This window comes from Streptomyces sp. bgisy027, assembly GCF_057710365.1.
The window spans coordinates 1-57,671 of the sequence record NZ_JBYIVZ010000032.1 but is presented as its reverse complement, the minus strand read 5'-3'; the positions used below and the strand labels follow the sequence as shown (position 1 = coordinate 57,671).

Genomic DNA, 57,671 nt, shown 5'->3' with positions numbered 1-57,671 from the left:
TGACGCAGGGTGCGCGCACCCGGACGCTGGCCGACTTCAAGGACGGTTACGTCAACGTCCTCGTCGCGACCGACGTCGCGGCGCGCGGCATCCACGTCGACGGCATCGACCTCGTCCTGAACGTGGACCCGGCCGGTGACCACAAGGACTACCTGCACCGCGCCGGGCGTACGGCCCGCGCCGGCCGCACCGGCACGGTCGTCTCGCTCTCCCTCCCGCACCAGCGCCGCCAGATCTTCCGGCTGATGGAGGACGCGGGCGTCGACGCCTCGCGCCACATCATCCAGGGCGGTGCCGCGTTCGACCCGGAGGTCGCCGACATCACCGGCGCCCGTTCGATGACCGAGGTGCAGGCCGAGTCGGCCGGCAACGCCGCTCAGCAGGCCGAGCGCGAGGTCGCCCAGCTCACCAAGCAGCTGGAGCGGGCGCAGCGCCGTGCCGTCGAGCTGCGCGAGGAGTCCGACCGCCTCGTGGCCCGCGCGGCGCGTGAGCGTGGCGAGGACCCGGAGACCGCGGTGGCCGAGGCGCAGGCGGCGGCGGTCGAGTCCGCCGAGACCGTCGAGGTGGCCGTGCCCGAGCAGCCCGCGGCGCAGGACGTCGAGCGGAGCGAGCGTCCGCGCGGCGAGCGCGGTGGCTTCAACCGGGACCGTGAGCGTTCCTTCGACCGTGACCGTGGTGGCCGTTCCTTCGAGCGCCGGGACAACGACCGTGGCGGCTTCCGCCGCGACGACCGCGGTGACCGTGGCTTCGAGCGCCGGGACCGGGACGGCGACCGTGGCGGCTTCCGCCGTGACGACCGCGGTGACCGCGGTGGGCGTTCCTTCGACCGTGACCGTGGCGGCCGTTCCTTCGAGCGTCGCGACAACGACCGTGGCGGCTTCCGCCGTGACGACCGCGGTGAGCGCGGTGGCCGTTCCTTCGACGGCGACCGTGGCGGGCGTTCCTTCGACCGTGACCGTGGTGGCCGTTCCTTCGAGCGCCGGGACAACGACCGTGGCGGCTTCCGCCGCGACGACCGTCCGGCCGGCCGTTCCTACGAGCGCCGTGACGAGCGTGGCGGTCACCGGGGCAGCGACCGTCCCTTCAACCGCGACCGCCGCGACGACCGCCCCGGCTTCCGCGCCGGCGGTCACGACCGCCCCTACGGCCGTCGTGACGACCACCGCGGCGGTGGCTCCTTCGGGCGCCGCGACGACAAGCCGCGCTGGAAGCGCAACGGCTGACGCCTGCTGAGCCGATCCTGAAGGGCCCGTACGACTCCGGTCGTACGGGCCCTTCGCGTGTCGGGGGACGACGGTGCGGCAACCGCGTCCTTTCGACTACGGCCGCCTGAGGGGCGGTTGTCGGGAACACCGCCGGCCGGCGACGGCTGACCTGGGCCGAGTGGTGTGCCGCTGTGGAAGTCCCCGGCCAAGGACCTGTAGTACTTCGGTGCGCGAGGGCTCGTTTCGGCACCCGCGCCACCGCCGACGCGGCCGTGACCCCGATACCCGATCGGAGACACCGCCACGTCCGGCTATGCTCGTGGGGGCAACATCGCCTGGGCCCTTAGCTCAATTGGCAGAGCAGTGGACTTTTAATCCATTGGTTGTGGGTTCGAGTCCCACAGGGCCTACGGCTGGTAGGCGGGGGATATGGCCCCTGACCTGCTACGCAGCGTCCGAGCCGGCGTCAGCTGGCTCGGACGCTGCTTCGTTTCCGGGCTCCTGCGTGAGCGATGCGTGAGCGGGAAGCGCGGCCACCTGCGGCGGTTTTGTGTGAGACCGCCCTCAGCGGATACCCGGCGGGCGTGAGGTACGGCAGTGTGCCCCACGAGTGGGCCGTCTGCCCCGGATGTCTCCATGAGCCTCGGCAGGCGGTGCGCTCCTTACGGGCCTTACGGGTGAGCCCGTCCGGTGCTGCGGGTCGAGTCGGCCGGCGGCGTACGGTGGAGATACCGAGGGCATCACGCACTCCGGCCGTCCTGCCGGGTCGTCCTCGGCGAGAGACGAACCCCGGGCCGTCCGAGCGGCGGTGCGGAGACGGGTCGGCAATCATGCCCGCCGCGATCACAACAACTCCGCACCCTTCCCTGGTCGTTGCGTTTCCCTGCCGAAGGGCGGGGTGATGGCCGTGCAGCGCCTGGACATCCACCGGCGTGACCGGGGGGAGCGGGCCCTCGTCACGCTCGTCGGCGACATCTGGCCGGCCTCGGCGCCCCTGCTGCGGGCCGCGCTGGAGCAGTGCCTGCGCGACGGCATGACCGCCATCGACGTCGATCTCACCACGGTCGGCTCCTGTGACGCCAAGGGCCTGGACGTCTTCCTGACGGCGTCACGGCATGCCGGCCGCGTGCACGCCTGCCTGCACCTGCACCATCCGTGCGCGCAGATCACCCGGCTCCTCGCCTTCACCGGCTCCGCGGCCCTGCTCCGCGATCTGCTGGACACGTCCGCGGCGGGTCCGTCGGCCGGCGGGACGCAGATGTCCGGCGACCGCGCCGGTGCGCCGGTCGTCAAGGACGGGATCCGCCTGCGCAGGCTGACTCGCCGGCAGGTGGAGGGGATGAGCGAGGACATCGCCGACCTGGCCGTGGCCGGGCCCTTCATGCGGGACGACTTCCTGCGGCGGCTTGCCCTCAGCGCCCGACGGCCTGGTTTCGCGCTGCTGGTGGCCGAGACGACGGTGTTGGTGGGGTGCGTCTTCGGGTTTCCGGTGAGTCCCGTCAGCCGGTCCGAGCAGGGGTTGCAGGAGAGCGTCCAACGGCTCACCGGCTGTGCCCGGTTCCTGCTCCTCACTCAGGTCGTGGCGCACCAGCACCCACAGCGCCGCGACATCGGCCGCCGTCTGCAACAGCGTCTGCTGGCCGATGAGCGCACCGAGCTCGGAGTGGCCTTGCTGATTCCTGCCGACCGGGCCGGACAAGCCGCCTACGACTCGTGGGGCTGGCGGAACCACGGGGAGATGGTCGGGCTGCCCGGTCGGGGCGCTCCTTGCGTGCTGACCCTGTTCCGGGAGAGCGGATCTTCGCTGCCTGCGCCTCGGGCCGCCGTTCCAAGCCGGGCGTAGCCTTGAAGACACCGAGAGCATGTCGGGCGCGTGATCAGGACAGCGCCGTTCCCGGCGAGTGGCGAACGAGGGCAGCTCCAGGCCGCCCGGACGGGATCGCACGATGGACTCCCCCACACCGCCCGCAGGAGACCGGCCGCCGAGTGACGCGCACACGTACAGGATGCCGCTGGCCCGGCTGAGGCTCACGCCGGAGGCCAGCGACGGCCCGCTGGACGGAGCGTGGTGGCCGCGTTGCGACGCCCTGGAACTGGAGCTGCCCGCGCTCGTGGGCTCGCTCGACCCCGGCCGTGGCACGGTCACCCGCGTCACGGTCGGCGCTGCGGCCTGGCCTGACGCGCCACTGACCGTGTCGGCGCCGGACCACGTGATCGAGGTCGTCCTGAGCGACGCCACCGCCGAGGAGCATGCCATCACCCTGGACTGCGGCACCCTGGGGCGCTGGGAGCTGCTGGTCGTCCCGCCCGACGAGCCGGCCGGAACCGCCGAACGCCTGCTGACCGCCGCCGCCGATCCGTGGAATCCGCTGTCGGCTCAGCGCACCTTGGCACATGTCGAGGACGGCTTCGGTCGGGAGGGCGCATGGGAACAGCACGGCCCATGATGGAGTGATGGGACGGGTAGTCCTTTCGCCGGCCGACCCCGCCGCCGGTGTCCATGTGGATCACAGCGGGTGAGCGGGATGACGGCCGAACCGGGCACGGACCGCTCCGAGAGCTTCGGGGAAGCGCTTCTGGGGGCGGTTCTCGACCGGGCGCACGAGCTCCCGCCCCACCTCATCGGACCGCTGGTCGCCGACGTCGTGGAGCGGCTGGGGGGCCGCCGTCCGCAGGTGCTGCTCCAGGACTACGGCCAGTTGCTGCTCGTACCTCTGCGCGGTGAGGGTCTCACGGGCGGGGATCCGCAGGACATCGACGCTTCCGTCGCGGGCCGGTGCTTTCTCGACGCCCAGCCCGTCGAGCTGCCCGAGGCCGACGGCGTACGGGTCTACCTGCCGCTGCTGGACGGCGGCGACCAGGTGGGCGTCATGGCCGTGACGCTGGACCGGGTCGATGACGACGACCGGCGGCTGCTGGCCAGGCTCTCCGGCCTGGTTGCCGACCTGCTCGTGACCAAGCACGGCTACTCCGACCTGTTCTTCTCCACCCGCCGCGGTGAGTCGATGAGCGTCGCCGCCGAGATCCAGTGGTCCCTGCTGCCGCCTCTGGCCATGGTCATGCCGCGGGTCGCCGTGGCCGGGATCCTGGAGCCCGCCTACGACGTGGCGGGCGACAGCTTCGACTACGCGCTCAACGGCGACATCCTCCACGTGGCCATGATCGACGCGATGGGGCACGGCCTGGGAGCGGCCACCATGGCCACCGTGGCCATCGGCGCCTACCGTCACGCCCGCCGCCTCGGCACCGGCCTGTCGGAGATCTACGCCGCCATGGACGTCGCCGTGGTACACCAGTTCGGCCCGGACCACTTCGTCACCGCCCAGATGATGCGGCTGGACACGGCCACGGGGCGGATGCACTGGGTCAATGCGGGACACCCGCCACCGATACTCGTGCGCGATCACCGCGTCATGTGTCGGCTGGACGTCCCCACGACCCTCCCGGTCGGCATGGGCGGCGCGGAGCCAGAGGTCGGCGAGCTGGACCTGGAGCGCGGAGACCGCGTCCTCTGCTTCACGGACGGACTGATCGAGGAACACGCCGTGGGCGAGGAGCAGTTCGGTGAGGACCAGCTGATCGACTGGGTGAACCGGCTGGAGAGGACCGGTCGCGGGGTCCGGGCGGTGGCGCGCTCCCTGTCGCACACCCTCAAGCGGGCGCGGGGCGGACACACGACGGACGACGCGACGCTGCTCCTGGTGGAGTGGCGCGGCTGACCGCACCACCGGCCACGACAGGGGTCAGCCGGACGGCCTCTGCCCGCTTCCCGTGTCGATGAGGATCTGCTCCGCCTCGCTGACGTTGCCGGCCAGGACGGCCTGTGCCATCGCCGCGCGGGCGGCCTCGGGCGGCGTGTCCGGTGGGACCACCAGCAGCGAGAAGAGGTCCCGGTCGCCCCGGGTGATCAGGACCGTGTCGTCACCCACCGGGAAGGAGTCCACGTGTACCACGTGGTCGCCGACGACGATCCGGGTCGGCAGCCCCTCCCAGGCCGTGGCATCCAGCCCGACGCGGGTCAGGGGGCCCAGGTGCTCGGTGAGGGCGCTCAGCAGCGCGGGCAGCTCGGCACCGATGTCGCGCGACCGCGGCCACCACGCCCCGTCGAGGACGCCTTCGCGCGATGCCGTCGTCTCCAGCCGGAGCAGTGCACTCCCCGGCCGCACGGCATGGTGCACACCGCTCGGCAGGTGCCTGGAACCAGGGGATGTGTCGGAGCCGGTCATGGAGGACCACCTGTCCGGGATCCGGTGCGAACACGGGATCCGCCTCGCTTCTGACCACGCTACTCCCCATCACCGCGAGCATCGGCGTCGCCGGGAATCGCCGGGACGCCCGCATACAGCGAGGGGAAGCCGCATGAGGGGCTGCGCGGCGGGGCACCCGGGCGGCGGAGGCTCTGAGCGAGGCCGCAAGGCCGACTGCCTGTCGGCATCAGCAGCCTCGGATACCAGCCTGAGAGCGCCAGCCATGACGACACTCCGTGAACGCAAGACCTACCGCAAGGCCGTCCTCCGGCAACTCTACGGAGCCATGGAACGCAACCGACCTGAGGGCAGCGGGGCGGCACTGCGCGAGGCGCTCCGGCTGCCCGACGACGACCTGTCCGCAGCCTGCGCCTACCTGGCCGACGAGGGCCTGATCACCGTCGAGTGGACGTTGCACAAGACGCCCGCCACCGTCTCACTGTCCCATGAGGGCATCCGTTACATGGAGGAGGAAGAGGAGTGGGGTGATCCCAGGCCGAGTGAGTGACGCGGCTCCACGCCCGGTCGCTGCTTTTCGGGCCGGGACTTCAATCCCCGTGTGATGCCTGGGCGGATGTGCCGGTGGCCTGCGGATCGAACGCTGCCGGGGCGGACGGTTCGGCGGCTGCCGGACGAGACCGCGGGATCAGCTTCGCTGCCTTCTCAGCGATTTCGCGGTCGAGCTCCGGGAGCAGGCTCGTGTACGTGTCCGAGGTCAGCGTGATGGTGGAGTGCCGGAGGGTCTCCTTCACCGTGTGGATGTCGCCGCCGCCTCCGTGCGTGAGCGTCGCGGCCACGTGGCGCAGGTCCCGCAGGGTGATGGGGGGCAGGTCGGTCGTGGCGAGGATACGGCGGAAGGTCTCCGACACCGTCTCGGGGTGGAGCCAGGAGCCGTCCTCCTTCGTGAAGACCTTGCCCGTGTCCTGCCAGGCGCCGCCCCAGTCCGCACGCTCCTTGTCCTGGCGGGCCTTGTGGTCGCGCAGCACGGCGATGTTCATGCTGTCGAGCGCGATCGTGTTCGCGCTGCCGTCTGTCTTCGGCTCGGACTCGTAGAGGTCCCAGCCGTCCACCACGATCTCCTTGGCCGGAGTGATGAGGCCGGCGCCGAGATCGATCTCGTGCCAGTCCTGGCCGACCGCCTCGCCGCGACGGAGGCCGCGGGTGCCCATCAGGTGGAAGACCGCGTACAGCCGGTCACCCTCGGCGGCGTCCAGGAAGGCGCCGAACTGCTGCGGGGTCCAGACCATGACCGCGCCGGGGATCTCGCCCGTCTCGCGCCAGCGTCGGACCCGCTCCTCGGTCCAGAGGAGGGGCTTGGGGCGCCTGCCGGACTCCAGCTCGACGTGGGAGGCCGGGTTGAAGATGATCAGCTGTTGGGCGATCGCGGAATTCAGCGCCGCGCGCAGGGTGCGGCGGATCGCCTGCCGGGTGGCCGGGCCGGTGATCTTCCGGAACGGCTTCATCTCCGCCAGCCTGGCCCGTTCGGCTGCGAGCAGCTTCCGCTCGGCTCCCACGGGTCGTCCGGGCTTGCTCGGCTTGCAGCGGGCGATCTGCTCGCGGCGGGCTTCGTTCTCGGCCGCGATGACCTCGTTGTCGTCGGCAATCCCGTCGAACATCTCCACCAGGTGGCCGACGTTGAGGCGGTCGAGGCGTACGTGCCCGATGCGCGGCTTCAGGTGGACGCGGATGTGGGAGGCGTAGCCGTTGAGCGTGGTCTTGCGGCGCTTCTTCGCGGCGAACCACTGGTCGAGCCACTCGCCGACGGTGAGACTGCCACGGAGGGCCAGGCCCGCCCTGAGGCGGCGTCGGGTCTCCTCGATGGCGGGCAGCGGGGCCTTCTCTGCGGCGACCTCCTCCAGCAGGGCGACGAGGCGCTGGAGGCTGTCGGGGTCATCCTTGTCCGCCAGGGCGAGAAGAGCGCGGACGTGGTCGAGGTCGGCCTGAGCCGTCTTCAGGGAGTCGTAGCCGGCGCGGTTGAAGGAGCGGCGGGTGCCGTCTTCGCGGGGTGGGAGTTCCTGGCGTATGGAGTACGAGCCGTGCTTGCGGCTGGAGAGTTTCGGGCACTTCTTGCCGAGCGGCTTGCCGGTGTGGGGGTCGCGGCAGTAGCAGCGGCGGTGGGTGGAACCCTTCAAAGATCGTTTTCCTCGGTGGTGTCGGGGTCGGTTTCGGGTGGGTCGACGTCGGCGAGTTCCGGCGGCAGGGTCGGTGGCGTGCCGCCGTCTTCGCGGATGAAGGCACGGGCGCTGCGGAGCCGGTACTTGGCTTCCAACGCCCTCTCTGCGTAGTCGGCTTGGGCGAGTACGGCTTCCTCGCGTTCGGCCTGGTTGGGTGCTGTCTCGGCTTTCCAGCGCTCGTGCTTCTCGCCCTTCAGAGCGGCCAGGGCGGCGCGCTGGTGGCGGACGTGTGCGCGGAAGGAGCGGAGCATGTCGTCTTCCATGCCGAAGTCCTCGATGTCGCCGGTGAACCAGCGCATGGCGTCCCATGTCGGGTCGGAGTGCTGCAGGGGAAGGCGCTGGACTCGGTCGACGTAGCCGACGGGGTAGAGCAGGCAGATCGGGTAGGTCCGCAGGGCTTCGGCGAGGACGAGGACGTCGACCAGGGGCAGGTTGGCGCGGCGGCCGGACTCCATGTTGGCGATCACGTTGCGGGGGATCGGGTGGCCGATTTCCTCGCAGCGGTCGGCCAGGTCCTGGGCGCTCATGCGCAGCTCCTTCCTCCGTCTGCGGACCTCGGCGGCCACCGTGGCCATCACTTGGTCCACCCACTCCGGGACGTCGTCCTCGTCCCTGTCCCTTCCAGCATCCAAACGGCGTTGTGTCATACAGACACATTAACTTGCCTACCGTTGATTCCATGGCCTGGAGACGAGCGCGATCGCCGTGTTCGCCGAGGGCTCAGTCATGGATGGAGCGCGCATGCGCGAGAACGAACTCGTCGGCCGGGTGAAGGGCATGAGTCGCGAGGAGCTGCTGGAGCTTCCCGCCGCCGTTGACCTGGAGACAGGTAACCGGGCGCTGGGGCTCGGGCGGAGCAAGGGGTACGAGCTGGCGAAGCGCGGCCAGTACCCCTGCAGGGTGCTGCGGCTGGGCAGCGCCTACCGGGTGGTGACCGCAGACCTCCTGGCCCTGCTGGGCCTGGCCGCATGACAGCCGGGAACCGTAGCAGGCCATTCTGCGCTGAGCTGACACAGAAACCCTGGACTGTTGCCAGGCGTGGACGTACGGTCCGTGTTCCCTCGCGATGGCCTGGCGCCTGCGAGAAGAGGGTGAGCCCCCGGCGGTGCAACGCCGGAGGCCCGAGCAACCCCGAACGGCCCTGGAAGAACCAACCCGGCGGCAAGGGCGTGCCAGCCCGCCACCGCCAGACGAGGAGCTGCCGAGTGCAACCCGAGAACCCCGAGCCCTATTCCGCCCCCGCACAGGCCATCTGGCCCGCAGCGGCCATCCCCGGCCGACCCGGTGCCCACCTGCGCGCCGCGCAGGCTGAAGACGCCAATCCGGACGTGAGCGACGATGCGCGCGCCCGCAGCGCTGACGAAGCGGACACTCCGAGCGGCCTGGAGGCGATACCCGATGCGGAGCCGACACTCGGCTCGGAGCTGCTGGACGAACTGCGCGGGCAGATCACCCAGTTCGTGATCCCGCCCTCGCCCGAGGCTCTGGACGCGATCACCTTGTGGGTGGCAGCGACGCACCTGCAACCCGCGTGGCAGCACGCCCCGCGCCTGGCGGTGGTGGGCCCGGCGAAGCGGTGCGGCAAGTCGCGGCTGCTGGACGTGCTGACCGAGACGGTCCACGAACCGATGCTCACCATCAACACCACACCGGCGGCGATCTTCCGGTCAATCACCGAGGAGGAGCCACCGACGCTGCTGGTGGACGAGGCGGACACCATCTTCGGCCCGAAGGTGGCGGAGAAGAACGAGGAGACGCGTGGCCTGCTCAACGCCGGTCACCAGCGGGGACGGTATGTGACCCGGGTCGTCGGCAACGACCACACCCCGCACAAGTTCGCCACCTTCGCCATGGCGGCCATCGCGGGGATCGGCGATCTGCCGGACACGGTCATGGACCGGTCGGTGGTGATCCGGATGAGGCGCAGGGCCGAGGGCGAGAAGGTCAAGCCCTTCCGCTCGCGGCGCGACATCCCGGCCCTGCATGATCTGCGCGACCGCATCCACGCGTGGGCCCGGCCACTGCTGGAGGAGGCCGCGGACCTGGAGCCGGAGATGCCGATCGAGGACCGTGCCGCCGACACGTGGGAGCCCCTGGTCATCGTCGCCGACCTGGCCGGCGGGCACTGGCCCCGGCTGGCGCGCCTCGCGTGTGCGCGGATGGTCGCCGCCGAAGTGGCGGCCGAGGAGGACCACCCGAGCGGGGCGCGGATCCTCGCCGACATCCGCCGGGTCTTCTACGCCCAGCGCGAGGCGGACAGCCTGTCCACCGAGGAACTCCTCCACCACCTGCGCCAGGACGCGGAGGCTCCGTGGGCGGAGTGGGGGCGGGGCGGGCTGACCGCCCGTGAACTGGGCAGGCTGCTGCGCGAGTTCGGGATCAAGCCCGGCAACGTGCGCATGGCCGACCGGACACAGCGCAAGGGCTACATGCGCAACAAGTTCCTGGACACCTGGCGCCGGTACTGCCCCACCGTCCACCCCGTCGACGCCGACCCCGCTCGCGGCGAGGGCTGAGCCCCGCCCCCTGGTTGCCGTACCTGCCGTCCCTGCCGTGATCTCGCAGGTCACACGGCCTACAGGCAAGACGGCAACCGGGGCCAAGACGGGAACGCGATCATCAGTCGCACCCCTCCCGCCAAGACGCCGCCCTTATCCGTCTCGTGCCGTCCGCCGCCGTCCTGCCGTATCGCCGCAGGTCACAGCCCTGCCCGCCGGGACGGAAGACGCGACGCCACCGTCCCGGCCCGGGGGCACGGCCAGACCGGCACCAGGTTCGGCTGGATGTCCCGCGCGTGTTCCGACTCGGAACGCAACGTCGGCAGTACCTGCCGGGACGGAGGGCCGAGGCGGTTGCCGTACCAGCTGTGACCTGCGCCTGCAACGGCCAAGACGGCAAAGACGCACCACACCACTACCCCAGGAGTGCCCCGCTTGAGGATCCCTCGCATGTCCCGTCGCCGACACCGCCCGCCGCGCGGAGACCGGCCCGGTCAGGAGCAGCCGGCGAAGACGAAGCTCACCGCGGAGCAGTACGTGCTCCGCGCGGCCGGCGTCGTCATCGTGGCCCTTACCGCCGGTGCGTTCTGGCTCTCCTACGCCCACTTGGCCGAGGTCGCCGCCCAGCACGGACTCCGCGATTCGCCGACCCGCCGATGGGCGTGGCCCGCGACGCTGGACGCGTTCATCGTCGCGGGCGAGCTGCTCATGCTTCGTGCGGGCCTGCGCCAGGTCACCGACCTGTGGGCCATCGGCGTGACGGCCATCGGATCGGTCGGCTCCATCGGGCTCAACGTGGCCGGGGTGACCGGTACGCGCGAAGTCGGCAGTGTCCCGTTGCTCGACTACGTGGTCGCCGCGGTTCCCCCGGCCGCCGCGATGGTGGCCTTCGGCGTGCTGATGCGGCAGATCCACGAGCACGTCGTGCAGCCTGACGCCGATCATCCGGCCCTCGATTCAGCGCAGGCGCCGGAACCACCGGCCACCACATCCGTCCAGCCCACCGAGCCGTTGACCACCACGGTCGGTCAGTCCGGCGAGGCTCCCCCGGTCACGCGCGTCGGGCCTGCCGATCTGCTGGTTGAACCCGGCCCGGCCGCTGAGCCCTCGGCCGCCGTATCCGTCCCGTCGCCGGAATCGTCCGCCTCCGCTGCCGCAGGCAAGTCGCGCGGTGGCCGTCCGCCCGGCGCCCCGCTTGAGGTACTCGTGGAGATCGGCCGGGCTGCTGCCGCTGAGCAGGGCAAGCTCACCCGGGCCGTCGTCCGAACGGCGGTTGAGGACAAAGGGCTAACAGTCGGCAGTGAGCGGCTGACCGAGGTGATGGACATCCTCCGGGCCGAACTAGAACCCTCCGCCGAGACCCATCGGCCCAGCGGCTGAACGGAACCGCTGCCGGGTGACCGGAACCCTTCCGGTCACCCGGCCCGCCGGTCACCGCCCTCACGTAACGCGCGATCATCCACACCTGTGGATGAGGTGGTAACCGTCCGAACTCCATCCGATCTTCGCGGTGATCCGCATGCCCTCCCCACCCCTCTCCGGAGAACCGTCCATGAAGCACGACCCGTTCCACCCCGACAACGCTTCCGACGAGCCGATGCCGCTGACGAAGTCCCCTACGCTGATGGACCGTTGGCGCCGCGCGTTCGGGCGGGCTGCCCCGGGCGGAGCCAGTAGTACCCCGAGTCCGACTCAAGGCCGGATCTCGGGTACCTCCGCCCCGGGGGTGGCGGAGGAGGCCCAGCGCCAGGGGGCGCCGGGCCAGGAGGTCGGGGCCGAGGACGGCCCTGACCCGGACACGCTCCACGCCGTCCAGCACGCCATCCTCCGCCCCGTACGCGAAGACAGCGCTGCCGCCGGCGAGCCCACCGTGAAGAGCGCGCAGCCCACGATCCGCCGCTACACGGGTGACAAGCGCACGGAACGCGTTGGCCCCCTGCAGTTCCGCACCGACGAGCGTGCACGCCTCCGGGAGACCACCGCCGAGCACGGCTACAAGGGAGAGGCCGGGTTCTGCGCCGACGTCGTCGTCGCCTTCCTCGACGGCCGCTTCACCGCGAACCTGCCCCTGTCCGAGGACCGCCGCCGCACCCACATGTTCCGCGCCCAGGTGCTGCGCCAGCTCAACCGGATCGGCGTCAACGTCAACCAGATCGCCCGAGCGCTCAACAGCGACCTCACCCCACCCGACATACGCCAGAGGCTCGACGAACTTGACCACCTGCTGACCTTGATCGCCGAGGCTCTGCGCGAGCCCGCCGACCCGACAGAGGACCTGGCCGCGTGATCGCCGCCATCAAAGCCACGGGGACCAAGACCCGCGGTCTGCTCGCCTACCTCTATGGACCTGGTCGGCACGACGAGCACCTCGATCCGCACATCGTGGCCGCCTTCGCGATGCTCGCCATGCCCGATCCTGGCCGCAGTGAGAACGCCACCCTGACCGAACTCGGCCACTACCTCGACGAACCCGTAAGGCTGCGCAACAGTGAGTTCGGCCAGCAGGTCACCGACCACGTCTGGCACTGCGCCGTCCGCGCCGCACCCGAGGACCGCTACCTGTCCGACGCCGAGTGGGGCGAGATCGCCCAGCGCATCGTGATCGCGGCCGGCATCGCGCCCGAAGGTGACGACCTGGCCTGCCGCTGGATCGCCGTACGCCACGCCGACGACCACATCCACATCCTCGCCACCACCGTTCGCGAGGACGGACGCCGCCCCAAACTCCACGACAGCGGCCTGCGCGTCGGTGACGCCTGCCGCGAGATCGAAAAGGACTACGGGCTCAGGCAGTTGAAGAAGGGCGACCGCACCGGCACGCGCCGGCCCACCCAGGCCGAGATGCACAAGGCACAGCGGCTGGGCTGGGACCAGACCAGCCCCGAGTGGCTCGAAGACCGCATCCGTGCTGCCATCCCGCACGTGGCCGACGCCGAGGAATTCATCGCCTACCTCGAAGCCGACGGCATCCCCGTCAAGGCCAGGCGCGGCCCGTCGGGTGATCTCCTCGGCTACGCCGTCGGTCGTCCCGGCGACCTCAGCAGCCAAGGCGAGCAGATCTTCCACCCCGGCAAGAAGATCGCCCCAGACCTCACCCTGCCCAAAATCAAGGCCCGCCTGGAAAGCGCCGTGCCGGAGGAACACCCCACCGCCCGCCGCAACCGCCCCACCACCCCCTGGCACCAAGCCACCGAGGCCCTAGACATCCTCCACACCGACCTCGCCGACGACACCCGCGCCCAGGCCCACATAACCGCCCTCGGTGAACTCCTTGAAGCCACCGCCCAGAAGGCGCCCGCCCACCTGCGTGCCGAACTCCAGGCCGCCTCCAAGGCGTTCGCACGAGCCCAGCGCTCCCAGATCCGGGCCGAGGACCGCACCGCCTACGCCTTGCGCAGTGCGGCCCGCGACATCGTCCACACCGCGACGGGCCCCGACGGCAGCGTTGTGGCCGCCCTGATGGCGGCTCTTGTCTGGGCCGTGATCGTCGCCGCCCGTTGGCACGAGGCCAAGGGCCACGCCCAGCAAACTGAAGCCGCGCGCCAGGCCGTTCAGCATCTGAAGAGCGTTGCCGACCATGCCATCGCCCCGGTGCTCGTCGAGCTCGAAGCCCGCCCGCCCAGGGAGCAGGCCCGCCTCACCCTGGCTGGCGACGTGCGCGCCGCCGTGCCGGACCAGGCCGAGCGGATACTCGCCGATCCCGCCTGGCCAGCGCTCGCCACCGTCCTCGCCGACGCCGAAGCCCGTGGGCACCAACCCCACCAACTCCTCAAGGAGGCCACCGCCCAGCGCGAACTGGACACTGCCCGTCAGCCCGCCCGCGTCCTGATCACCCGCATCCAGCACACCGGCCGCAACCCCGTACCCAACCGCCGTGCCGAAGCCGCCCGCAGCCGCACCACTATGACGGCTTCGATCCGCGTTCGGCAGATCCATGACAGTCAGCTTCCATCTGCCACCCCGACACCTGCGGAACAGCAGCACGGGCAGCGCCGATAGACACCGTCAGAACCGCAGGAGTTGCGTTCCTCCGGGCCCGGAGGAACGTGCGAGGCTTTCCCGGATCACGCTGTCGCTGGCGCGCAGAGCCGCCGTCAGTTCTCGTCGCAGCGGGTCCGGGAGGATCCTTGCGTCGAGGGCGCAGGCGCGCACCAGCGCGCGACAGTCCTGCACTTGCCGGTCCGTGGCGATCTCGGTGAACAGGGGATGAGCCAAGTTCTCGCGGGCCGCGTAGCCGTCCTCGGCGTCCGTCGTCCTGCGGTGGAGGTCCTCGACGATGCGGTGCGCGGCGAGCGCCTCGGCGGACCCGATCGCGTCGAGGACTGTAAGTCCGAGCCGGGTGTCGAAGACGGTCATACCGGGTTCGGTTTTCCGTCCGGAGCAGGCCGTCACCAGGTCCGTCAGGTGGTGGTCCATCGGCTGCCCGGCGTCGCGCCGAGATAGAACGGTTAGGCATGCCGTGACGGCTTGTTCCCATGGGTCGCCGGGCCTCGTGTCGGCAAGGAGCACAGCGGCCCACGCGGTGTCGCCCGAAACGAGGGCGGCGAGTACGGCGACCTGCCGACCGTCGAGCATCCGCTTTCCGATTCCTTGGTGGGCTTCGATGTGCGCAAGTGCCTCGGCCCATCGCCCCTCGGCGGTGAGGGTGCGCGTGCCGTCTGCGAGGAGGACGCGCCACAGCCATGCGCGAACCTGCTGGCGGTCTTCGCCGGTCGCAGTGAGGTCCGCGGGTACGTTGACGCCCTCGAACCGGGCGGCCGTGCCCGTCTCGACGGCCCTGTACAGGTCGAGCAGTCGCTGACGGCCCTCATCGGCGTGGCCGGCGCGGATCTGGAGGCGGGCGAGGTTGATGACCGGTTCCAGTCCTCGGATCGCGCTCATGCCGGGCAGGGGGCAGGCGTGGAGGTAGGCGGCGGCGTGCTGGTGGCACATCTCGCGGGCGAGATCGGGGAGATCAAGGTCGGAGGCGATGAGCGCGGCCTGGTTGTAGACGGCCGATGCGAGCCCCTGATCGGCCTGTTTCACTGCGGTGTCAGCCAGGTCGACGAGCGCGCGTACCCGTTTGGGGAGGGGCAGGCAAGCGGGGCGGAATCGGGCGACGAGCGGGAAGTGCTGGGCTATGGGGCCGTGCGGGTCCATGGATCCCCCGGGTCGAGAGTGACGACTACTGAGGCGACGGTGCCCGCCAGCTGTGTGCCGACGGGCACCATCCGCTACGCGTGGGGCGTCATCGCCAGTCGACGACGACGCGGTTCAGCGGCGTATCGAGGGCGAAGAGGCCGGGACGCTGCTCGATGGCGGGGGTGTCCGGGGGCTGGAGCTCGAACGTGGCCTCGCGGTCGCGGTACTCGCGTTCCCAGGTGCGGATGGCGTCGGCGACCTTCGCGGCCAGTTCATCGCTGCCGGGGCCGTGGCCGATGACGCCGAACTCCCAGAGCTTGTCGCCCTCGGGGGTCTTCTCCTTGGACACGCGCCGGGCGAGATAGGTGACGGCACCCTTGTCGACAGCCGCGGTGGAGGAGGGGTAGGGGTCCTCGGTGAGCAGGGTGCCCTTGGCGCTGCGGGGGAACAGCATCCGGATCAGACCGGAGGGCAGGGAGCAGGTGACGAACAGTTCCATCCACTCCGGCGACTCCATGGCGCGGACCGTCATGCCGGTCCACTCCTCGGTGCGCGGCTGGTCGAGTACGCCTGCGAGGGCATCGGCGTCGATGCTGAGCCCGGCGGGGGCCTGGAGTCGTACGGCGCCGTCCGTACTGAGCGGGATCACTCGGCGGTCGTCGTCGGCGATGCCCCTCCGAAGCGGCATGAAGGTGTTCATCTCGCTGCCGAGGGACACCCACCGGCCGTCACGCTGCTCGTAGGCGATGGAGCGGGACACCGTGCCCTTGAGGCGCTGGGGGACGAGGAGCCGGCCGCCGGGGGCGAGCTGCTGCAGCCAGGCGTGCGGTACGCCGTGGGCGCCGACGGTGGCGATGATTCGGTCGTACGGTGCTCCTTCGGCGTAGCCGAGAGCCCCGTCGCGGGTCACGGCCTGGACGTTGGTGATTCCCGCGCTGGCGAGGTGGGCGCGGGCGCCTTCCACGAGGTCGTCGTCAACGTCGAGGGTGGTCACGTGCCCGCCCTCGCCGACCAGGTGGGCGAGGAGACCGGCGTTGTAGCCGGTGCCGGCGCCGAGTTCGAGGATGCGTTCGCCGGGCTGGGCTTCGAGCTGGTCCAGCATGAGGGCGACGACGCCCGGTTGGGAGGCGCAGGAGATGGACGTGCCGTCGGTGTCGTACTTGATGTGCACAGGTGCGTTGGCGTAGGCGTCTTCGAGCGTCGCCTCGGGCACGAACACGTGGCGGGGCACGGTCCGCAACGCGGTTTCGACGGCGGGCGTGCGGGCGTGTCCGTCCGCGCGGAGCTGGTCGACCAGGGCGTTGCGGAGGCGTTCGGCGTCCGCTGTGGGGGTGGTGATCGTGTCGGTTTTCACCGCGCTGACGCTATCCATGTCGGCCGTTGCCTCGGTGGGCGACTCGGTGTGGTCACTCGTTCCCATGACTACCTCTCGTGCGATGTGGGACAGGGCGCTCTGGTCGTCCCGGAGGAGACCGGCGCGGTTGGCATGGAAGATCACGTGGTGGGCGATGACGGCTCGCAGGCCGCGGGTGAGGGTGCCGCGGGCTGCAAGGTCGGCGAGCCTGGCGCCGGTCCGTTCGAAGGCGGCCACCCATTCCTCGTGAGCGTGGAGTGGGCCGCCCAGGCGGCTGAGGCTGTGTGCGTCGGCGGTCATGAGTTTCCGCATGGCCGGGGCCAGTTCGGCGGCTCGTTCGGGGGGTGGAGCGGTGGTCGGTCGAAGGGCCGCGACCTTCGCCCATACGTCGCCCTGTTCGAACCAGTCGAGCCCAGCGCCGCGCATCATGGCGCTCGCCAGCAGGACGGCGGTCTCTCGGCGTCCCAAGTGCATCGGGCTCGGCTGGTAGGTGAGCAGGTGGCGGGAGTCGCTGTGGAACAGTTCGTGGGCTGCGTCCATGGCCTCGGGTCCGCCGAATGCGTCGACCTCGGGCTCGTAGATGCTGGGCAGGCACGATACGGCCACACCGTTGCCGATGAAATCGCTCAGGAGCGGCTCGATGGCTGGTGAGGGCTTGTCGGCGAGGTAACGAAGCGGCCAGGGCTGCTTGTTCATGAACCACCAGCCGGTGATCTGCCCGTCGGCCTCGGCCTCGATCAGGGCGGGGCCGAGGCGTTCGGCGATGGTGCGCCGCGCAATCTCGCGGTCGACGAAGGTGATGTTGTGCTGCTGCCAGCGGTCGGGAGGCATAGAGGTCCTTCGGTCGGTGGATCAAGTGATGAGGAGGCAGGCGTCCCAGGAGGACCGGGGTGGTGCGGCGGTGCTGGGCGCCAGGAGGGCCAGGGCTATGCCGGCGGCGCCGTCGAGGAGGCCGGGGCCGCCTTCCTCGTTCTGCATGAGCGCCGTGGCCATGAGTTCGGGGTCGGTGCCTGGTGGGATGACCGCAGCCAGGAGGGCCGGGATCGCGGCTCGGAGTTTCCCCGCGGTCGAGGGGTGGGCGTCGTCGGCCGTACGCGCGGCGGTGTGGGCGAGGCCGGCGAACCCGTGGCAGAGGCCGTTGTCCGTGGTGGCCTTCAGCTGGTCGGGGTCGGTGAGGGCGGCCACGAGGGCGTTCTCCGCGTCGATCTGGCGGCGGGTGTCGTCGAGAGCGAGTGCCGCGAGTTGCTGGGCGCGGGCGAGGCCAGCGGTGCCGTAGCACCAGGAGGGCCGCCTGGGGGCTGACGAGCCGAGGTGTCCGTTGCGCAGCTCGCCGTGGGTGACCCAGTACGGCCAGACCGGTCCGCCGTCGGCCTTCTGCTTCCAGCGGTCCAGCCAGGCCAGGATGGTGCGCAGTGCTGCTTGGTGCCCGTCGGTGGCGGTGCTGTACCGAGCGGCGAGGGCGAGGAGCGCGAGCACGCCGCTGATGCCGTGGGCCATACCGGTGTTGGCGTGTCCACCAGGGAATCGGTCGTCCGGGTTGCCCGAGGGGCCGGTCTCCGTCCACCAGCCCGGCAGGGTCTCACCGTGGTGAGTGATCGGTTCGGTGAGGCGCATGCAGTAGTCGAGAACGGCTCGGGTCGTGGTGCTGTCGGGGTTTCGACGCAGTAGGTAGGCGCCGTAGCCGGTGAGGCCCCGGATGGTGTCGAACTCGGCGAGTTGCGGTAGGCGTCCGGCATCGATGCGGCGGTGTGCGGCGTCGAGACGGCGTCCGACGTCGGCTGCGATCTTTCCGTCCATCACGTCGAGGGCGCGCTGGTAGGAGTCGGGAAGGTGATCGGCCGCACAGGTCAGGGCGTGGGCGAAGGCGGGCACTCCGTAGAACGGGTGGCTGTCCGGGCCGCTGGTGAGCGGTTGCCGGGAGGCGGCTGCTAGCCACTCGTGGGCGCGGTGCCACGGGCCGAGGCCGTTCGCGGCCAGCTCGATGTACAGGAGAGCGATTCCGGGCGGGCCGTAGGCAAGGTGCTGCCGGTCCGCGGACAGCGTCTTGGAGCCGAGGGGCACGGTGTCGGGACTGGCGAGCCGGGTGGCGATGGCCTCGACCAGGCCGAGCGCGGGGTGAGCGGTCACGAAGTCCTCCCCCTGGTGCGGGCGGTCCAGGCCAGGGCGGCGGCACGAGCCAGGTAGAGGCACACCTCTTCCTCCGGGAAGTTCACAGCGACGTGGCGCACGAAGTGGACGTGCAGCAGGGAGGTCAGGACGTCGTCGACGGCGATGCCCTGGGTGTCCGGGCCGGGCAGGTGCGGCCGGTACGCGGCGAGCGCCCTATCGCGGTCGGCCCATCCGGACACGATGGCGTCCCCGCCCGGGACACTGCGCAGAGCCGCCCAGTCGTCACACGGGTCGGCGAGCCGTACGGCCTCGGCGAATTGCGGGCGCGGAACGGGCATAGGGGCTGTTGGCGGGATGTGGTCGATCAGCCACTGCATTCCGGCCTTAGTGCTTCCGAGGAACGCGGAGGTGATGGCGACGGTATGGGCCGCCACCAGCGTGCGCAGTCCGGGGCGCTGTGGCTGCATGAGCTGAGCCAGGACAGCCCGCGAGTCCGCCCGGAACACATTCTCGGCCGCCTCCCATGCGGTGCCGGAGCCCCAGCGGCCCATCTCACGGTAGGAGGTGGGATAGCGCAGATCGGCCAGCAGGCCGATGCTTCGTAGCTCGTCGGCCCAAGCGCTCACCGTTCGGGCCGTGTCGGCGAAGCCTTCCGGGTCGGGAAGGGCGATGCGTACGCGGAGGTGCTGGTCCGGGTCGCGGAAGCGGATGAACCACCACGGCGGGTTGCCGAGTTGTTCGAGGAGGCCGGGCAAGTGCCGAGAGAGCAAGACGTCTTGGCGGCGGGGGTCGCCGTACAGGGCGGCCAGAAGAACCGAGGAAGCGGCGGGCGTCTGCATCTGGGCCGCAGACAGGGCACGGGCCCGGCTGGGGGTGGGCAGTGGCGGCCACGTCGGCGGTCGGGTGGCCTTGAGCGGAACTACGACCTCGTGGGCTCGCCCGCCGCACCAGCCGTACGCTTCCGGTTCCGGGGCCTCGACCAGCACGGCCAGACGCGTGCGGTCGAGGTGCTGACGCAGGAGCGTCCGGTGGCCGGCCTCGTCGAGGTCGAGGAAGAGACGTCGGTCGTCCTCAACGAGATGGACATGGCGCGGCAGCCTCCGCCGGGCACGCCAGTCGGCGAGCGCAGCATCCCACTCGTCCCGAGGGCGGAAGTGGCCGGGCAGTTCGGGCGCTTCCAGCCGCCAGCGTGCCGGGGCCAGCACGATGCGGCCGTACCGCAGACGTGGAAGGAACGGCATGGCCGCTGCGGCGCCCCAGTCGAAGACGGTGACCTGCGCGCACTGGGCGCGGGACAGTTCGGTGAGGAACCGCACGAGTGGCGGGGTGTGGGTGTGGAGGTTCAGGGCGTGCATCCCGATGGCCTCGACGCGGTGGCCTCGCTCGGGGACGGCGAGGTAGATGCGGCGGCCGTCGCATCCCACGGCCAAGTCCTCCGGGGTGAGGACGGTGTCCTGCGGAGCGCGGTGCTCCTGAAGGCTGATCACGTTGGGTAGGACCTGTGGGGAGCGAGTGACATGGGCACTCGCGGGGAGCAGGGGCGGGAAAGAGAGCTGCGCGGGCATGGTGTTGCCGTCTGCGGCCGGGAGGCCGGCAAGCTCGGCGGCCAGGGCCTTCCGCTCGGCGGGGGCCAGCACGCTGAGGAACCGGCCCGCGGAGACGCCGGCGCCTCGGGACACGCTCATGACCTCCAGCCGGAACCGCCCGCGCTGCAACTCCTCCAGGCTGGCTGCATGCACCCGCACCCCGATCTCCAAGTGCGGCGGCAGCCGAGGCTCGTCGGGACTTACGTCCAGGGCCTCAATCGGTTCGTCCGTGAGGATCACTTCCTCACGGCCGTCGAGCGCGGCGGCCTGAGCCAGCCGTACGAGGGCGTCATCCCGAGCGGAGACGCGGGGCCTGCGTGCGCCGGCCGGAGCGCCTGGGTAGCCGTCGGGATAGCCGGTGCCGCTGTCCGCCACGACCTCCGCGAGCGGCACCATCGTGCCGATGCCGTACCGCTCGTAGAACCGCTGGTGGTACTCGTTCCAGGCAGTGGTCCCGTACGGGCGGCTGCTCAAGCGGGTCAGGATGAGAGCGGCGCGCTCGATCTCGCGTGCGACCGCTTCCGGCAGAACGATCTGCGCGTCCAAGCGGAGGTCGAGCGCGACGGGGTGGCGGCGCAGGCCGGGGACGAGGTCTCGCATCTGCGCCGCCACGGTGTCCCGGCCGCCGTGCGTGGCGTAATCCTCCAGGCCCGCCCGAGCCGCGTGGAGTTCGCGTACGGTCTCCGCGACCGGAGCGAGGCTTCGGGCGTCGATCGCGTCGAGTTGGCCCAGTAAATACCCGAGGGCATCGGTCTCGGTGCTCGGAGCGTGCAAGCTCGTGATCAGCACCCGCCGCCGGATCAACTCCACAAGCAGTTGACGCGCCTTCTCGGGACCGGCCTCGGGGAACTCCGCTTGGAGTTTGTCCGCGAGGGTGCCGAACCGGATCGGCGCACGGATCGCGGCAAGGACCGCGCGCACCGGTTCGGTCAGGACCAGGGACGCCTCGACCGCGCGAGTCCGGTCGTCCTGGACGTCGGGCTGGAACGGCACGATGAGCCGGTCTCCCCGGGACGTCACGGTGTTGTTGACGACGACGGGCAGCCGTTCGAGGAGGTCCGGGCAGGACTCCAACCGTTCGACCAGAGCCGCCAGCCACTCTGCCCCCGCACGGCCGACAGCCACGTGCTCCTCGCCCCAGTCGGCCCGCGCCTGCGGGCCGAACTCTGCGGTGGCCACGCCGGCGAACAGACCGAAGGGTGTCGCCCGGTGCTGGGCCCGCAGCAGGTAACGGACCACGGACAGCGCCGCACGCTGCACATCCCGGAGGGCGGGATGCTCGGCCGTACACAGGGCCCCTACTTGCGCGGCCAGGACCGGGCTGGAGTGCTGGAGTGCCTCGGCGACGTTCTTGTCCGCCCAGACCGCGCGTAGCCACGCCACACGGGCAGACGAACCACTGGGCGAGCGGTCGTCGAGGTCAGGGCATGGAGGAAACGGCAGCGAGGGTCGGACCACGGCGCGGACGAGAGCAGTGGAACCGGTGCGGAACGCTGCGGGCGAAGCAGCCACCAAGTACCTCCGTAGGTGAGTGGGCGGGCGGCTGATGCCGCCGCGCGGAGACGCGGCGGCACCAGACCGGGGTGACCTGGGGTCCGGGTCAGGCGACGTTGGTGGTGCAGGCGCCGCAGGTGGACCCGCAGTTGTCGTCGGTCAGGTTGACCAGGCCCGCCGGGTCGGCGATCTCGACGAGGGAGACGTCCAGGTCGAAACCGTCCGATGCCCCCGGGATCTGCGGGCGTACTTCGGTACGGCTGGGAACTACGGTGCTGCGCGTCATGCTTCAACTCCTCGTAATCGTTGTGGTGTTGCTGGGCTGGAGCGCCCACCAGGTGCCGCCACGGGAGCGTTGCCAGACGGCTGCTCCCCGGACGGCTCCTGGCCGCCCGGCACGAGGGGACGTGCTCCGCGTGGGAAGTCCTCGCGGGGTGCCTGCCTCACGCCGGGAAGTCGTGTGCCGGGAGTCCGATCAAGCGGATGTCGGCCGCCGCTCCATGAAGTAGGCGAGCGCCTGGGCCTTGAGGCGGTCGAGGCACGGCTCGCACGCGTAGAAGGGGGCGTGCTGCCCGTCCCACTGCACCGGGCCGAGCCAGATCACCAGGACTCCGGTACGTCCGCAGCCGAGCCAGCAATCACCGGTGGTCCACGGCCACTCCATGGAAGGACTTCCCCTTTCTCAGCTGGTCGGGATGGTCGATCTGGCGGCCTGGCAGTGGGGAGCGCAGGCCCAGAGCTGGAACAGCAGGTCCCGGTGGCGTATCTCGCCCAGCCGTCGACCGCTCGCTCCCAGCAGCCGGGCGCAGAGGGCGCAGTCCGTGGCCATCTGCTGCCGGGGCCGGAGTCGAGCGAGACCCGGAAGGGGCAAGGGTGCCGTGGCCGGGCTGCTCACTTGCCGCCCTCGGTACGCAGTTCCGCCCAGACCTCTTTGCCCCAGGGGCGTCTGCCCGAGCCTTGCAGGTCGTAGCCCCAGCGGTCGGCGACAGCATCGACGAGGAGCAGCCCACGCCCCGACTCGTCGTCGTCAGCCGCCTGGCTGAGTATGGGCAGACGCGCTGGTTCCCGGTCCACGACGCCGACACGCAGTCGTGTCGCGCTCGGCCGCCCAACCGTGAGGCGGATCTCGGGACACGGAGTGTGCCTGGAGGCGTTCGCGATCAGCTCCGTGACGATCAGCGCGGCACGGTCGGCGAGGCCGTCGAGATGCCACACACCGAGGACGTCTCGGACGAGTTCGCGGCCGAGCTCGGCCGTGGACGGCTCGCACGGGAAGGTCTGGCTGTACGTGGGGTGGCCGACGGAGAGGGCCTCAACTGGTGTTCTCAGACTCGTCATTGGGGTGGAGCCTTCGTGTCGTCTCGGCGCCCGGCCCGCCCCCGCGGGGGAACCTCAGGGGCGGGCCGGGCCGTCAACAGCCGCCCGCACGGTGGGGCGCGGCGGGCGACCAGCACCCAGACAACTCCCTTTCTCACCAAGCTGGTTAGGGCGTTCAGGCATTCAGCCGACGGACCCGCCTAGGGCGTTTTGACCTGCCCTTTACCTGGTGGGGAGGGATCGCGCGGACTACCGTGCCCGCATGGACACCACCCGCAACACCGTTCTTGAGGCGTGGATGACCGAACACGGCTACAGCTCCAACAGCCTCGCCGAGGCCGTGAACAGCGCCATTGAACGGTTGACCGGGCGCCCTGGAGGACTCGACGGCTCATCGGTCCGGGCATGGAAAGCGGGCCGGGTCACGTGGCCAAAGTCAGCCGCCCGCAAGGCACTTGAGGACGTCACCGGACTACCCGCCGTCGCTTTAGGGTTCGTGCCACGGAGCCGGCCTTCGTCCACCCCGGCCCCACCGCAGCAGGAGGACCCCGACATGAAGCGCCGCACCCTCGTCGGCAGCATCGCGGCGGCTGCCGCAGCAGCAGCCGCACCCGGCACCACATCGCCGCGCCGTATCGGCATGAGCGACGTCAACCGCCTCAACAGGCGCTTCGCCGAGATCATCGCCAGCGACCACCGCCACGGCGGACAACTCGGCATCGAGCAACGGGCGGCCGCCCTCGCCGACGAGGCACTCAACCTCCAGAACGCCGGCAGCGCCACCCAGCGCGTACGCAGCAACCTCTACGCCTCCGCAGCCGCCTTCCGCTCCTCCGCGATGTGGGCCGCTATCGACGGCCGGCGCTACGACGTCGCCAAGGCGCACATGCGCGAGGCCCAGGCTCTCGCCGAGATGTCCGGCGACCAGGCGATCAAGTTCCGCATCTGGAGCCACGCGGGCACCATGTACCGCCACATGGGCCGCCCCGCCGACGCGTTCGCCGCCAACGACGTCGCCCGCAACCTGCACCTCACCCGCCGCGACCCCCTGTTCGCCTCCCTCGGCCTGGCCCGCCAGGGCGCCATCCACGGCACGGCACAGGACCGCACCGGCACCCGCCGGGCCTTCGAGCAGGCCCAGGACGCCATGCTGCGCGCCGACCCCGCCGGCTACCGGCCGGTGTGGATGCTCGCCTTCTACGACCAGGCCGAACTGGACTCCCTGGCACTCTCCGCGCACTTGGCGCTCGGCGACTACTCGACCGCCGAATACCACGCCCACCGCTGCCTGTCCGCCCTCCGACCCCACATGATCCGCTCCCGGGCCATCACCACCACCCGGCTCGCCCACGCCCAGCTCGCCCAGGGCGCCCCCGACGCAGCCACTGCCACCGCGATGAAGGTCTCCGCCGAAGCCGCCACCCAGCATGCCCGGGTCACGCGCATGTTGCAGGAGTTCGGGGCCGCACTGCGTGCCACCGCGCTGGGTAGCTCCACGGTGCAGACCTGGACCGAGCACACCGCTGCCTGGAGGATGGCTGCATGACCACGGCGCCCGCCATCGAACTGCGCACGTTCACCACCCTCGACACCGCCCGCGGCGACCTCCTCGACGTATACGCCGACGTGCGCGCCCCACTCCTCCACCTGCCGAACTACGCGGTCACTGCGTTCGGTGAACGCCTGGACCGACACGGCACCGAGCCGGGGTTCACGGCCGTCCTCGCGTACGCGGATGGGCACCCGGTCGGCTACGCCTACGGCAATACCATCGAGCACGGCGACCGCTACTGGCAGCGAGTCAGCCCGACGCCGGCGGAGAAGTACACCGAGCGTCCGGCCGTGGCCCTGAAGGAGATCGGCGTCCGACTGACCTGGCGCAAGACCGGCACCGCCCGCCGCATCCACGACGCCCTTCTCGCCACACGCGACGAGCCGTACGTCACGCTCATGGTCAACCAGGCCGCCGGCGACGGAAAGGTCCACGCCCTCTACAAATCGTGGGGCTACGAGGACATCGGGCAGAGTCAGCCATCACCAGCTTCGCCAGTCCTCGCCGTGATGATCCGTGTCATTCGCTGATCGGCGCTTACGACCCCGCCGTCATCGAATGACACGACTGCTCTGTCATATCCAAAGCCCTGACCAGTGCCAGCCGCACGCATAGCGTCGCGACTCATGGAAGGCTGAGCCACGCCCCGTTCAGCGTGACCTCGGGGCCCGCAGTCGTGGCCAGTGACCCGGCCCGCGGATGATCAGACAGGGGCGGGGCCGTGGAAACGTTCGACGTGGGCAGGCTGACGGACTTCGACTTCGAGGCCGTGTGCAAGGACCTTTTCGAGCTGGAATTCGGCGTTCGGCTGGAAATCTTCACCTCCGGGCCGGACGGAGGCGTCGATCTGCGGCATATGCAGGGAGACGATCCCGCCCTCATCGTGCAGTGCAAGCACTTCCACCGGTCCGGCCGCGCCAAGCTGCTGGCCCACATGCGGAAGGCCGAGGCACCCAAGCTCGCCTATCTCAAGCCAGGGCGCTATGTCCTTGCCACATCGGTCGAGCTCAGCCGTGCCGCCAAGGACAAGCTCTACGACATGCTGCAGCCGTCCGTCAGGTCACCGGGCGACATCTACGGCAAAGATGACATCGATGCGCTTCTCCGCAAGCACGATCAGGTGGTCAGGCGGCATCTGCGACTCTGGCTGACGAGCGCTTCGGTACTCAACTCCCTCATGTCCAAGAATATCGTTACGCGTTCCCACGCCCTCGCCGATGCAGTCAAGGCCACACTGCGCACGTATGCCGACAGCGGCAGCTTCGGGGAAGCGTTGCGGCTTCTTGACGATCGGCACGTGTGCGTGGTCGCCGGGGCCCCGGGAGTAGGTAAGACCACGCTCAGCCATGTGCTGTGCGCCCACTACGTGAGTCACGGGTACGAAATCATAGAGATCTCCGAAGACGCGGAGGAAGCAAATGCGCTATGGGACCCTGACGTCCCTCAACTTTTCTACTATGACGATTTTCTGGGGCAGACCGCGATCGACGAAAAGCTGGGAAAGAACGAGGACGGTCGCCTCATATCCCTGATGCAACGGGCGACAAACTCCCCCAACAAGAGGTTTTTGCTCACCACGCGGGAGTACATTCTTGCGCAGGCCAGACAGAGATACGAGCGCCTCGACAGGCACCGTTTCGATGTCCAGACGTGCGTGCTTGATGTGGCCGATTACACGTACAAGGCAAGGGCGTCAATCCTCTACAACCACGTCTCCGCCTCCAGCCTTTCAGTCCGCACGAAGTCGATATTCGCATCTCCAGATACGTACACACCCATTATCCAGCATGATAATTTCAATCCGCGCGTTATCGCCGCGACGCTGTCCGAGGCTGTAGCGTTTGGGACCGCCGGGAAGCAAATAGCGAACGAAATGGTTGAGAACCTGAATGACCCCGGCCGCGTTTGGGGTCACATCGTCAACCACCAAATAAGCGAATCCGACACTCTCCTACTTAAAACGCAACTATCCTTCTTGTCCGGTATCCGGATGGATACCCTCGAAAGCGTCTGGGCTTCGTCGGGGGGTGCGCTCCGAGACCTACACAAGGCACTAAAGGTGCTGGACGGGACGATGCTCAGGAGTGTGCGTCGCGGAGAAGTGGTGTTCGTGTCCTTCCATAATCCGTCGGTGCGTGACTACATGCGCGATTTCATCTCTTCCGATCACTCTGAGATGAAGGACTTCGTCGGTCGCATCCGGCACTTCGAGCAGGTCGATTCGCTATGGTCCATGCTCTCCTCCCGTAACGCGGAGCAGGTGCTGCAAGCCTTGATGCGCTGCATGCCGGAGTTGGAGCGGAGTGCGGAGCTTGCCTTCGGGGCGGAGACCGTCGTGGTGGAAGGACACTACTCCGCGCATGACATCGCCTATCGGGCCCTCCTCTACCTGAAGCTGGGAACCGCCGTGGCGTCCGAGCGTGTGCATGATATTGGGTGGCGGAGCATCAGCGAGGCCAGCGTGATCAGCGAAGCATGGGATCCGCAGACGGTACAGGACATTCTCAGCTTTCTCGGCGATTCGAAGAGGCAGGATCTCAGAGAATTCGTCCCGCGAGCAGTCGACCAGGCAGCTGAATGGATCATGGAGCTCGATCTTCCGGATTGGCGATCCTTGAGCGACGCCCTGGATTTCGCCTCACTGCTGACGGATTTTGAAAAAGGCGAAGAGGCGCATGAGTATGTCGCAGGCCGCATGGACGATTACGCCGAATGGGCTCTGGAGAGCTGGATAGAACACGGTGATGGGTCCAGATATGACCTGACCGAGATGGAGGCCATATTTCGTTATTACGAATCCGGGGATGGGGACCTGTATCAGCTTGACGAGGAGATGTTCGCCGAAGTCCGCGCTCTCGTGGAGGCTTCGGCATCGTCCCTCAGTGCCCCGAGGACCCCGAGGCGCCCCGCGCCCTCCCGTTTGACCGGGCCGACGGCGGCCGAGAGGGAGAGCGTGGCCCGCATGATGGCCACGCTCAGTCCCGACGGCACCTGAGGCGGCCCCTCGGGCTCGTCTGGAACGACCTCACGGCGGAGAAGATCGTCCAAATACCCGTTTTGAGTGCGAGGTTCGGCTCTGGTTGACTGAACACACCAACGCCGACTGTGTCATGTGAGCGGGGCAAGAAGTGGAACGTGCTGAAACTGAAGATCACGATGTAAATCTCGTTGACAGCGCGTCGCGTGATCAGCCTCCTGCATCGGGCCTCGCCCCATACCAGCATGACTCTGCCGTCGTACCAGCCCTGGCTCAACTAGCCGACGTGGCCTGCGAAGGAGCCGAGGGCTTCCATGAGGTGAGTATCAACGTACAGAAGATCGCTGCAAAGTTGACGCCGTCTCTCGATCCTGCGGCGGTGCGCGAACTGGCGACGACCTTCATGTATCACCTTATGGTGACACCACTCGGATCAGCTCAGCCTGGTGCATCCCTCGTTCCACTAGACGGACCCGCCTTTCCTAGAGCACTGAATGATTCCGATGATGAAGTTCGTGCCCTGTGGCGCGAGCTAACAGGTGCCGTTGCGCATCCTGTGGCGCGGGCTCGCTGCGCTGATATTGTCTTCGCTCTCCGCCTTGCTAATCGTCGTGATGCGGCCGAGCAGGCTGCTCGCGGTTATCTCGACTTGGTCGGTGGAAGCCTTCGGATGACCGAGCAAAGTCATGCTTTGCTCCGCGCATGGACGCTGGCTCGTTCGGTAAAGCTCGTGCCGCTAGCTCAGCAAGTGGCCTCCGTCATGTTCGATACGGCACAAGACGCACTGACGCGCCAAGACGACCCCTATGTGTTTGTGTACCTGCTGGATGCGCTTACAGCGCCACATCGGAAAAAGAACGCACAGCCAGTGGATCCGAGAGTGGATAATCTGCTCGATCGGGCGTTGTTGACGTACACCGATACGCATATTGTCGCTCGTGTTGCTGCCTTGGTGCGCAGAAGAGCCGTCGGTGACGACCCTCGTATTCGGAAAGCTAGTGAGGCTGAGGTGATGGCTTATCTGAACGACGCCGACCGAGCGACCGATGCGATTGTTGTCAGAACCCACCTCAACAATGCGGCCTCCAGGGCACGCCAGCTAAACGTGCCTGAGTTGGAGAAGATTGCGGTCTCCCGCCTGCAGTCGGCACCGGCCGTGGAATGGAAGACGATAGAGTCTGAAATCAAGATTCCGAATGCTCTGTTTCGCAGTTATTTGCGTCCGTTCGAGCGTGCAGACACATGGCTCGCCGCCCTAGGGTACTGGTTTCATACTGATTCGCCGAGCGGCACATTTGCGGTAAATGAACGCACGGCGCGCGATGTTTTCAATCAGTCTGTGTTTAGCCGACTGGCGACCACTGTCATGTTCGGCGAAAATGATCTGCCGAAGCGCGTTCTTGGTGGCGAGGATGACGCCCTCCAGCGGGAGATCATTCGTGTTGAGACCATGAACATCCACTTGCACGGGATTGTTCTGGCAGATGCTCTGGATCTCATCAAGACGCGCTTTGGTATTCCGTCATTCGAAGATCTAAACGTGTCACTGGTTGAGTCGGGAGCTCATCCCGGCTTGGCGCGTTCCCTGGCAAAGGCTTTCGTTCTCTACTGGGTTGGCGAGTTTGAAGCTAGTGCTCATTTGGCAGTTCCCAAGGTTGAAGCGGCAGCTCGCGCACTTCTACTGGAGCTCAATGAGCCAATGTATCGGACGGCAGTCGGCGACAAGAGCGGTCAATTTCCTGGATTGGGAGTCCTTCTCGAACCCCTGACAGAGAACGGCTTTGATCCCGACTGGAGTCGGTTCCTCGCAACCTTCCTGCTTGGGGAGGGGATGAACGTTCGCAACCTCATGGCTCACGGCTTCATGAATGAAGTGGGTCGTGAGACGGCAGCTCTTGGGCTGCGAGCCTACGCACTATTGGCCTTGATTACCTCTGATGAATCGGTCGATCGTGACGATGCGACTGTACGAGCAGCCCTGGCAAATCCCCACGGCGCTCCCTCGCGATCGTGGGGGCGGCGGACCGTGAACGCGATGCGGGCTGCGCGTATCGAGTTCCGCAGGTAGCTGAACGAAAGGACCTCCGCTGTGTTCAGCCGGTCGGGAACGAGTTCCACCAGCGCGGCCACCGGGTGGTCACCAATCAACGGTAAATTTTTGACGCGGCGGAACTCCCACTGCGGGTTCGGCTGGGACGCGCCGTGGCCGCGGACGATCCACTCGTCCCTCTCCGGCCCCGCACCCGGTGCCGAACAGCGTCCACCTCCACCATGAACGCCCACCCGGTGATGTCCCGCGACAGCCGCACGCCGTTCCCCTCGCGCCAACCGGTCATCAACGGGTTCAACAATGGCACGACCCTGGTCTGACCCGCTTGCTCCCCGGGCCGGCGGTGAGCATCTTGAGTGCGGCAGCGTGCTCGCCCAATAGGCGGCGTTCACCTGCCCGTCCGGCTCATTCTCAGCGCGCGGGTCCGTGAACTCCGAGAAGCCGCGGCTCGGCGGCAATGGCCGCGTCGACAGATGCGTGAGCGATGCGTGAGCTGACGGAGCCGCACAGGTCACGACGGAGAAGACCGGGGCCTGATCCACGTCTGCTCTGACCAGGTGGTTCCGGACACCCAAGAACCGTCCGGAACCACCCAACAAGCTTTGGCCAGGACTTTTAATCCATTGGTTGTGGGTTCGAGTCCCACAGGGCCTACCGGTTGTTGGTAGGGGTTGGTCCCCTCCCACCTGCTGTGCGGCGCCCGGGTCGGCTTCGGTCGGCTCGGGCGCTGACTTGTTTTCAGAAAGCCTGGACCGCCCCTACGCCGGGTCGACGGCCCGGTGCCGTCGGCCGTCGAGGTCGGGCTGGATCTCCATGGTGAAGGCCGCGTCCTGGTAGGTGCCCTCCCAAGCGCGCCAGACGTGTATGTGGACGGGCCTCGCCTCGCCGGAGCGGTGGATGTTCCACTCGGCCCTCAGGTCCCGGGCGACCAGGGCCGCGGCGTACTCGGCGTCGTGGTCCGGGCTGTCGGTGGTGATCCGTCCGCGCCACTGGTCGGGATGGATGCCGTAGGTGCGGCACCCGCCGGATCCGTACGGCACGTCGACCCGGTACACCCACTGCGTCGCGCCGTTCGTGGTCCCGGTCCGTGCGAGAAGCGGCCGGTGCTGATCGAGAACGGTGCCGTTGTGCGGATGACCGGCGGCCTCGGGGACGATCAGGTGCCGGGCGACGACCTCCCCTGCCAACTGCCCGTAGAGCTCCATGATCCGGAGGTCCTGATCGGACGGCCGGCCGGGCTGCGACATGTGCGTCGAGATCATCCCCAGCAGCCGTCCGGCGTGATCGACCAGCGGCGTGGACTGGACCGAGCGGACACCGGAGGCGCGGAAGGTCCTCTGGTGGAGGGTGAGGCCCCGGTCGTCGCGGACGTCGGCCGTGACTGCCTGGGTGCGTTGCCGGGCAGCCCGTCCGCAGACGGAGCGGTCGTCGTGGACCACCGCGAAGTGGTCGAGGAACTCCTCGCCGAAGCCGGACTGGGTGACCAGGACCAGCGAGTCGTCGCGAGGATCCACGAACTGGATGTTTCCGAACTCGGCGTCCAGCAGTGCCATGGCGGCTTCGGCGACCCGCGGCAGCACGGCGGCCAGCTCGGGGATGTCCCGCAGTTCCTCGGCCGCGTCCTGGAGCTTCTTGAGGGCGGCCGGTTCATCCAGGCTCAGGGCGACCCACGCGGCGAGCTGATCGGCTCTGTGCGCGGCCGCCACCTTGCGCGCCGGCCGGGCCGGCAGCGCAGACGTGTAGGACGCCGTCACATGCTCCAGCGACCCGATGAGGTTGTGGGAATGGTCCATGCGCACCACACCTCAATCCCGTACTTTTGCGACGATTCTATGCCCCTGCCGTATCCCCTGGCAGGGGCTACGTCGGCGCCGTCCCGGCTTCTCACGTTTTCTGTTGCGCCTATCCGTGAGGTGTGGCTACTGTCCTCTCACGGATACATTCACTCTCAACCGTGAGGTCTGACTGTCGATGGTTGCTGATCGCAGTGCCAGTGAGCAGGTTCCCGTCCGTGTGTTCGGTGGTCCGACCGCCCTTCTCGAGTACGGCGGGTTGCGGGTTCTCACCGATCCCACGTTCGACGCCCCCGGTGACTACCCGCTGGGCGGTGACCGGGCCCTGACCAAGACGGCGCCCTCGGCCGGGTCGGTCGCCGAACTCGGTCGTATCGACGTGGTGTTGTTGTCGCACGACGAGCACCCGGACAACCTCGACGTTTCCGGGCGGGCGCTGCTGGCCGACGTGCCGCTCACGCTGACCACGCCGAGCGGGGCGAAGCGGCTCGGCGGGGCCGCCCGGGGGCTCGCGGACTGGGAGTCGGCGGAGGTGGAGCGGCCCGGTGGGGGTGTCGTCACCGTGACCGGGGTGCCCGCACTGCACGGGCCGGGGGAACGGGCGGAGCTCGAAGCGGTCGTCGGGCAGGTCGTCGGGTTCGTGCTGACCGGCGACGGGCTGCCCACCGTCTACGTCAGCGGGGACAACGCGCAGCTCGGACCGGTCAGGGAGGTCGCCGAGCGGTTCGGGCCGGTGGATCTCGCCGTGCTGTTCGCCGGCGCCGCCCGCACCGCCGTCCTCGACCGGCAGTTGCTCACCCTCGACAGCGCACGGGCCGCCGAGGCCGCCCGGATCCTGGGGGCGCGGCGGATAGTCCCGGTCCACTTCGACAGCTGGGCCCACTTCACCGAAGGACGGGGGGAGCTGGAGGCCGCCTTCGCGGCCGCTGGGCTGATCGAGCGCGTGCAGTGGGGGTGAGGGGCGAAGGGCCGCCCGGCCCGGCAAGGGCCGACAGGGTCGCGGCGAGGGCCGACAGGGTCGCCCGGCCCGGCGAGGGCCGACAGGGTCGCCCGGCCCGGCGAGGGCCGACAGGGTCGCCCGGCTCCGCGAGGGCCGACGGGCCGCTCAGCCTGCGCTGAGCTTCGACAGGTCGCCCAGCGGCAGGGTGTGCTGGGTCTGGAGCACCTTCGCGCGCAGGTAGCGGACGTTGTCCGGGGTGGCGAAGACGCCGGTGGGCACGCGGCCCTGGACCTCTACGCCCAGGGCGCGCAGCTGCTCCGCCTTGTCGGGGTTGTTGGAGAGCAGGTCCAGCTCGCCGATGCCGAGGGCGGTGAGCATCTGGGCGGCGGCCGTGTAGTCGCGGGCGTCCTCCGGGAGGCCGAGGGCGGCGTTCGCGGCGTAGGTGTCGAGGCCCTCGTCCTGGAGGGCGTACGCGTCGAGCTTGTTGTAGAGCCCGATGCCGCGGCCCTCCTGGCGCAGGTACAGCAGCACGCCGCCGCGCTCCGCGATCCGCTCGACGGCCTCGCGCAGCTGGGGGCCGCAGTCGCAGCGCGCCGAGCCGAAGACGTCGCCGGTCAGGCACTCGGAGTGCAGGCGGACCAGCGGGGTGGTGCCGGGGGCCGGGGCGCCGAGGACGACGGCCACGTGCTCCAGGCCGTCGGCCAGGCCGTGGAAGGTGACGAGTTCGGCGTCGGCGCGGTAGCCGTCCTGGAAGCGCAGCGGGACCCGGACGCGGGCGCGCTGGGTGGCGGCGGTGAAGTCGGGCATGCGGGTTCTCCGGGTTCCGTACATGGATGTCTGCTTCAGATTTGAAGCAGGCCCTCGATCCAGGACCCTACCCCTTGCTTTAAATTTGAATCAACAGGATTGCGTCGGAAATGTCGTCCTGGTCACGAACAGGACTTGGCCGAGCGCCGCCGCCAGGGCACGTCGTCCCCGGTGGTGTTCGCCGCGTCGCCCTGGAAGCCCTCGGTGACCGTCGTGAAGATCTCCTCCAGCTGCCCGACCTGCTCCGGGTTCAGCCGGTCGAAGAGCGCCGACCGCACGGTCTCGACATGACCCGGTGCGGCGCCCGCCAGGACCGTCATGCCCTCGTCGGTGAGCGCCGCGATGCTGCCCCGCTTGTCCCAGCGGCAGTTCTCGCGCCGCACCAGGCCGTCCTTCTCCAGTCGGGTGACGGCGTACGTCAGCCGGCTGCGGGTGATCTTCAGCCGTTCCGCGAGATCGGTCATCCGAAGTCGCCGTTCCGGGGACTCGGACAGGGTGGACAGGATGGAGTAGTACATGTGCGGCATGCCGGCCTCCTGCTGGAGCTGCCGGTCCAGCGCGTCCTCCACCAGGTGCACGGCACCGATGTACGCGCGCCAGGCGCGCTGCTCCTCGGGGGTGAGCCAGCGAGTCGTCATGCCACCAGTGTAGGTTTGTTTCAAACTTGAACCAAGATCGCAGTCTGCCGAGCCGGAGAGCGCGCCGATGCCGTCGTACCCCTACGTCCTGCTGTCCGCCGCCGTCTCCCTGGACGGCTACCTCGACGACACCACCCCCGAGCGCCTGCTGCTGTCCAGCCCGGCCGACTTCGACCGGGTCGACGAGGTCCGCGCGTCCGTGGACGCCATCCTGATCGGCGCCGGCACGATCCGGGCGGACAACCCGCGGCTGCTGGTGAACTCGGCCGAGCGGCGGGCCGCGCGGGTGGCGGCGGGCAGGCCGGAGTACCCGCTGAAGGTCACGGTCAGCGCGTCCGGCGAGCTGGACCCGGCGGCGAACTTCTGGCACACCGGCGGCGACAAGATCGTCTACACGACGGAGAAGGGCGCGGAGCGGCTGCGCCGGGAGCCGGTCGCGGCGGACGTCGTCGCGCTGGGGCCGGAGCTGGACTGGCGGTCCCTGCTGGCCCATCTGCGCGAGGCGCGCGGCGTCGAGCGGCTGATGGTCGAGGGCGGCGGCACCGTCCACACGCAGCTGATGACACAGGGGCTGGCGGACGAGTTGCAGCTGGTGCTGGCGCCGCTGTTCGTGGGCGACCCCGAGGCGCCGCGGCTGTTCGGGCCGGGCGGCTACCAGGGCGGCCGGCTGCGGCTGCTGGAGTCGCGCCGTATCGAGGACGTCGTACTGATGCGCTACGCGCCGACGGCACCCGGCACCGGCACCCTCCCCTCCGCCGCGGACCGGCACTGGCTGGCGCTGGCATGCGAGCTGGCGGAGCGGTGCCCGCCGTCGGAGACGGCCTTCAGCGTCGGCGCGGTGGTCGTCGCGGCCGACGGGAGCGAACTTGCGCGCGGGCACTCCCGGGAGGGCGGTGATCCGCATGTGCACGCGGAGGAGGCGGCACTGGCGAAGATCGCGGCCGGGGATCCCAGGCTCGCGTCCGCCACCGTGTACAGCAGCCTGGAGCCGTGCACCCGCCGCTCGTCCCGGCCCGTGCCCTGCGCGCGGCTGATCCTCCGGGCGGGGGTCCGCCGGGTGGTGACGGCCTGGCGGGAGCCGGACACCTTCGTGGCGGGCGCCGACGGGAGCGGGATGCTGGCGGCGCAGGGCGTGGAAGTGCTGGTGCTGCCGGAGTACGAGGAGCGCGCCAAGGCGCCCAACGCCCACCTGCTGCCCTGACCGCCCCGGTGTGACGCGGCCCGCACCGCTGACCGAGACGTACTGGTCAGAACGGCCCCCGGGAAAAGCCGTGTGCTTCGGGCCCCGCGGATGGCGTACTATGGATTCACCGACGCGGGGTGGAGCAGCTCGGTAGCTCGCTGGGCTCATAACCCAGAGGTCGCAGGTTCAAATCCTGTCCCCGCTACTGAAGGCTCAGGGCCGGAACTGATTCAGTTCCGGCCCTGAGTGTTTTCCCGTACTCCCGTACTCCCGTTGCCGCGGGGCTCGGTGTGCTTTCGGATCGCCGTCACCGGGGGTGATCGGACGACCGCCCTCCGCATAACAACTGACACGCCGTCAGTATCGATGTGGCATCTGAGGTTTGGCCAACTCGCCCGATTTAGGCCGCTCGTGACCCGTAAGTCCGGGCGAAAATCGTTAATGATCAAGAGGAACAGCTTGGAATCCGCACCTCGCGTCTATTAACGTTCGATAACGCAGCGCGGTCGTCCCAGCCGTCACAAGAGGCGGCTCCGTGCGCACGCGCCGAGTCCCGCAAGGGAGCCGGGGAACCACCACCCTGGGGTGAATCGCGCGAATATCGCCGGGAAGTCACGGTTGATATACGCGCGTAGGAGACCTTCCTGCTCCGAACCCGTCAGCTAACCCGGTAGGCGAGAAGGAAGGAAAGGAGTACGCCCACGTGGCGTCCAACCGGCCTGCTCCGCAAGCCCCGTTCGTGCCGAGTCAACGCGACACCGACACCTTCGGCTACGACCGTTACCGCACCGACGAGGGCCCGTTCGAGGAGTGGAACCCCACCGCGGAGTCCATTCGCCCCGTTCGTGGCAGGCACCGCGTCTCCAAGCAGCGTGGCGGGGGACTCGCCCGCAGCTCCACGGTTCTCGGCGTCGGCGTCATAGCCGCCGTCGGCGCGGGCGGCATGGCCAGCGCGAACAGCGGCAAGCCGCCGGTCGCCATCACCATGCCCGACCTGCCGCTGATCTCCGACGACTCGTCCGAGCCCGCCGAGGACACGGCCACCGCGCTCAGCACGATGGGCGAGACCACCGAGCAGACCGCGCAGGGCACCTCGGACGCCGGTGAGGCGCTGCGCAGCCGGATCATCGCCCAGGCCGAGCTCCAGCAGGACCAGATCGACAGCAAGGCCGCCGCCGCTGCCGTCGCCGCCGCCGAGAAGGAGGCCAAGGAAGCGGCCGCCAAGGCGGAGAAGGAAGCCGAGGCCAAGGCCGCCGCCGCGAAGGCCGCCGCCGAGGAGGAGGCCCGCAAGAAGGCCGAGGCCGAGCGCCTCGCCGAGTTGGCCAAGCAGTACACGCTGCCGACCTCCTCGTACACGATCACCTCGACGTTCGGTCAGGCCGGCGCCTACTGGTCCTCCGGGTACCACACGGGCCTCGACTTCGCCGCCCCCACCGGGACGCTGATCAAGGCGATCCACTCCGGCACGGTCACCTTCGCCGGCTGGGACGGCTCCTACGGCTACAAGACCGAGATCACCCTCGACGACGGCACCGAGCTCTGGTTCGCGCACCAGTCCTCGATCAGCGTCAGCGTCGGCCAGAAGGTGAACACGGGCGACGTCATCGGCCGCGTCGGCGCCACGGGCAACGTCACCGGCGCCCACCTGCACCTCGAGGTGCACCCCGGCGGCAGCACCAGCGGCATCGACCCGATGGCCTGGCTCCAGGGCAAGGGCCTCAACCCCTGACCCACCCCGAGACGGGTATCCACTTCTGATCCCCGGCGGTCCTGGCGACGACCCCCCGACGCGAGGACCGCCGGTTTCGGCATGCCCCAGGGCCTGTCAACGCCCCCTGAGCCGCGGCCCGGTCACGTCCGGTACGGGTTGTAGGCGGGGTATGGCGACGGGCCGTACCCCGGCCCGTCGACCTGGCCGTAGGACTGCCAGTGGACCGGCACCGGTGCCATGTGCGGGTGGCCGTACCCGTGCTGGTGCCCCCGCCAGGACTGCTCGGCGGCCGCGTGCTCCAGGGCCGGGCGGGCGAACTCCCGGCGGTGCCACAGCGCGTGCAGCAACTCCTGTTCCCGTACGACGAAGTCGGCGCCGGCCCGGCCGCGGCGGCCCCGGTGCCGTAGGAACGCCAGCGAGGTGGCGTAGGCCTCGTACTGCGCCACGGTCCGTGCCGCCGTCCGTCCGCCGTGCCGGCGCGCGTACTGCCGGGCCACCCGCCGTTCCCGCATCGAGCCCAGCGCGAACGGTTCGCCCGGTGAGAGCCAGCCGGCGACGACATAGGCGGGCAGCTCCTCGCGCACGGTCCGCAGCTCGCGCTGGCGGGTCCAGATCACCAGCCAGGTCAGCAGCCCGAACGCGGGCACCATGAGCGTCGCGTACACGGCGAAGAAGCCGTACTCGCCGAAGGCCGAGGAGCCGTTCCACAGGGCGTGCATGCCCATGGCGAGCAGCAGGCCGAGGAACGGGAGCAGGACGCGGCGCACCTGCTGGCGCTCGCCCGACCGCGCGGCGATGCCGAAGCCGATGCCGGTCAGGACGGTGAAGAGCGGGTGCGCGAAGGGCGACATGATGACGCGGACGAAGAAGGTCGCCGCCGTGACGGAGGCGATGCCGCTGTCGCCGGTGAGCTGGTCGGTACCGAAGGCGGTGCCGAGGTAGAGGATGTTCTCGGTGAAGGCGAAGCCGGTGGCGGTGACCCCGGCTATCACCACGCCGTCGACGATGCCGGTGAAGTCCCGGCGGCGGAACAGGAAGACCAGCAGCACGGCCGCGGCCTTCGCCAGTTCCTCCACGACGGGCGCTATGACGGTGGCGCCCAGGGTGTCCGCGTGCGACGGGTCGGCCGTCGCGGTCGCTATCCATCTGGTCGCGAAGCTGTTGGCGACGATCGCTATCAACGCCGCCGCGCAGGCACCCCAGGCGAAGGAGAACAGCAGATTGCGCCAGGGGCCCGGCTCGACCCGGTCCAGCCAGCGGAAGGACGCCACCAGCAGCGGCACGGGCAGCACGGCGAGCCCGAGTCCGACCAGGAACCCCTCGGTGCCGGTCTGCTCACGCACCAGCGCGAGGATCACCAGCCCGGAGAGCGCGAGGAGGGTGCTGAGCGCGCCGTAGCGCACCCACCGCTTCTGCCACCAGTGCGCGTGCCGCAGTGCGCCGCCGGTGGGACCGGTGGGGTGCGTCGGGTACGGGGGACAGGTGGCCACGGCATTGACCCTAACGAGGCAGGGGCGCCGCCCGCAGCAGCGCGAGGGGGCTCGGGCGCCGGTGAGGGGTTGCTGTCGGTGCTGGTGTCGATGTCCTCGGGGGACGGTCGTCGGTGCTGGTCTTCCCGCTGCTCCTACCGCTGTACGCGGCGGAAGAGCAGGTCGTTCACCACATGACCCTTGTCCAGTCCCTGGCCCTCGAAACGGGTCAGCGGCCGGAACTCGGGACGGGGCGCGAAACCGCCGTCGGGGACGGTGTTCTCGAAGTCGGGATGAGCGCTCAGCACTTCGAGCATCTGTTCGGCGTACGGCTCCCAGTCGGTGGCGCAGTGCAGCAGCGCGCCGGGTCGCAGCCGGGTCGCGGCGAGGTGGAGGAACTCGGGCTGGATGAGCCGCCGCTTGTGGTGCCGCTTCTTGGGCCAGGGGTCCGGGAAGTAGACGCGCAGCCCGTCGAGGGCGTCCGGCTCCAGCATCTCCCGCAGCAGGATGATGGCGTCGCCGTTGCCCACGCGGACGTTGCCGAGCCCGTGGTGGTCGGCGAGGTTGAGGAGGTTGCCCTGCCCCGGGGTGTGGACGTCGACGGCGAGGATGTTGGTGCCGGGGTCGTCGGCGGCCATCTGCGCGGTGGCCTCGCCCATGCCGAAGCCGATCTCCAGGACGACGGGGTTGTCGTTCCCGAACAGTTCGGCGAGGTCGACGACGCGCTGCCCGTCGATGTCCAGGCCCCATTTGGGCCACAGCCGCTGCAACGCGTCGGCCTGCCCCGCGGTCACCCGGCTCCGGCGCGGCTGGAAACTCCGGATCCGCCGCTCGAAGTGCGACCCGGCCGGATCGGCCTTGGGCCCGTCCGGGAACCGTGGCTCACCCTTGGCACGGGTGTGCCGGACGGAGACCCCGGGGACATGACGCATGCCCTCTTCACCGGTCCCGGCCTGAGCCGGGGTGGTGGCGGGCTGGGGGGCGGAGGCGTTGAGGGAGTCAGACACAGTGGGGTCGATTTTACGGGGAGCGGGACGGGGGAGACCCACGCCCGCTCCCCGGCGGCCGGCCGACCCCTCGGATCGAGCCCGGCACTGCCGGGCGTGAGAGTCAGCTCACCCTCTCACCGCCTCACCCCTTCACCGCCTCACCCCGAGCCCAGCACCGCCAGCGCCCGGCGGGCCACCTCCCGCCCGATCGGCAGCGAGGCCGTGGCCGCGGGGCTCGGCGCGTTCAGTACGTGCACGGCCCGGGGACCCTCGCTGATCAGGAAGTCGTCCACCAGAGATCCATCCCGCAGCACCGCCTGCGCCCGCACCCCGGCGGCCGCGGGCACCAGATCGTCCGACGTCACCGCGGGCAGCAGCCTGCGCACCGCCACCGTGAACGCCGCCTTGGACACCGACCGCCGCAGCTCCCCGGCGCCGTACCGCCAGTGCCTGCGCGCCATCCGCCAGGCTCCCGGCCAGGTCAGCGTCGTCCCGACCTCCCTGGGCCGTACGACACCCCAGTCGTAGCCCTCGCGGGCCAGCGCCGGCACCGCGTTCGGGCCGATGTGCACGCCGCCGTCGATCCCGCGCGTGAGATGCACGCCGAGGAAGGGGAACGCCGGGTCCGGCACCGGATACACCAGCCCCCGCACCAGCTCGGGCCGCGCCAGGGAGTAGTACTCCCCCCGGAACGGCACGATCCGCGCCTCCGGCTCGTCGCCCGTCAGCCGGGCCACCTCGTCGCAGTACAGCCCGGCGCAGTTCACCAGGACCCTGCCCCGCACGACGTCCCCGTCGGTCGTGCGCACGGCGACGCCCAGGTCCGCCCGCCGGTCGATGCGCTCGACCTGTGCGCCGTACCGGATCTCGGCCCCCGAGCCCTCGGCCAGCTGCCGGGCGACCCCGACGAAGTCGCACACGCCCGTCGTCCCGACGTGTATGGCGGCGAGGCCGCGCACCTCCGGTTCGTACTCCGTGATCTGCGCGGACCGCAGTTCCCGGACCGGGATGCCGTTCTCCCGCCCGCGTTGCACCAGGGCGTGCAGGCGGGGCAGCTCATCGCGCTCGGTCGCGACGATCAGCTTGCCGGTGACGGCGTGCGCGATGCCGTACTCCGCGCAGAACTTGACCATCTCGGCGGCGCCCCGCACCGCGTACCGCGCCTTGAGGGATCCCGGCCGGTAGTAGATCCCGCTGTGGATGACACCGCTGTTGCGTCCCGTCTGATGCCGGGCCGGTCCCGGTTCCTTCTCCAGCACGGTCACCCGGGTGCCCGGCGCGGCACGCGTGATCGCGTACGCCGTGGCCAGCCCGACGATGCCACCGCCGACCACGAGCACGTCACAGTCGTAAGCGATCGCCCGCACCTGCCCCACCTCCCGGTTTCGATAATGCACTGCGCCACTGACAGCGCGGTCAAACCCACGGAACGGCGCGCTCCGCCCGAGGTGCCGGCTCTCGTGCCCCCGGCGAGGCGATTCCCGGTGATGCCGAGGGAGAACCTTGGGCAAGGCCGGGAATTCCGGCCATTCGCCTGTCCCGAATCAGCCATGGGAAGTTCACGCGCAGCTCGCAGCTCGCAGCTCGCAGCTCGCAGCTCGCCGGTCACCGCTCGCCGGTCATCGCTCGCAGCGCGCCGATCACCGCTCCGACGATGCGGCACGTCATCCCGGTCTGCCGGGCAGCACGAAGGGCGGCCCGGTCGTGCCGGGCCGCCGGTCTTCCGGGCGGGACACCTAGGCCGGCGCCATGAGCAGCGGCCGAGCCCGCTCCCGCAGTTCCACGACCCGCGGCTCGTCGCCGTAGGGCTCCAGGCGGTGCAGCAGGTCCTTCACGTACTCCGTGGTGCGCGCGGACGATATCCGCCCCGCGACCTCCACCGCCCGTACGCCCTGCTCGCAGGCCGCGTCGAGATTGCCCGACTCCAGTTCGGCGACCGCGGAGACGACCAGCCGCAGCCCGTGCGAGCGCACGAACTCCTCCGTCGGCTTCGACAGGGCCTGCTCGGTGAACCGCCGCACCTGGCGCGGTGCCTTCAGGTCCCGGTAGCACTCCGCGGCGTCCGCGGCGAAGCGGTCGTAGGAGTAGAAGCCGAGCCAGGACGGGTCGCTGTCGCCCTCCCGGGAGCGCTCCAGCCAGCCCTCCGCCGCCTTCAGGGCGGCGCCGGCCGCCTGCGCGTCGTTCGCGCGCGCGTGTGCGCGTGCCTCGACGAGACGGAAGAAGCTCATGGTGCGGGCCGTGGCGAGCCCCCGGTTGCGTTCCAGCGCGGCCTGCGCGAGGTCGACGCCCTCGTCGCCGAAGCCCCGGTAGGTCGCCTGCAGCGACATCGACGCCAGGACGTACCCGCCCAGCGGTACGTCGGCCGCCGCGCGGGCGAGCCGCAGCGCCTGGATGTAGTACCGCTGCGCGGCCTCCTGCTGCCCGGTGTCGAAGGCCATCCACCCGGCGAGACGGGTCAGTTCGGCACTCGCGCCGAACAGGGCCCGGCCCACCTCGTCCGAGTACGAGCCGAGCAGCAGCGGTGCCGCCTCCACTCGTAAGCACTCGGGCACCATGGACGAACGCCAGTCGCCGCCTCCGTACTTGGAGTCCCAGCGCCTGGCGTCCTCGGCGGCCTCCCGCAGCTTCTGCACATCGCTGTGGCCGACTTTGAGCGGTGCGCCGGAACCCTCGGAAGGGCTCACCTCGCGCGCGACCGAACTGTCGGCCGGGGTTATCAGCCACCGTGAGGCAGGCGTTGCGTATGCGCTCACCGCGAACGATCCGGCGAGCGACTGCCAGATGCCGCCGGATCCCGCGCGGCGGCCGGCGAGGTCGAGCCGGTAGAGCTCGGTCGCCGACTTCACCGCCTGTCCTACGTCACGGGGGAAGGCGAGGCCCACTTCGGGTGCGGGGTCCGCGTCCGCCAGGCCGATCTCGTGGAGCGGCACGGGGCGGCCGAGCTTCTGGCCGATCGCGGCGGCGATGAGGTGCGGCGCGGCGCCCTGCGGCACCATGCCCTTCGACACCCAGCGCGCCACCGAGGTCTTGTCGTAGCGAAGAGTCAGGCCCCGCTGAGCGCCAAGGTCGTTGACGCGCCGAGCGAGTCCTGCGTTGCTGATTCCCGCGAGGGCGAGAACGGCGCCGAGCTTTTCGTTCGGCCCGCGTTGCTCCCTGGACATGCGCCACCCCTCGACACAGACGGCTGCCGCGCTGGCATAACCACGCGGCATTCGTAAACCCAGCGTAGTTCGCCGCATCCCAAGCGTTAAGGGGCATTCTTCCGGATGGCGGGATTGTGGTCCGTACTCAAGTGCGCACCCCCTACGCACAGTTGTGACGTGCCCCCAGTGTGTGGCTGTGCGCCCGTCCGTGCGCTCTTCTCCAGCCATCCGGGGAGCGGTTCCATGGCTCTTGCGTGGGTCGGCCCGCTGTACTGGATCCAGTGGGCTGGGGGATTCCGCCGCCTACATCCCCGCGGGCGGCGGAACGGTCCGGGGGGCGCACTCCGTTCCCCGGACTGCGCGCGCAGCGAGCACGGCGAGTAGTGCGGAGGGCTTGTACGGAGCGTGCGTGAGCCTGTCCCTGCGGCGCTGATTTGGCCGAAAATCGACCCTGCCGTTCGCGGGTGATTGCCCCTCCTACCATGGCAGTTGAGGGCGCGAAGGAAGTTTTTGGGGAGCGTACCGGGGGCGCATTCGCGCCGCGGAATTGCTCGATCCCGTCGCTCCGCACACATGGACCGTGTGCTCTCGCGCGCGTGGATCGCCTTGCCCCGTCCGGGTGTTCAGAGCGCCTGACGCCCGCCGCGCGGGCGCCTGCCCAGGCCTGATCGCCCGATCCCGACCTGCTCCGCCGCCGCTCCGGCGCGCGTCCTTCATGGCAGCATGGTGAACCGGTTCGTACGGTGCACTGGTTGTCCACAGCCTGTGGAGGCGTCCATGCGGTGGTTGGTGGGATGGAGCAGCACCGCCGCGGTGGCCGCCGGAATCGGTTCCGCCGGGGCGACCGGAGGCGACGGCGAGACCGTGCACCCGGTGGGGTCCCAACTCCTGTGGGGCGACCCCGATCCGCTGTGGGCGGTCGGCGACTGGCGCCCCGACGAGGTGCGCGTGGTGAAGGCCGACCCGCAGAACCGGATCGCCGTACTCGGCACCTGCGGCGCGAGCGACGAACAACTGCGCCTGGGCCTGTTCGCCGCGCGCGGAGGGGCACTTCGCCACCTGACGGCCTGGTCGGGCAGCTACACCGCCGTCGTCCAGGTCGGCCGCAGGCTCATGGTGTGCGGCGACCTGGCGGGCGCCCGGCCGGTGTTCTACACCCCCTGGGCGGGCGGTACGGCGTACGCGACCGCCGCGCTCCCCCTCGCCGACCTCATCGAGGCCAACCTCGACTTCGGACACCTCGCCGCCCTGCTCGCCGCCCCCGACGTACCGGCCGCCCTGCACGACTCCACCCCGTACGACGGCGTACGGCGCATCCCGCCGGGGCATGCGCTGATCCTGCGCGCCGGAGCACGCGAGGTCGCCGGGTACGAACCGGTCGCCTCGCTCGCGGTCGCGGCACCGCCGGCCGACCCGGACAGTGCGGTGGACGACGTCCGCGACGCCCTGGTGGAGGCGGTACGCGCGCGTCTGTCCGCACCCCGCCACGTCCCCGACATCGACCCCGGCCCGGTGCCGGGGATGGGGCCGGCCGAGCGGCGGGCCGCGCGCGGGATGCCGGTGCCGGGCATCGGCGCCGACCTGTCCGGCGGGCCCGCGTCGGGCACCCTGGCGCTGCTGGCCGCCGGCCTGCCGGGCATGCCGGGCACGGTGCTGGGCCACGGCACGGGCGCCGGCGAACGCCTCCTGGCGGTCACCTTCAACGACCTCACGGTCGGCGGCCGCGAGGCGGAACTGGAACGGGCGGGCGCCCTCGCCGCCAACCCGCGCCTGCACCACGTGGTGGTGGCGGGCGGCGAGGAGACACTGCCGTACGCCGATCTCGACGGCCCGCTGACCGACGAGCCCGGCCCGAGCCTGGTGACGGCGGCCCGGCACCGCGCCCGCCTCGCGTCCGGCAGCGCCGACCACTTCACCGGCTACGGCGCCCGCCAGGTCCTGGACGCCCACCCGGCCCGGCTCGCGGACCTCCTGATGGACCGCAAGCGGCGTCACCTGGTCCGCCCGGTCGCGGCCCTGGCGAAGGCCGACGGCTCGGTGCTGGTCCCCGCGCGCGTGTACGGCGCGGCACGGAAGCTGGCCCGGACCCCGTACCGGACGGGACTGGAGTCCCTCGCCGACCGACTGATGGAACGCCGCTTCGACGAACCAGGAGGAGCCGTCGGGGCCTCGCTCGCCGCGCTCACCTGGGCCAGACCGGGCCCGGCGGCGCGCTGGCTGACCGGTGAGGCGCTGGCTGAGGTATCGGTTCGCCTGCAAGCGTCGACGAGCCGCAACGGAGTGGGTCCGGGCCAACGCCCCGGCGACCACCGCGCGCGTGCGGCCCTCGCCCGGTACGCCTCCGACATCCGGGTCCTCGAACAGGCCGCCGAGATCCGCTCCCAGCGCCTGCACACACCGTTCCTCGACAACCAGGTCGTCCGCGCCTGCCGCGCCATGCCGGAGGCCCTGCGCGTGCAGCCCGGCGCCCGCGCGGCGATTCTGCGTACGGTCCTGGAGGGCGCCGGCGTCGCCGACCTCCCGCCCGGCTGGGGCGTCCCCTCCCACGCCTCGGCGGCGGTGGCGGCCCGCGCCGGCCTGAGGGTGGCCACCGACTCCCTGATGAACCTCTTCGGCACCCCTCTCCTCGCCCAGGCGGGCCTGGTCGAGGCCCGAGTCGTCCGCAAGGCCCTCCGCGCGGCGGCCGAGGGCGAACCCCTCCCCCTGGACGGCCTCGCCGACCTCGTCTCCCTCGAACTCTGGCTCCACCGCCTGCTGGCCCGCCGAGGCACCTGCTGGACCGGCACCCCGGCCCGGCAGCGCGCCGTACCGGCGGGGATCAGGCCGCAGCGGGGAGCGTTGGGGGCGGGGGCCGGGGGCCGGCGCGGGTAGGGGAGCGCGGTGGGGCGCCTCGCCCCGCCCGGCCGCCCCCGCGACAATGACCCGGTGCGGTACAGAATCCTGGGCGTCACCCAGGCAGAGGACGACCAGGGCACCGTCATACCCGTCGGCGGCCCGCGCCTGCGTGCCCTGCTCACCGCCCTGGCCCTGCGCCCGGGCCACCTCACCAGCCCCGACACCCTGATCGACGACGTCTGGGCCGGCGCCCCGCCGCACGACGCCCCCGCCGCCCTCCAGGCCCTCGTCGCCCGCCTCCGCCGCACCCTGGGCAAGAGCGCCATCACCTCGGCCCCCGGCGGCTACCGCCTCACCGCGACGAAGGACGACGTGGACCTCTTCGTCTTCGAACGCCTCGTGCACGAGGGCACGGCCGCCCTCGCCCAGGACGACCCGTCCACCGCCGCCCACACCCTCACCACGGCCCTGGCCCTGTGGCGCGGCCCGGCCCTCGCCGACCTCCCCGACCGCACCGCCGCCGCCACCCGCCCGGAGGCCCTGCGCCTGGAGGCGACCCGCACCCGCATGGAGGCGGACCTGCGCCGGGGCCGCGCCCGAAGCGCCGTACCCGAACTGCGGGAACTGACCGCGACGCACCCGTACGACGAGCCCCTGCACGCCCTCCTGATCCGCGCCCTGCGCGACACGTCCCGACCGGCCGACGCCCTCGCCGCGTACGAAGCGGCCCGCCGAGCCCTGGCCGACGGCCTCGGCACCGACCCCGGCCCCCAGCTCCGGGCCCTGCACGCCGAACTCCTGTCGCCGGAGTCCGCCGACACGTCCCCCGGGGCGCCCCCTGCGAGAACCTCCGACCCACCCACCCCTTACCGGGCCCACCCCGAACGGACCGGCAACCTCCGTCCACGCCTTACCTCTTTCGTGGGCCGGGAACTCGAACTCGACGCCATCCGTTCCGAATTGCACAGGGCCCGACTGGTCACGCTCACCGGACCGGGCGGCTCTGGCAAGACCCGTCTCGCCGAGGAGGCCGCCACCGGCGTCCCCCAGGCATGGCTCGTCGAGCTCGCCCCGCTCGACCACCCGGAGGCGGTGCCCGGCGCGGTGGTCAACGCACTCGGTCTGCGCGAGACCGTACTCCTGACCCACGAGCCGACGGCCCAGCAGGACGACCCGCTCGCCCTGCTGATCGAGTACTGCGCAGCCCGCAGCCAACTCCTGATCCTTGACAACTGCGAACATGTCATCGGCGCCGCAGCCACCCTCGCCGAGACCCTCCTCACCCACTGCCCGTGCCTCACGATCCTCGCCACCAGCCGTGAACCCCTGGGCGTCCCCGGCGAGTCGGTCCGCCCGGTCGAACCCCTGCTCCCCGCCCCCGCGCACCGCCTCTTCACGGACCGCGCGGCAGCCGTCCGCCCCGATGCCGCCACCGCGCTGCGTGCCGGCCGCGAGCAGGAGGCCGTCGCGGAGATCTGCCGCCGCCTCGACGGCCTGCCGCTCGCCATCGAGCTGGCGGCGGCCCGGCTGCGGCTGCTCACACCCCGGCAGATCGCCGACCGCCTCGACGACCGCTTCCGCCTCCTCACCTCCGGAAGCCGTACGGTCCTGCCCCGCCAGCAGACCCTGCGCGCCGTGGTCGACTGGTCCTGGGACCTGCTGGACGAGCACGAGCGCACGGCCCTGCGCGAGATGTCCGTCTTCGCGGGCGGCTGGGACCTCACGGCGGCCGAGGCCGTGTGCACCGGACCGGTCGCGGACGTCCTCGGCGCCCTGGTCGACAAGTCCCTGATCGTTGCCACCCCGCCGGAGCGGGACGGCTCCTACGGCATGCGCTACCGCATGCTGGAGACCATCCACGAGTACGCCGTGGAGCGCGCCGCCGAGCTCCCCGAACTGCGACTGGCGGCCGAGCGCCGGCATCGCGCGTGGGTGCGCGCCCTCGTGGAGGAGGCCGACCCGCTGCTGCGCTCCGCCGACCAGCTCCCGTGGATCGCCCGCCTGGAGACCGAGCTGGACAACATCCGCGCGGCCCTCGACCGCGCCCTGACAGCGGGCGACGAACCGGACGCCACCGCCGTCTCGCTGGCCATGTGCTGGTTCTGGTGGCTGCGCAACTACCGAGTGGAGGGCGCGGCCTGGGCCGAGCGGATCCTGCGCCTGTGCGCCGCCCTGGACGCCAAGACCGCGGCCCCCGGTGCCCGTCCCGCATCCGATCTGGACGCCTTCCTCGCGGACCCGGAGGGGCAGGCCCGCCACCCACGGCACACGCACCGGATGAACCTCCGCCTGCAACACCTGTTCCTCTCCATCGAGTTCGAACCGGTGGAGCACTGGCAGGACGAGCGCTGGTGGCCGTACATCGAGCGGGTCCAGGCCCACTTCGCACGCAGCGGCCCCGAATCGGCCCGCATGCCGGGCATGGTCTGGCCGCTGACCCAGTACATCCTGGGCGGCACCGTGAACACCGGCCAGGTCATGGACGCCGTGCTGGCCAACTGCCGGGAGTTCGGCGGCGACTGGGAGGTCGGCTGCATCCTGATGTTCCGCACCCACATGCTCGTCGACGCACCGGGCGGCCTGGCGACCGTCGACGACGACCTCGCGGAGCTGCGGACCCTCAGCCGCCGGGCCGGCGACCGCTGGATGCGGGCCCAGGTGTCCAGCGCGGCCGGCGAGACGGCCATGTCACGCGGCCACTACGAGGAGGCCGAGGCCGAGTTCGAGGAGGCGCTGCGCCTCGCCCATGAGGTGGGCGCGTACGCCGAGACGCCGTTCCTCATCGCCCGGCTCGCCGAGATCGCCTACCGCGCGGGTGACCGTGAGGCCGCCCTGGCGGCGCTGGACGAGGCAGGGGCGGCGGCCGACCGGTACCGCGTGGCGGACTCCCGGGCGTTCGTCCTGCTGATGCGGGCCCGGCTGGCCTTGGACGACAAGGACGCCGCACGCGCGCGTGAGCTGTGCGAGGCGGCCCGCGCGCAGACCGCGAGCGCCACGCTGCCGCCGCAGTTCCTCGTGCTGCTGAACATCGTCGACGCCCTGACGACGACGATGGAGTCGGGCCCCGAGCAGGGGCTGCCGCGCGTGGCCGACACCCTGCGCCTGGCCGTGGAGAACCGCTGCGCCGACGTGATCACGGCGACCCTCGCGGACACGGCGGCGGAACTGCTGACCCGGCTCGGCGACCCCGCCCGCGCGGTCCGTCTGCTCGCCGCCTCGGACCACTGGCGCGGCGACCAACCGCGCCCGATGCCGGAGAGCGAGCCCGCGGAGCGGGCGGAGGCCGACGCCCGGATGGCCCTGGGCGCGGAGCGGTTCACGGCCGAGTACGACCGGGGCGGCGCCTTCACCCACGACCAGGTCCTGGGCGAGCTCGCCGAGGCCGTACGCGATCTCCAGCCGCCCGCCGAGCGGAAGCCGTAGCCCCGCCCTGGACCCTGCCGAAGGCCCCAGCCGCTCCAACGCCCCTACCGGCAGCTGAACTTCGACTCGGCCCAGTCCGCGAGCAGCAGATTGTCGACGGTACCGCGGGGCTCGACGACCAGCCGGACGGTCTCGCGCCCGGTGAGGTTCACCTGTACGGGCACCGCCGCGTCCCCGGCCTTGACGACCGGTGACCGCCACAGGCGCATGCCGTCGGCGTACACCGAGAAGGAGAACCCGCCGAGGCCGAGGTTCATGTCGTCGACGCCGACCAGTGCCTGGTACGCAGCGCACTGCCGGTTGAGGTCGATGGTGACGGAGGACCGGCCGTGCACCGTGACGCCGTGCGCGTACTGCTTGCCGCCGATCGACACGCCGGCGCGCTGCCACACCCAGCTGCTCCCGTACAGCCGCATCTCGGGCTCGGTGCCGTCACCGGTGAGGTCGTACGACAGCTCGCTCCACCGGTAGTCGGCCGGGGCCGGCGGTGGCGTCGGGGTGGGCGTGGGTGTCGGCGTGGGTGTCGGCGTCGGGGTCGGTGTCGGCGTGGAGGTGGGAGTCGGCTTCGGCGTGGGCGCCGGACCGGGCGAGCGCGTCGGGTCGGGGGTCGGTGTCGGTGCGCGGGTCGGGGCCCTCTCGGGCTCCGCGGCCGGAGCGACCGGCGGGGGCTTCGGAGTGGGCTCCCGCCTCGGCGGCTTCGGGGTCGGCGTCTCCTCGACGACGGGGGAGGGGACGGGAGGCTGCTTGGCGTCGTTGTGCCGGGCCGGCGTGTCGTTGCCGGCCAACGCGAGCACGATCGCCGCCGCGACACCCACGGCGACCACACCGGCGGCGATCCCGGCCTTGAGCGGCGCGCCCAGCCCTTCGGAGGCCGCCGCACCACCCCCGGCCCCGCCGGACGAGCTCCCGCTTGCGGCCCCGGCCCCGCCGGCTGCACCCGCACCCGCACCGCTCGACGAACCACCGCTCGCCGCGGCGGCCGCCCCCGCGGCACCGGCCGCACCCGCCCCGGCGCCGCCCGCGATGAGCCCGGCCGCCTTGGCGTACCCGGCGACACCGAACCAGCCGATGACCGCGACCGGCACGACGGCCGGGATACCGCTGGCGACTTCCTTGATCTGACCGGCGGCCAGCCGGCACTTGGCGCACTCCTCCAGGTGCTTGCGCAGACCCCGCTCGGCGCGGGTGCGCAGGCTGCCGCGGGCGTAGGCGCCGAGCCGGTCGGCGTAGCGGGCACACTCCTCGTCGCCGGCGAGGCTGGCGCTGACGTGGGCTTGGAGGTAGGCCTGCTTGAGGCCCTCGCGGGCCCGGCTGGCGAGCACGCGCGTGCCGTTGGCGTCGAGCCCGAAGAGCGTGGCGACCTCGCTCGGCGACTCGTCCTCGACCTCGGTGTGCCACAGCACGGCCTGCCAGCGCTCCGGCAGCGACCGGAAGGCCTGCATGGCCATGGACTGCTCGGCCTCGTGCATCGCGCGTACGTCCGCGCCGAGGTCCAGGGTGTCCTCGGCGGACGCCACGGCCACCGCCGAGGACTGCGCGGCGAACACCGCGAAGTCGTCGACGAGCTGCTCGCGCCGCGCCGACCTCGTCCAGTCCGCGGCGGCCCGCCGGATCGAGGTCAGCAGGTAGGCGCGTACGGCGTGCTCGGGTCCGGAACCGCCGCGTACCGCCTGGAGCATACGGGCGAAGACCTCGGCGGTGAGGTCGTCGGCGGTGTGGGCGTCACGGCAGCAGGTGCGGGCGTACCGGCGGACCGCCTCCGCGTGGCGCCGGTACAGCTCCTCGTAGGCGCTGTCGTCACCGGAGCGCATCCGGCCGATCAGGTCGACGTCCGACGGCGGCAGCTCGAGCGGCGGTGGCAGTGCGCCGTCCTGGCGTCGGTCGCGCTGGGCCGGGACGCCGCCGGGTGGCACGTCGGCGGGTCCGCCCTGGCTCGGCACCTGGGGAATCGAGGACTCCCCGTCACCGCGTGACTCGTCCCACCCGTCAACGCTCATCGCGGAAAGCCCCCGCCGCCAGCTCCACCAGTCCCGGACACCGGGTCAGGGTGCCACATCGGCTTTTGGTCAGGACCCACTCGTACGGACATCCACCCGTCCGTGGGGAATTCCCGCAACCCAGTACTGGCCCCCGCCCCGGCGGGGAAGGGTCAAGCAGCCGTCAGAGGGCCGGAGTTGAGGCCGGAGTCGGGACCCACGCGACATGCCCGGCAGGTTCCATGAGGTGCGCGAGGCGAGGGCGGTACGGTACCTCGCCTCGCGGTCACCTCCTGCCGATCCGGCACCCCGTGGACGTCACGGTCGCCGCATCGGCCCGGCTCACGCCTGTGGCCGCGACCGCAGACCCTCCAGCAGGATGTCCAGCAACCGCGCCGAGGCCGCAGCCTGCTGCGCCGCGTCCGGCAGCGAGGGCGCCGCCGTGGCGATCACCAGCAGTACGTCCGACACCGAGACGTCGGCCCGCAGCTCACCCGCCGCGCGCGCCCGCTCCACGAGCTGGCCCACCACGTCGAGCAGAGCCGCCGCACCCGCGTCGTCCGCCGGGTCGGCCGAGACCGCCGGCTGCTCGGGCACCAACCGCAGCTCACCGGCGCCCGGCTGCATCCGCTGCTGCGGCACCCGCGCCTCGTCGAGCCCCGTGCCGTCCTCGGCGACGCCGACCCGCAGCACCTGCGGCGGCAGCAGCCGGCCCGCGCCCGAGGCCACCGACGTGCGCAGGAAGCGCGACAGCGCCGACCACGGCTCGTCCTCCTGACCGAGCGCGGCACGCGCCTGGTCGGTCAGCCGGGACGTCTCCTCCTCGGCTATCCGCCGCACCAGGACGTCCTTGCTCGGGAAGCGCCGGTACACCGTCCCGACGCCGACCCTCGCGCGCCGCGCCACGTCCTCCATCGGCGCGCCGTATCCCAGCTCGCCGAAGACCTCACGCGCCGCACGCAGTACGTGCTCCAGATTGCGCTGTGCGTCCACGCGCAGCGGCGACGAACGCGGGCCGTCCCCGCGTCCGTTGCTCGCGGCCGCGCTCAACGTGCCGCCCACCGCTCCGCCGCCGTGGGTGATGGCGGACGCGGAAGACCATCGAGAATCCTGAACATGCATAAGCGATCCCCCGGTAATGACGTCTCCCCCCGGAGACTCCCCGTCACTGCAAAAGCCGGAGCGTCGCGGAACATGCCCGGACCACGAGTCCGTTTCGTGTGACGCGTGGACCCGAAGAGCGCATCCCCCTACACCCCGTCGACACACGAACATAGTTGAGCGAGGGTCAATTCAGAAGGGGCAGGTTCCGCACGGAGCGCCCCTCGATCGGAGTACGGGCCGCTTACGTCCCCTTTGCGCCACCTGTGATCCCCCGGCGCACACCTCTTGACCTGCGGAGATTCTTCGCACTCCGGCAATTCGGCCAAATCGCGGCCGCCCCGGCCGCCGGTCACACAAATTGTCGAGGCTGTGGACAAACGCAAGCGTCGGGTGCGTCATGGGATGGTGAAGGAACGTGCGCGCATTCTCGTTGTCGGCGGCGGCTACGTCGGGATGTACACGGCCCTGCGTCTCCAGCGGAGGCTGAAACCGGAACTCGGGCGAGGTGAAGCAGAGATCACCGTCGTCACCCCCGACCCGTACATGACGTATCAGCCGTTCCTGCCCGAAGCGGCGGCCGGCTCGATCTCGCCCCGCCATGTGGTCGTACCGCTGCGCCGCGTCCTGCCCGCGTGCCGGATCATCATCGGCGAGGCCACCGCCCTCGACCACGCCAAGCGCACCGCCACCCTCACCACCCTGGCCACCGAGGAGGAGGGCACGGGCTCCGAACAGCTGTCGTACGACGAACTCGTCCTCGCCCCCGGCTCCGTCTCGCGCACCCTGCCCATCCCCGGCCTCGCCGAGCACGCCATCGGCTTCAAGACCGTCGAAGAGGCCATCGGCCTGCGCAACCACGTCATCGAGCAGATGGACATCGCCTCCTCCACCCGCGACCCCGAGATCCGCGACGCGGCTCTCACCTTCGTCTTCGTCGGCGGCGGCTACGCGGGCGTGGAGGCACTCGGCGAGCTGGAGGACATGGCCCGCTACGCCGCGCGCTACTACCACAACGTCCGCCCCGAGGACATGAAGTGGATCCTGGTCGAGGCCTCCGACCGCATCCTGCCCGAGGTCGGCGAGGACATGGGCCGCTACACCGTCACCGAACTGCGCCGCCGCAACATCGACGTACGCCTGCACACCCGCCTGGAGTCCTGCGCCGACCGTGTCGCCGTCCTCAGCGACGGGGCCCGCTTCCCCACCCGCACGGTCGTGTGGACGGCCGGCGTCAAACCGCACCCGATCCTCGCCGCGAGCGACCTGCCACTCAATGCGCGCGGCAGGCTGAAATGCACCCCCGAGCTGACCGTCGACGGCACCACGCACGCGTGGGCCGCGGGAGACGCCGCCGCCGTCCCCGACGTCACGGCCGGCGAGCCCGGCACGGACTGCGCCCCCAACGCCCAGCACGCCGTGCGCCAGGCGAAGACCCTCGGCGACAACATCGCCCACACCCTGCGCGGCGAGCCCCTGGAGACGTACGCGCACAAGTACGCGGGCTCCGTCGCCTCCCTCGGCTTCCACAAGGGCGTCGCCCAGGTCTACGGCCGCAGGCTGAAGGGCTACCCTGCCTGGTTCATGCACCGCGTCTACCACCTCAGCAGGGTGCCGACCTTCAACCGCAAGGCCCGCGTCCTGGCCGAATGGACACTGTCGGGTCTGTTCAAGAGGGAGATCGTCTCCCTCGGTTCGCTCGAACATCCCCGAGCGGAGTTCGAACTCGCGGCCGGTGGAAAGCATCCACACAACCCGGGAGACGACACGAAGGGGTCGTCCTGACCGGACCCAGGAACTCCATCGACAGGGCAGGCGTCTGACGGGTGTCGGCCAGGTCGACCGCACTGCCAGACTGATCCCGAACCGACCCCGACCCAGGACGGGCACCCGCCCGCCCTTCGCACCACGAGGCTCTCCCCACAGTGCCGCAACCCCGGGGTGCCGCCGCCCCGCAGACCCCCGGCCGGGTCCGGAGCCGGCCGAAGACGACGACACGAGGCAAGGATTCGTGAACTTCACGCGCTGGAGCGCCCGGCTCCCCGGAACGCAGCGCCGCGCCGCAGCGCGGACCGAGAACGCGGCGGCGGCCACCCCGGACCGCCGAGCAGAGAGCCCGAGCCCCGTCCCCGCGGCCCGCGTCGAACAACTCACCGACGAAGGCGAGCCGATCCCCGCAGTGGACGAGCTGCCGGTCCGTGAGGTCCTCGACCGCGTCCCGGCCCTGGTCGCCCTGGTCCACGGCACCGACCACCGCCTCGCCTACGTCAACGACGCCTACACGACGGCCTTCGGCGCACGGCCCTCCGGCGAACCCGCCCGCGAGGCCCTGCCCGAACTGACCGAACTGGGCCTGCTGCCCCTCCTGGACCAGGTCCTGCGCAGCGGCAAGCCCCGCACCCTCAAGTCCCGCAAGGCCCCCGACGGCCGCTCCTACACCTTCACCTGCACCCCGGTCAGCGAGGGCGACTGCAGTGCTGCCACCGCCGTCAGCGGGGTGCTCGTCTTCGCCACCGACGTCACCGATCACGCGGAGGCCGCCGAGCGCCTGCGCGCCAGCGAACGCCGCCAGCGCGAAACGGCCGTGACCCTCCAGCGCTCCCTCCTCCCCCAGGAGCTCGAAGAGCCGGACGACCTGCGCATCGCCGCCACCTACCACCCCGGCGGCACCGAGGCCGCGGTCGGCGGCGACTGGTACGACGTGATCACCCTCGGCGGCGGCCGCACCGCCCTCGTGATCGGCGACGTCATGGGCAGGGGCGTGAGGGCCGCCGCGGTCATGGGCCAGCTCCGCACAGCGGTCCGCGCCTACGCCCGCCTGGACCTCCCGCCGCACGAGGTACTGCAACTGCTGGACGGCCTGGCGACGGAGATCGACGCCAACCAGATCGCCACCTGCGTCTACGCCGTCCACGACCCGAACGAGGGCCGCCTGGTCTACGCCTCCGCCGGCCACCTCCCGATCCTCGTCCGCGACGAGAACGGCGACGTCCGGCGCGCCGACGAACCCACCGGCCCGCCACTCGGCACCGGCGGCTGGATGCACGCGTCCGGGTCCATCGCCCTGAGCCCCGGCTCCACCGCCGTCCTCTACACCGACGGCCTGGTCGAACGCCGGGACGAAGACCTGGACGAGGGAATCGCGTCCCTGGAGCGCGCCCTCGCCGGCGCGACGGGCACTCCTCAGGTCGTCTGCGACCGCCTGGTCCGCTCGGCGGGCGTCACCGCCGACCACGACGACGACGTCGCCGTCCTCGTCCTGCAGCACCCGGCCCGCACCGGCCCCGACAGCGACCTCTTCCGCAACGCCGCCCTGGAACTCCTCGGCGGGGTCGAGGCCGCCCCACGCGCGCGTGCCTTCGCCTCCGGCGTCCTGACGAGCTGGCGCTTCCCCACGGACCTGCACGATCTGGGCGTCCTCGCGACCAGCGAACTGGTCGCGAACTCCCTCCAGCACGGCACCCCGCCCATGCGGCTGCGCCTGCGCCGCACGGACCGCCGCCTGACCATCGAGGTCACCGACGGCGACGACCACCTCCCGCGCCGCCGCCGAGCCGAACCGGTCGACGAATCGGGCCGAGGCATCGCGATCGTCGCCACGATCGCCTCGGCCTGGGGCTCCAGACGCACACCCGGGGGCGGCAAAGCGGTCTGGTGCGAGTTCGTCCTCCCCAAGGGGAGCCGCTAGCGGCCGGGGGTTGCCCAAGGGGGAGCCGCCGGCGGCCCTGGGGAAGATCAGGCGTGCGCCCGCGACGGCCCCGCCGCCGGGGCGGCGGCCCCCTGCGCCACGACCCGGCTCTTCCCCAGCCACGGCTGATCCTGCACCGCGCTGAGCTGACGCCCGAGCCGCAGCGCCAGATAGGTGATCCCCAGCGAGAACAGCAGGAACGTCACGACGTACGGCCCGTGCAGCGCCGCCCCCATGGGCCCGCCCACCGCCGGACCCACCGCCAGCGCCAACTGCTTCACCAGGGCGAAAGCCGAGTTGTACTGCCCGGCCATCCCGCTCGGCGCCAGGTCCGCGACCAGCGGAGCGACGGTCGGCGACAGCATCGCCTCACCCAGCCCGAACAGCGCGTACGTGGAGATGAAGGCCGCCGTGGCCATCTCCTGGCTCCCGTGCCCGAGCCCGGCGTACCCCGCCGCGACCCAGGCCACGGCCCAGATCAGACCCACGGCCGCGATCACCCGCGACCGCCTGCGCCGCTCGACGAACTTCAGCACGGCGAACTGCGCCACCACGATCATCGCGGTGTTGGCCGCGAGTGCGGTCCCCAGCACCGACGTCGACACCCCGGCCGCCTCGACGCCGTACGCGCTCAGCCCCGACTCGAACTGGCCGTAGCAGGCGAAGAACAGCACGAAGCCCAGCACGCACAGCTGCACCATCGCCCGGTTCTGGAGCAGCTGCTTCCAGCTGCCCTTGGCCGACTGCCCGGCCGGCGCCCCGTCGACCCGCGGCGCGTGCGGCATCCGCACCGTCACCATCACCACGACGAGCAGCAGAAACATCGCCGCCTCGATCGCGAACAGCAGAGTGAAGGACGAGACGCTCGTCGTGTCGACGAGGTGGCCACCGATGAGGCCGCCGACGCCGAGCCCCAGGTTCTGGAGAAAGAACTGCGTCGCGAACGCCCGCGACCGGGTCTCCGCCGAGGAGCAGTCCACGATCATCGTCGCGAGCGCCGGCTGCATCACGGCCTGCCCCGCCCCGAGCGCGGCCGCCGACAGCAGTACGGCCGCCGCCGTCCCGGCGAGACCCAGGCTCAGCGAACCGAGCGCGGCGGTGACCAGAGCGGCGAGCAGGACCGGCAGCGGGCCACGCCGGACGATGGCCCGCCCGGCGAACGGCAGCACGACCAGCGCGGCCACGGCGAAGACGGCGAGAACCATCCCCGCCGTCATGGCACCGAGCCCCCGTACCTGCGCCACATAGACGTACAGGTAGGGGACGGTGAAGCCGAGCCCGAACGCGCTGAGTGCGTTGCCCACGTGAATCCGGCGCATCGCTGCGCCCATCGCCCTGGTCACGTTCACCTCTCTCAATGAGGACCCATCGATGTAGGTCTGAAGACTTCGAAGCTAAAGTTAGAACCTAAACACTACACCTCGAAGGACTTCAACGCCAAGCAGGCCCGTGCCATACTCGGCCCATGGGCGACACCCCCGACATCGGCGAACCGACGCTCGAAGAGCAGATCGCCGCCTACCAGCGCGAGTTCCAGGACCTCGACCCCCAGGTCGAGCAGATCGTCTCGGCGCTGTCCCGCCTGAACCGCCGCATGAACGTCGCTTACGGCCGTCAGACCTCCGCCCTAGGCATCAGCAACGCCGAGTGGGAGGTCCTCAAGGCCCTCGTCCTCTCCGGCGCCCCGTACCGGATGGGCCCGAGCGACCTCGCCAAGCGGCTCGGCCTCACGCCGGCCGCGATGACCCACCGCATCGACCGTCTGGTCGCCGAGGGGCTGGTCACCCGGGAGCGCGACGAGTCCAACCGCGTCCGCGTCATCGTGGAGCTCACCGCGGGCGGCCGTGAGAAGTGGCTGGAGGCCATGCGGCTGGCGTCGGTCTTCGAGGAGGACCTCCTCCAGGACCTCTCTCCGCAGGAGCGCACCACGCTCGGCGACGTCCTGACCCGCTTGCTCCGCAGGGTGGAGCACGCCCAGCCGGACGCCGGCGGACGCCTCAGCGACCTGGACTGACGTGGGGCGCGGCACCGCCACAAAAGATCTTGACAGGGGGCAGTTGACAGCCCCTTGCCTGATCCGTAGAGTTCTTCGGGTTGCCGCCGAGCCGTAACGGTTCTTCGACAGCAACTCCCGCCGCGAGAGCGGCAACCAAACCACCAGCACGATCTCCCAACCGGGTCGATTTCGGCATGCCCGAATTCAATTCGAATTGGGACCCGGTGACCCGATTAGGAATCGCCGAGAGGATCCGCTAAGGTTTGAAACGTCGGAAGGGCCCAACAGCCCGGAT

General features: G+C 70.6%; 42 protein-coding genes, 2 tRNA genes and 1 riboswitch (1 of these 45 running past the window's edge). Of the genes, 24 read left to right on the top strand and 20 right to left on the bottom strand.

From position 1 onward, the window contains the following. The 5 genes from AC3ETA_RS29415 to AC3ETA_RS29395 form a co-directional block, all read left to right on the top strand. On the top strand, positions 1–1,223 hold the 3' portion of the coding sequence (locus AC3ETA_RS29415; RefSeq protein ID WP_432195919.1) for a DEAD/DEAH box helicase. It extends 895 nt beyond the left edge of the window; the window shows 1,223 of its 2,118 coding nt (coding positions 896–2,118); its start codon lies beyond the left edge, outside the window; the stop codon is at positions 1,221–1,223. Between the two features lie 319 nt (positions 1,224–1,542). Next, positions 1,543–1,615, top strand: a tRNA-Lys gene (locus tag AC3ETA_RS29410). A gap of 491 nt (positions 1,616–2,106) precedes the next feature. Continuing rightward, complete coding sequence (locus AC3ETA_RS29405) at positions 2,107–3,048, top strand: STAS domain-containing protein (protein WP_432195918.1); 942 nt, start codon at positions 2,107–2,109, stop codon at positions 3,046–3,048. Positions 3,049–3,151: 103 nt separating this feature from the next. After that, the gene (locus tag AC3ETA_RS29400) at positions 3,152–3,652 is read left to right on the top strand and encodes a DUF5994 family protein (RefSeq protein ID WP_432195917.1); all 501 of its coding nucleotides are present in this window, start codon (positions 3,152–3,154) and stop codon (positions 3,650–3,652) included. A 78-nt stretch (positions 3,653–3,730) separates the two neighbouring features. Continuing rightward, positions 3,731–4,924, top strand: a complete 1,194-nt coding sequence (locus AC3ETA_RS29395; protein ID WP_432195916.1) for a PP2C family protein-serine/threonine phosphatase — start codon at positions 3,731–3,733, stop codon at positions 4,922–4,924. Positions 4,925–4,948: 24 nt separating this feature from the next. Here AC3ETA_RS29395 and AC3ETA_RS29390 read toward each other — a convergent pair whose 3' ends face one another. Next, positions 4,949–5,431, bottom strand: a complete 483-nt coding sequence (locus AC3ETA_RS29390; RefSeq protein ID WP_150944920.1) for a DUF5994 family protein — start codon at positions 5,429–5,431, stop codon at positions 4,949–4,951. A gap of 244 nt (positions 5,432–5,675) precedes the next feature. Here AC3ETA_RS29390 and AC3ETA_RS29385 point away from each other — a divergent pair, with 244 nt between their 5' ends. Beyond that, positions 5,676–5,960 carry a hypothetical protein gene (locus AC3ETA_RS29385; RefSeq protein ID WP_432195915.1) on the top strand — a complete coding sequence of 95 codons (285 nt, stop codon included), beginning with the start codon at positions 5,676–5,678 and terminating at the stop codon, positions 5,958–5,960. 40 nt (positions 5,961–6,000) lie between these two features. Here the strand turns inward: AC3ETA_RS29385 and AC3ETA_RS29380 are convergent, their stop codons facing one another. Together AC3ETA_RS29380 and AC3ETA_RS29375 are read right to left on the bottom strand one after the other, a co-directional pair. Further along, positions 6,001–7,584, bottom strand: a complete 1,584-nt coding sequence (locus AC3ETA_RS29380) for a site-specific integrase (RefSeq protein WP_150944916.1) — start codon at positions 7,582–7,584, stop codon at positions 6,001–6,003. After that, positions 7,581–8,273, bottom strand: a complete 693-nt coding sequence (locus AC3ETA_RS29375) for a helix-turn-helix domain-containing protein (RefSeq protein ID WP_150944913.1) — start codon at positions 8,271–8,273, stop codon at positions 7,581–7,583. The genes AC3ETA_RS29380 and AC3ETA_RS29375 overlap by 4 nt, the downstream gene beginning before the upstream one ends. Positions 8,274–8,367: 94 nt before the next feature. Between AC3ETA_RS29375 and AC3ETA_RS29370 the strand changes: the two genes are divergently transcribed. The 5 genes from AC3ETA_RS29370 (at position 8,368) to AC3ETA_RS29350 (ending at position 14,123) form a co-directional block, all read left to right on the top strand. Beyond that, the gene (locus tag AC3ETA_RS29370) at positions 8,368–8,598 is read left to right on the top strand and encodes a hypothetical protein (RefSeq protein WP_432195914.1); all 231 of its coding nucleotides are present in this window, start codon (positions 8,368–8,370) and stop codon (positions 8,596–8,598) included. A 233-nt stretch (positions 8,599–8,831) separates the two neighbouring features. Further along, on the top strand, positions 8,832–10,142 hold the full coding sequence (locus AC3ETA_RS29365; RefSeq protein WP_432195913.1) for a DUF3631 domain-containing protein: 1,311 nt from the start codon (positions 8,832–8,834) through the stop codon (positions 10,140–10,142). 432 nt (positions 10,143–10,574) lie between these two features. Next, on the top strand, positions 10,575–11,504 hold the full coding sequence (locus AC3ETA_RS29360; RefSeq protein ID WP_432195912.1) for a DUF2637 domain-containing protein: 930 nt from the start codon (positions 10,575–10,577) through the stop codon (positions 11,502–11,504). 172 nt (positions 11,505–11,676) lie between these two features. Then, positions 11,677–12,411 (top strand): MobC family plasmid mobilization relaxosome protein, encoded by a 735-nt coding sequence (locus tag AC3ETA_RS29355; RefSeq protein ID WP_432195911.1) that lies wholly within the window; start codon positions 11,677–11,679, stop codon positions 12,409–12,411. After that, positions 12,408–14,123 (top strand): relaxase/mobilization nuclease domain-containing protein, encoded by a 1,716-nt coding sequence (locus tag AC3ETA_RS29350; RefSeq protein WP_432195910.1) that lies wholly within the window; start codon positions 12,408–12,410, stop codon positions 14,121–14,123. The genes AC3ETA_RS29355 and AC3ETA_RS29350 overlap by 4 nt, the downstream gene beginning before the upstream one ends. A gap of 6 nt (positions 14,124–14,129) precedes the next feature. Here AC3ETA_RS29350 and AC3ETA_RS29345 read toward each other — a convergent pair whose 3' ends face one another. The 7 genes from AC3ETA_RS29345 to AC3ETA_RS29315 form a co-directional block, all read right to left on the bottom strand. Further along, entirely contained in the window at positions 14,130–15,263 is a 1,134-nt protein-coding gene (locus tag AC3ETA_RS29345; protein ID WP_432195909.1) for a hypothetical protein, read from the bottom strand. An 88-nt stretch (positions 15,264–15,351) separates the two neighbouring features. Next, positions 15,352–17,430, bottom strand: a complete 2,079-nt coding sequence (fxlM, locus tag AC3ETA_RS29340) for a methyltransferase, FxLD system (protein ID WP_432195908.1) — start codon at positions 17,428–17,430, stop codon at positions 15,352–15,354. Positions 17,431–17,451: 21 nt separating this feature from the next. After that, entirely contained in the window at positions 17,452–18,726 is a 1,275-nt protein-coding gene (locus AC3ETA_RS29335; RefSeq protein WP_432195907.1) for a lanthionine synthetase C family protein, read from the bottom strand. Next, positions 18,723–21,677 (bottom strand): lantibiotic dehydratase, encoded by a 2,955-nt coding sequence (locus AC3ETA_RS29330; protein WP_432195906.1) that lies wholly within the window; start codon positions 21,675–21,677, stop codon positions 18,723–18,725. Before AC3ETA_RS29330 ends, AC3ETA_RS29335 begins: the two co-directional genes overlap by 4 nt. Before the next feature lie 217 nt (positions 21,678–21,894). Beyond that, the gene (locus tag AC3ETA_RS29325) at positions 21,895–22,074 is read right to left on the bottom strand and encodes an FxLD family lanthipeptide (protein ID WP_016825826.1); all 180 of its coding nucleotides are present in this window, start codon (positions 22,072–22,074) and stop codon (positions 21,895–21,897) included. A 189-nt stretch (positions 22,075–22,263) separates the two neighbouring features. Further along, complete coding sequence (locus tag AC3ETA_RS29320; protein ID WP_432195905.1) at positions 22,264–22,452, bottom strand: hypothetical protein; 189 nt, start codon at positions 22,450–22,452, stop codon at positions 22,264–22,266. A gap of 227 nt (positions 22,453–22,679) precedes the next feature. Further along, complete coding sequence (locus tag AC3ETA_RS29315) at positions 22,680–23,126, bottom strand: ATP-binding protein (protein ID WP_432195904.1); 447 nt, start codon at positions 23,124–23,126, stop codon at positions 22,680–22,682. A gap of 241 nt (positions 23,127–23,367) precedes the next feature. Between AC3ETA_RS29315 and AC3ETA_RS29310 the strand changes: the two genes are divergently transcribed. The 4 genes from AC3ETA_RS29310 to AC3ETA_RS29295 all read left to right on the top strand — a co-directional run bounded on the left by AC3ETA_RS29310 (position 23,368) and on the right by AC3ETA_RS29295 (position 29,702). Then, positions 23,368–24,651 carry an NsdA family TPR-like regulatory protein gene (locus AC3ETA_RS29310; protein ID WP_432195903.1) on the top strand — a complete coding sequence of 428 codons (1,284 nt, stop codon included), beginning with the start codon at positions 23,368–23,370 and terminating at the stop codon, positions 24,649–24,651. Continuing rightward, complete coding sequence (locus AC3ETA_RS29305) at positions 24,648–25,187, top strand: GNAT family N-acetyltransferase (protein ID WP_432195902.1); 540 nt, start codon at positions 24,648–24,650, stop codon at positions 25,185–25,187. Before AC3ETA_RS29310 ends, AC3ETA_RS29305 begins: the two co-directional genes overlap by 4 nt. A gap of 191 nt (positions 25,188–25,378) precedes the next feature. Beyond that, entirely contained in the window at positions 25,379–27,652 is a 2,274-nt protein-coding gene (locus AC3ETA_RS29300) for an nSTAND3 domain-containing NTPase (RefSeq protein ID WP_432195901.1), read from the top strand. Between the two features lie 133 nt (positions 27,653–27,785). Further along, a complete protein-coding gene (locus tag AC3ETA_RS29295; RefSeq protein ID WP_432195900.1) occupies positions 27,786–29,702 on the top strand; it encodes a hypothetical protein in 1,917 nt (638 codons plus the stop codon). Positions 29,703–30,442: 740 nt separating this feature from the next. Here AC3ETA_RS29295 and AC3ETA_RS29290 read toward each other — a convergent pair. Continuing rightward, positions 30,443–31,477: a GAF domain-containing protein gene (locus AC3ETA_RS29290; RefSeq protein WP_432195899.1), complete on the bottom strand. Its 1,035-nt coding sequence runs from the start codon at positions 31,475–31,477 to the stop codon at positions 30,443–30,445. A gap of 178 nt (positions 31,478–31,655) precedes the next feature. Here AC3ETA_RS29290 and AC3ETA_RS29285 point away from each other — a divergent pair, with 178 nt between their 5' ends. Further along, positions 31,656–32,435, top strand: coding sequence for an MBL fold metallo-hydrolase (locus AC3ETA_RS29285; protein WP_432195898.1), 780 nt, complete (start codon positions 31,656–31,658; stop codon positions 32,433–32,435). 147 nt (positions 32,436–32,582) lie between these two features. Here AC3ETA_RS29285 and AC3ETA_RS29280 read toward each other — a convergent pair whose 3' ends face one another. Further along, entirely contained in the window at positions 32,583–33,224 is a 642-nt protein-coding gene (locus tag AC3ETA_RS29280; protein WP_432195897.1) for a GTP cyclohydrolase II, read from the bottom strand. Between the two features lie 122 nt (positions 33,225–33,346). Next, complete coding sequence (locus tag AC3ETA_RS29275) at positions 33,347–33,862, bottom strand: MarR family winged helix-turn-helix transcriptional regulator (RefSeq protein ID WP_432195896.1); 516 nt, start codon at positions 33,860–33,862, stop codon at positions 33,347–33,349. A 67-nt stretch (positions 33,863–33,929) separates the two neighbouring features. On the opposite strand from AC3ETA_RS29275, the gene AC3ETA_RS29270 reads away from it, so the two are divergent. The 3 genes from AC3ETA_RS29270 (at position 33,930) to AC3ETA_RS29260 (ending at position 36,774) form a co-directional block, all read left to right on the top strand. Further along, entirely contained in the window at positions 33,930–35,063 is a 1,134-nt protein-coding gene (locus AC3ETA_RS29270; protein WP_432195895.1) for a dihydrofolate reductase family protein, read from the top strand. 113 nt (positions 35,064–35,176) lie between these two features. Further along, positions 35,177–35,250 (top strand) — tRNA-Met (locus AC3ETA_RS29265). Positions 35,251–35,579: 329 nt separating this feature from the next. Further along, positions 35,580–35,737: riboswitch (cyclic di-AMP (ydaO/yuaA leader) on the top strand. Between the two features lie 11 nt (positions 35,738–35,748). After that, the gene (locus tag AC3ETA_RS29260) at positions 35,749–36,774 is read left to right on the top strand and encodes a M23 family metallopeptidase (protein WP_432195894.1); all 1,026 of its coding nucleotides are present in this window, start codon (positions 35,749–35,751) and stop codon (positions 36,772–36,774) included. A 122-nt stretch (positions 36,775–36,896) separates the two neighbouring features. Here the strand turns inward: AC3ETA_RS29260 and AC3ETA_RS29255 are convergent, their stop codons facing one another. The 4 genes from AC3ETA_RS29255 to AC3ETA_RS29240 form a co-directional block, all read right to left on the bottom strand. Further along, complete coding sequence (locus tag AC3ETA_RS29255; RefSeq protein WP_432195893.1) at positions 36,897–38,246, bottom strand: PrsW family intramembrane metalloprotease; 1,350 nt, start codon at positions 38,244–38,246, stop codon at positions 36,897–36,899. Between the two features lie 134 nt (positions 38,247–38,380). Then, complete coding sequence (gene trmB / locus AC3ETA_RS29250) at positions 38,381–39,232, bottom strand: tRNA (guanosine(46)-N7)-methyltransferase TrmB (protein ID WP_432195892.1); 852 nt, start codon at positions 39,230–39,232, stop codon at positions 38,381–38,383. A gap of 140 nt (positions 39,233–39,372) precedes the next feature. Further along, positions 39,373–40,581 (bottom strand): L-2-hydroxyglutarate oxidase, encoded by a 1,209-nt coding sequence (gene lhgO / locus AC3ETA_RS29245; RefSeq protein ID WP_432195891.1) that lies wholly within the window; start codon positions 40,579–40,581, stop codon positions 39,373–39,375. A 369-nt stretch (positions 40,582–40,950) separates the two neighbouring features. Then, positions 40,951–42,375: an NsdA family TPR-like regulatory protein gene (locus tag AC3ETA_RS29240; protein ID WP_432195890.1), complete on the bottom strand. Its 1,425-nt coding sequence runs from the start codon at positions 42,373–42,375 to the stop codon at positions 40,951–40,953. Between the two features lie 759 nt (positions 42,376–43,134). Between AC3ETA_RS29240 and AC3ETA_RS29235 the strand changes: the two genes are divergently transcribed. After that, positions 43,135–45,228, top strand: coding sequence for an asparagine synthase-related protein (locus tag AC3ETA_RS29235; protein WP_432195889.1), 2,094 nt, complete (start codon positions 43,135–43,137; stop codon positions 45,226–45,228). Between the two features lie 54 nt (positions 45,229–45,282). Continuing rightward, entirely contained in the window at positions 45,283–48,615 is a 3,333-nt protein-coding gene (locus AC3ETA_RS29230) for an AfsR/SARP family transcriptional regulator (protein ID WP_432195888.1), read from the top strand. A 44-nt stretch (positions 48,616–48,659) separates the two neighbouring features. On the opposite strand, the gene AC3ETA_RS29225 is transcribed toward AC3ETA_RS29230, so the two are convergent. Next, complete coding sequence (locus AC3ETA_RS29225) at positions 48,660–50,612, bottom strand: sigma-70 family RNA polymerase sigma factor (RefSeq protein WP_432195887.1); 1,953 nt, start codon at positions 50,610–50,612, stop codon at positions 48,660–48,662. A gap of 321 nt (positions 50,613–50,933) precedes the next feature. Continuing rightward, positions 50,934–51,713, bottom strand: a complete 780-nt coding sequence (locus tag AC3ETA_RS29220) for a TetR/AcrR family transcriptional regulator (protein ID WP_432195886.1) — start codon at positions 51,711–51,713, stop codon at positions 50,934–50,936. Between the two features lie 384 nt (positions 51,714–52,097). Between AC3ETA_RS29220 and AC3ETA_RS29215 the strand changes: the two genes are divergently transcribed. Further along, positions 52,098–53,477 (top strand): NAD(P)/FAD-dependent oxidoreductase, encoded by a 1,380-nt coding sequence (locus AC3ETA_RS29215; protein ID WP_432195885.1) that lies wholly within the window; start codon positions 52,098–52,100, stop codon positions 53,475–53,477. Positions 53,478–53,703: 226 nt separating this feature from the next. Beyond that, positions 53,704–55,380 carry an ATP-binding SpoIIE family protein phosphatase gene (locus AC3ETA_RS29210; RefSeq protein ID WP_432195884.1) on the top strand — a complete coding sequence of 559 codons (1,677 nt, stop codon included), beginning with the start codon at positions 53,704–53,706 and terminating at the stop codon, positions 55,378–55,380. A 47-nt stretch (positions 55,381–55,427) separates the two neighbouring features. Here the strand turns inward: AC3ETA_RS29210 and AC3ETA_RS29205 are convergent, their stop codons facing one another. Further along, a complete protein-coding gene (locus AC3ETA_RS29205; protein WP_432195968.1) occupies positions 55,428–56,699 on the bottom strand; it encodes an MFS transporter in 1,272 nt (423 codons plus the stop codon). Between the two features lie 146 nt (positions 56,700–56,845). Between AC3ETA_RS29205 and AC3ETA_RS29200 the strand changes: the two genes are divergently transcribed. Next, positions 56,846–57,394 (top strand): MarR family winged helix-turn-helix transcriptional regulator, encoded by a 549-nt coding sequence (locus tag AC3ETA_RS29200; protein WP_432195883.1) that lies wholly within the window; start codon positions 56,846–56,848, stop codon positions 57,392–57,394. Positions 57,395–57,671: the final 277 nt, after the last annotated feature.

Bases quoted from the DNA above. Each gene is read 5' to 3' on its own strand.
- AC3ETA_RS29220 (WP_432195886.1), bottom strand. From the start codon at position 51,713: ATGCATGTTCAGGATTCTCGATGGTCTTCCGCGTCCGCCATCACCCAC.
- AC3ETA_RS29200 (WP_432195883.1), top strand. From the start codon at position 56,846: ATGGGCGACACCCCCGACATCGGCGAACCGACGCTCGAAGAGCAGATC.
- AC3ETA_RS29305 (WP_432195902.1), top strand. From the start codon at position 24,648: ATGACCACGGCGCCCGCCATCGAACTGCGCACGTTCACCACCCTCGAC.
- AC3ETA_RS29390 (WP_150944920.1), bottom strand. From the start codon at position 5,431: ATGACCGGCTCCGACACATCCCCTGGTTCCAGGCACCTGCCGAGCGGT.
- AC3ETA_RS29315 (WP_432195904.1), bottom strand. From the start codon at position 23,126: ATGACGAGTCTGAGAACACCAGTTGAGGCCCTCTCCGTCGGCCACCCC.
- AC3ETA_RS29225 (WP_432195887.1), bottom strand. From the start codon at position 50,612: ATGAGCGTTGACGGGTGGGACGAGTCACGCGGTGACGGGGAGTCCTCG.
- AC3ETA_RS29270 (WP_432195895.1), top strand. From the start codon at position 33,930: ATGCCGTCGTACCCCTACGTCCTGCTGTCCGCCGCCGTCTCCCTGGAC.
- AC3ETA_RS29405 (WP_432195918.1), top strand. From the start codon at position 2,107: ATGGCCGTGCAGCGCCTGGACATCCACCGGCGTGACCGGGGGGAGCGG.
- AC3ETA_RS29320 (WP_432195905.1), bottom strand. From the start codon at position 22,452: ATGGAGTGGCCGTGGACCACCGGTGATTGCTGGCTCGGCTGCGGACGT.
- AC3ETA_RS29285 (WP_432195898.1), top strand. From the start codon at position 31,656: ATGGTTGCTGATCGCAGTGCCAGTGAGCAGGTTCCCGTCCGTGTGTTC.
- AC3ETA_RS29395 (WP_432195916.1), top strand. From the start codon at position 3,731: ATGACGGCCGAACCGGGCACGGACCGCTCCGAGAGCTTCGGGGAAGCG.
- AC3ETA_RS29310 (WP_432195903.1), top strand. From the start codon at position 23,368: ATGGACACCACCCGCAACACCGTTCTTGAGGCGTGGATGACCGAACAC.
- AC3ETA_RS29375 (WP_150944913.1), bottom strand. From the start codon at position 8,273: ATGACACAACGCCGTTTGGATGCTGGAAGGGACAGGGACGAGGACGAC.
- AC3ETA_RS29275 (WP_432195896.1), bottom strand. From the start codon at position 33,862: ATGACGACTCGCTGGCTCACCCCCGAGGAGCAGCGCGCCTGGCGCGCG.
- AC3ETA_RS29400 (WP_432195917.1), top strand. From the start codon at position 3,152: ATGGACTCCCCCACACCGCCCGCAGGAGACCGGCCGCCGAGTGACGCG.
- AC3ETA_RS29325 (WP_016825826.1), bottom strand. From the start codon at position 22,074: ATGACGCGCAGCACCGTAGTTCCCAGCCGTACCGAAGTACGCCCGCAG.
- AC3ETA_RS29205 (WP_432195968.1), bottom strand. From the start codon at position 56,699: ATGCGCCGGATTCACGTGGGCAACGCACTCAGCGCGTTCGGGCTCGGC.
- AC3ETA_RS29385 (WP_432195915.1), top strand. From the start codon at position 5,676: ATGACGACACTCCGTGAACGCAAGACCTACCGCAAGGCCGTCCTCCGG.
- AC3ETA_RS29290 (WP_432195899.1), bottom strand. From the start codon at position 31,477: ATGGACCATTCCCACAACCTCATCGGGTCGCTGGAGCATGTGACGGCG.
- AC3ETA_RS29240 (WP_432195890.1), bottom strand. From the start codon at position 42,375: ATGTCCAGGGAGCAACGCGGGCCGAACGAAAAGCTCGGCGCCGTTCTC.
- AC3ETA_RS29235 (WP_432195889.1), top strand. From the start codon at position 43,135: ATGCGGTGGTTGGTGGGATGGAGCAGCACCGCCGCGGTGGCCGCCGGA.
- AC3ETA_RS29360 (WP_432195912.1), top strand. From the start codon at position 10,575: ATGTCCCGTCGCCGACACCGCCCGCCGCGCGGAGACCGGCCCGGTCAG.
- AC3ETA_RS29355 (WP_432195911.1), top strand. From the start codon at position 11,677: ATGAAGCACGACCCGTTCCACCCCGACAACGCTTCCGACGAGCCGATG.
- AC3ETA_RS29345 (WP_432195909.1), bottom strand. From the start codon at position 15,263: ATGGACCCGCACGGCCCCATAGCCCAGCACTTCCCGCTCGTCGCCCGA.
- fxlM (WP_432195908.1), bottom strand. From the start codon at position 17,430: ATGCCTCCCGACCGCTGGCAGCAGCACAACATCACCTTCGTCGACCGC.
- AC3ETA_RS29370 (WP_432195914.1), top strand. From the start codon at position 8,368: ATGCGCGAGAACGAACTCGTCGGCCGGGTGAAGGGCATGAGTCGCGAG.
- AC3ETA_RS29280 (WP_432195897.1), bottom strand. From the start codon at position 33,224: ATGCCCGACTTCACCGCCGCCACCCAGCGCGCCCGCGTCCGGGTCCCG.
- AC3ETA_RS29215 (WP_432195885.1), top strand. From the start codon at position 52,098: ATGGTGAAGGAACGTGCGCGCATTCTCGTTGTCGGCGGCGGCTACGTC.